55 protein-coding genes and 3 tRNA genes (2 of these 58 running past the window's edge) are annotated in these 55,794 nt (G+C 69.3%); 35 read left to right on the top strand and 23 right to left on the bottom strand.

Going from position 1 to position 55,794, the window contains the following annotated elements:
• The 6 genes from gyrA to NBY69_RS19840 form a co-directional block, all read left to right on the top strand.
• Positions 1 to 1,963, top strand: partial view of a DNA gyrase subunit A gene (gene gyrA / locus NBY69_RS19815; RefSeq protein ID WP_250302360.1) — the 3' portion only. 662 nt of this gene lie to the left of the window's left edge; only the last 1,963 of its 2,625 coding nucleotides appear in the window; its start codon lies off the left edge, out of view; the stop codon is at positions 1,961 to 1,963.
• A gap of 93 nt (positions 1,964 to 2,056) precedes the next feature.
• The gene (locus NBY69_RS19820; protein ID WP_250302361.1) at positions 2,057 to 2,596 is read left to right on the top strand and encodes a DUF3566 domain-containing protein; all 540 of its coding nucleotides are present in this window, start codon (positions 2,057 to 2,059) and stop codon (positions 2,594 to 2,596) included.
• Between the two features lie 59 nt (positions 2,597 to 2,655).
• Positions 2,656 to 2,729: transfer RNA gene (locus NBY69_RS19825), tRNA-Ile, on the top strand.
• Between the two features lie 153 nt (positions 2,730 to 2,882).
• Complete coding sequence (locus tag NBY69_RS19830) at positions 2,883 to 3,017, top strand: DLW-39 family protein (protein WP_003958712.1); 135 nt, start codon at positions 2,883 to 2,885, stop codon at positions 3,015 to 3,017.
• Between the two features lie 174 nt (positions 3,018 to 3,191).
• Entirely contained in the window at positions 3,192 to 5,108 is a 1,917-nt protein-coding gene (locus tag NBY69_RS19835) for a VWA domain-containing protein (RefSeq protein WP_250302362.1), read from the top strand.
• On the top strand, positions 5,108 to 6,496 hold the full coding sequence (locus NBY69_RS19840) for a hypothetical protein (protein WP_250302363.1): 1,389 nt from the start codon (positions 5,108 to 5,110) through the stop codon (positions 6,494 to 6,496). Before NBY69_RS19835 ends, NBY69_RS19840 begins: the two co-directional genes overlap by 1 nt.
• A gap of 21 nt (positions 6,497 to 6,517) precedes the next feature.
• Here the strand turns inward: NBY69_RS19840 and NBY69_RS19845 are convergent, their stop codons facing one another.
• Together NBY69_RS19845 and NBY69_RS19850 are read right to left on the bottom strand one after the other, a co-directional pair.
• Entirely contained in the window at positions 6,518 to 7,876 is a 1,359-nt protein-coding gene (locus tag NBY69_RS19845) for a serine/threonine-protein kinase (RefSeq protein WP_250302364.1), read from the bottom strand.
• A 47-nt stretch (positions 7,877 to 7,923) separates the two neighbouring features.
• On the bottom strand, positions 7,924 to 8,472 hold the full coding sequence (locus tag NBY69_RS19850; RefSeq protein WP_250302365.1) for a DNA-binding protein: 549 nt from the start codon (positions 8,470 to 8,472) through the stop codon (positions 7,924 to 7,926).
• A 149-nt stretch (positions 8,473 to 8,621) separates the two neighbouring features.
• Here NBY69_RS19850 and NBY69_RS19855 point away from each other — a divergent pair.
• A tRNA-Ala gene (locus NBY69_RS19855) sits at positions 8,622 to 8,694 on the top strand.
• Between the two features lie 394 nt (positions 8,695 to 9,088).
• Here the strand turns inward: NBY69_RS19855 and NBY69_RS19860 are convergent.
• Positions 9,089 to 9,781 (bottom strand): DUF5324 family protein, encoded by a 693-nt coding sequence (locus tag NBY69_RS19860; protein WP_250302366.1) that lies wholly within the window; start codon positions 9,779 to 9,781, stop codon positions 9,089 to 9,091.
• Between the two features lie 270 nt (positions 9,782 to 10,051).
• Here NBY69_RS19860 and NBY69_RS19865 point away from each other — a divergent pair, with 270 nt between their 5' ends.
• Entirely contained in the window at positions 10,052 to 10,597 is a 546-nt protein-coding gene (locus NBY69_RS19865; RefSeq protein ID WP_250302367.1) for a peptidylprolyl isomerase, read from the top strand.
• A 132-nt stretch (positions 10,598 to 10,729) separates the two neighbouring features.
• Entirely contained in the window at positions 10,730 to 11,623 is an 894-nt protein-coding gene (locus NBY69_RS19870; RefSeq protein ID WP_250302368.1) for a rhomboid family intramembrane serine protease, read from the top strand.
• Positions 11,624 to 11,936: 313 nt separating this feature from the next.
• Here NBY69_RS19870 and crgA read toward each other — a convergent pair whose 3' ends face one another.
• Positions 11,937 to 12,194 carry a cell division protein CrgA gene (gene crgA, locus NBY69_RS19875; protein ID WP_250302369.1) on the bottom strand — a complete coding sequence of 86 codons (258 nt, stop codon included), beginning with the start codon at positions 12,192 to 12,194 and terminating at the stop codon, positions 11,937 to 11,939.
• Between the two features lie 146 nt (positions 12,195 to 12,340).
• Here crgA and NBY69_RS19880 point away from each other — a divergent pair, with 146 nt between their 5' ends.
• The 6 genes from NBY69_RS19880 (at position 12,341) to NBY69_RS19905 (ending at position 17,014) form a co-directional block, all read left to right on the top strand.
• Positions 12,341 to 13,108 (top strand): DUF881 domain-containing protein, encoded by a 768-nt coding sequence (locus tag NBY69_RS19880; RefSeq protein ID WP_250302370.1) that lies wholly within the window; start codon positions 12,341 to 12,343, stop codon positions 13,106 to 13,108.
• A 62-nt stretch (positions 13,109 to 13,170) separates the two neighbouring features.
• Positions 13,171 to 13,887 carry a class E sortase gene (locus tag NBY69_RS19885; protein ID WP_250302371.1) on the top strand — a complete coding sequence of 239 codons (717 nt, stop codon included), beginning with the start codon at positions 13,171 to 13,173 and terminating at the stop codon, positions 13,885 to 13,887.
• 60 nt (positions 13,888 to 13,947) lie between these two features.
• A complete protein-coding gene (locus tag NBY69_RS19890; protein WP_250302372.1) occupies positions 13,948 to 14,124 on the top strand; it encodes a hypothetical protein in 177 nt (58 codons plus the stop codon).
• Entirely contained in the window at positions 14,121 to 14,759 is a 639-nt protein-coding gene (locus NBY69_RS19895; protein WP_250302373.1) for an aminodeoxychorismate/anthranilate synthase component II, read from the top strand. Before NBY69_RS19890 ends, NBY69_RS19895 begins: the two co-directional genes overlap by 4 nt.
• Positions 14,760 to 15,007: 248 nt before the next feature.
• Positions 15,008 to 16,252 (top strand): class E sortase, encoded by a 1,245-nt coding sequence (locus NBY69_RS19900; protein WP_374211304.1) that lies wholly within the window; start codon positions 15,008 to 15,010, stop codon positions 16,250 to 16,252.
• Positions 16,253 to 16,279: 27 nt separating this feature from the next.
• A complete protein-coding gene (locus NBY69_RS19905) occupies positions 16,280 to 17,014 on the top strand; it encodes a class E sortase (protein WP_250302374.1) in 735 nt (244 codons plus the stop codon).
• Between the two features lie 110 nt (positions 17,015 to 17,124).
• On the opposite strand, the gene pknB is transcribed toward NBY69_RS19905, so the two are convergent.
• The 6 genes from pknB to NBY69_RS19935 all read right to left on the bottom strand — a co-directional run bounded on the left by pknB (position 17,125) and on the right by NBY69_RS19935 (position 25,183).
• A complete protein-coding gene (pknB, locus tag NBY69_RS19910) occupies positions 17,125 to 19,122 on the bottom strand; it encodes a Stk1 family PASTA domain-containing Ser/Thr kinase (RefSeq protein WP_250302375.1) in 1,998 nt (665 codons plus the stop codon).
• Positions 19,123 to 19,285: 163 nt separating this feature from the next.
• Positions 19,286 to 20,746 (bottom strand): penicillin-binding protein 2, encoded by a 1,461-nt coding sequence (locus NBY69_RS19915; RefSeq protein WP_250302376.1) that lies wholly within the window; start codon positions 20,744 to 20,746, stop codon positions 19,286 to 19,288.
• Positions 20,743 to 22,161, bottom strand: coding sequence for an FtsW/RodA/SpoVE family cell cycle protein (locus tag NBY69_RS19920; RefSeq protein WP_250302377.1), 1,419 nt, complete (start codon positions 22,159 to 22,161; stop codon positions 20,743 to 20,745). Before NBY69_RS19920 ends, NBY69_RS19915 begins: the two co-directional genes overlap by 4 nt.
• A gap of 24 nt (positions 22,162 to 22,185) precedes the next feature.
• A complete protein-coding gene (locus NBY69_RS19925; protein ID WP_250302378.1) occupies positions 22,186 to 23,694 on the bottom strand; it encodes a PP2C family serine/threonine-protein phosphatase in 1,509 nt (502 codons plus the stop codon).
• 129 nt (positions 23,695 to 23,823) lie between these two features.
• A complete protein-coding gene (locus tag NBY69_RS19930) occupies positions 23,824 to 24,342 on the bottom strand; it encodes an FHA domain-containing protein (protein WP_250302379.1) in 519 nt (172 codons plus the stop codon).
• A 10-nt stretch (positions 24,343 to 24,352) separates the two neighbouring features.
• Entirely contained in the window at positions 24,353 to 25,183 is an 831-nt protein-coding gene (locus NBY69_RS19935) for a DUF3662 and FHA domain-containing protein (RefSeq protein ID WP_250302380.1), read from the bottom strand.
• Positions 25,184 to 25,500: 317 nt separating this feature from the next.
• On the opposite strand from NBY69_RS19935, the gene NBY69_RS19940 reads away from it, so the two are divergent.
• From NBY69_RS19940 to mgtA, 3 genes are all read left to right on the top strand, one after another.
• A tRNA-Leu gene (locus tag NBY69_RS19940) sits at positions 25,501 to 25,586 on the top strand.
• 152 nt (positions 25,587 to 25,738) lie between these two features.
• Positions 25,739 to 26,101 carry a metalloregulator ArsR/SmtB family transcription factor gene (locus NBY69_RS19945; RefSeq protein WP_250302381.1) on the top strand — a complete coding sequence of 121 codons (363 nt, stop codon included), beginning with the start codon at positions 25,739 to 25,741 and terminating at the stop codon, positions 26,099 to 26,101.
• The gene (mgtA, locus tag NBY69_RS19950) at positions 26,085 to 28,751 is read left to right on the top strand and encodes a magnesium-translocating P-type ATPase (RefSeq protein WP_250302382.1); all 2,667 of its coding nucleotides are present in this window, start codon (positions 26,085 to 26,087) and stop codon (positions 28,749 to 28,751) included. The genes NBY69_RS19945 and mgtA overlap by 17 nt, the downstream gene beginning before the upstream one ends.
• A gap of 13 nt (positions 28,752 to 28,764) precedes the next feature.
• On the opposite strand, the gene NBY69_RS19955 is transcribed toward mgtA, so the two are convergent.
• Positions 28,765 to 30,288: an LCP family protein gene (locus NBY69_RS19955; protein ID WP_250302383.1), complete on the bottom strand. Its 1,524-nt coding sequence runs from the start codon at positions 30,286 to 30,288 to the stop codon at positions 28,765 to 28,767.
• A gap of 144 nt (positions 30,289 to 30,432) precedes the next feature.
• On the opposite strand from NBY69_RS19955, the gene tatA reads away from it, so the two are divergent.
• A complete protein-coding gene (gene tatA, locus NBY69_RS19960; RefSeq protein ID WP_250302384.1) occupies positions 30,433 to 30,708 on the top strand; it encodes a Sec-independent protein translocase subunit TatA in 276 nt (91 codons plus the stop codon).
• Between the two features lie 182 nt (positions 30,709 to 30,890).
• Here tatA and NBY69_RS19965 read toward each other — a convergent pair whose 3' ends face one another.
• The gene (locus NBY69_RS19965; RefSeq protein ID WP_250302385.1) at positions 30,891 to 31,823 is read right to left on the bottom strand and encodes a M56 family metallopeptidase; all 933 of its coding nucleotides are present in this window, start codon (positions 31,821 to 31,823) and stop codon (positions 30,891 to 30,893) included.
• A gap of 3 nt (positions 31,824 to 31,826) precedes the next feature.
• Positions 31,827 to 32,246, bottom strand: a complete 420-nt coding sequence (locus NBY69_RS19970) for a BlaI/MecI/CopY family transcriptional regulator (RefSeq protein WP_250302386.1) — start codon at positions 32,244 to 32,246, stop codon at positions 31,827 to 31,829.
• A 319-nt stretch (positions 32,247 to 32,565) separates the two neighbouring features.
• On the opposite strand from NBY69_RS19970, the gene NBY69_RS19975 reads away from it, so the two are divergent.
• Positions 32,566 to 33,141, top strand: a complete 576-nt coding sequence (locus NBY69_RS19975) for a TerD family protein (protein WP_250302387.1) — start codon at positions 32,566 to 32,568, stop codon at positions 33,139 to 33,141.
• A gap of 193 nt (positions 33,142 to 33,334) precedes the next feature.
• Entirely contained in the window at positions 33,335 to 33,790 is a 456-nt protein-coding gene (locus NBY69_RS19980) for a tellurite resistance TerB family protein (RefSeq protein WP_250302388.1), read from the top strand.
• Positions 33,791 to 33,984: 194 nt separating this feature from the next.
• Here the strand turns inward: NBY69_RS19980 and NBY69_RS19985 are convergent, their stop codons facing one another.
• Entirely contained in the window at positions 33,985 to 34,599 is a 615-nt protein-coding gene (locus tag NBY69_RS19985; protein ID WP_250302389.1) for an FMN-dependent NADH-azoreductase, read from the bottom strand.
• A 122-nt stretch (positions 34,600 to 34,721) separates the two neighbouring features.
• Between NBY69_RS19985 and NBY69_RS19990 the strand changes: the two genes are divergently transcribed.
• Positions 34,722 to 35,069: a helix-turn-helix domain-containing protein gene (locus NBY69_RS19990; RefSeq protein WP_250302390.1), complete on the top strand. Its 348-nt coding sequence runs from the start codon at positions 34,722 to 34,724 to the stop codon at positions 35,067 to 35,069.
• Between the two features lie 68 nt (positions 35,070 to 35,137).
• Here the strand turns inward: NBY69_RS19990 and NBY69_RS19995 are convergent, their stop codons facing one another.
• The gene (locus NBY69_RS19995) at positions 35,138 to 35,593 is read right to left on the bottom strand and encodes a MarR family winged helix-turn-helix transcriptional regulator (protein ID WP_250302391.1); all 456 of its coding nucleotides are present in this window, start codon (positions 35,591 to 35,593) and stop codon (positions 35,138 to 35,140) included.
• Positions 35,594 to 35,672: 79 nt separating this feature from the next.
• Here NBY69_RS19995 and NBY69_RS20000 point away from each other — a divergent pair, with 79 nt between their 5' ends.
• From NBY69_RS20000 to NBY69_RS20010, 3 genes are all read left to right on the top strand, one after another.
• Positions 35,673 to 36,788, top strand: a complete 1,116-nt coding sequence (locus NBY69_RS20000) for a hypothetical protein (protein WP_250302392.1) — start codon at positions 35,673 to 35,675, stop codon at positions 36,786 to 36,788.
• Positions 36,789 to 36,997: 209 nt separating this feature from the next.
• Positions 36,998 to 37,780, top strand: a complete 783-nt coding sequence (locus tag NBY69_RS20005; RefSeq protein ID WP_308409491.1) for a hypothetical protein — start codon at positions 36,998 to 37,000, stop codon at positions 37,778 to 37,780.
• A 46-nt stretch (positions 37,781 to 37,826) separates the two neighbouring features.
• Positions 37,827 to 38,171 carry a rhodanese-like domain-containing protein gene (locus tag NBY69_RS20010; protein ID WP_250302394.1) on the top strand — a complete coding sequence of 115 codons (345 nt, stop codon included), beginning with the start codon at positions 37,827 to 37,829 and terminating at the stop codon, positions 38,169 to 38,171.
• A 124-nt stretch (positions 38,172 to 38,295) separates the two neighbouring features.
• On the opposite strand, the gene NBY69_RS20015 is transcribed toward NBY69_RS20010, so the two are convergent.
• From NBY69_RS20015 to paaA, 6 genes are all read right to left on the bottom strand, one after another.
• Complete coding sequence (locus NBY69_RS20015) at positions 38,296 to 39,444, bottom strand: acyl-CoA dehydrogenase family protein (protein WP_250302395.1); 1,149 nt, start codon at positions 39,442 to 39,444, stop codon at positions 38,296 to 38,298.
• Positions 39,445 to 39,536: 92 nt separating this feature from the next.
• Positions 39,537 to 40,598, bottom strand: coding sequence for a 2Fe-2S iron-sulfur cluster-binding protein (locus tag NBY69_RS20020; RefSeq protein ID WP_250302396.1), 1,062 nt, complete (start codon positions 40,596 to 40,598; stop codon positions 39,537 to 39,539).
• Entirely contained in the window at positions 40,599 to 41,093 is a 495-nt protein-coding gene (gene paaD / locus NBY69_RS20025) for a 1,2-phenylacetyl-CoA epoxidase subunit PaaD (protein WP_250302397.1), read from the bottom strand.
• Positions 41,087 to 41,788: a 1,2-phenylacetyl-CoA epoxidase subunit PaaC gene (gene paaC, locus NBY69_RS20030; protein WP_250302398.1), complete on the bottom strand. Its 702-nt coding sequence runs from the start codon at positions 41,786 to 41,788 to the stop codon at positions 41,087 to 41,089. Before paaC ends, paaD begins: the two co-directional genes overlap by 7 nt.
• Positions 41,785 to 42,096, bottom strand: a complete 312-nt coding sequence (gene paaB, locus NBY69_RS20035) for a 1,2-phenylacetyl-CoA epoxidase subunit PaaB (RefSeq protein ID WP_250302399.1) — start codon at positions 42,094 to 42,096, stop codon at positions 41,785 to 41,787. The genes paaC and paaB overlap by 4 nt, the downstream gene beginning before the upstream one ends.
• Positions 42,093 to 43,103 (bottom strand): 1,2-phenylacetyl-CoA epoxidase subunit PaaA, encoded by a 1,011-nt coding sequence (gene paaA / locus NBY69_RS20040; RefSeq protein WP_250302400.1) that lies wholly within the window; start codon positions 43,101 to 43,103, stop codon positions 42,093 to 42,095. The genes paaB and paaA overlap by 4 nt, the downstream gene beginning before the upstream one ends.
• Before the next feature lie 213 nt (positions 43,104 to 43,316).
• Here paaA and NBY69_RS20045 point away from each other — a divergent pair, with 213 nt between their 5' ends.
• Genes NBY69_RS20045 through NBY69_RS20055 form a run of 3 tightly spaced genes read left to right on the top strand, consistent with a single transcriptional unit; the run spans position 43,317 to position 45,924 of the window.
• Positions 43,317 to 43,994, top strand: a complete 678-nt coding sequence (locus NBY69_RS20045) for a DUF5819 family protein (protein ID WP_374211299.1) — start codon at positions 43,317 to 43,319, stop codon at positions 43,992 to 43,994.
• Positions 43,991 to 45,235, top strand: a complete 1,245-nt coding sequence (locus tag NBY69_RS20050) for an HTTM domain-containing protein (protein WP_250302402.1) — start codon at positions 43,991 to 43,993, stop codon at positions 45,233 to 45,235. Before NBY69_RS20045 ends, NBY69_RS20050 begins: the two co-directional genes overlap by 4 nt.
• Complete coding sequence (locus tag NBY69_RS20055) at positions 45,232 to 45,924, top strand: TrmH family RNA methyltransferase (protein WP_374211300.1); 693 nt, start codon at positions 45,232 to 45,234, stop codon at positions 45,922 to 45,924. Before NBY69_RS20050 ends, NBY69_RS20055 begins: the two co-directional genes overlap by 4 nt.
• A gap of 118 nt (positions 45,925 to 46,042) precedes the next feature.
• On the opposite strand, the gene paaN is transcribed toward NBY69_RS20055, so the two are convergent.
• The gene (gene paaN, locus NBY69_RS20060; protein WP_250302403.1) at positions 46,043 to 47,716 is read right to left on the bottom strand and encodes a phenylacetic acid degradation protein PaaN; all 1,674 of its coding nucleotides are present in this window, start codon (positions 47,714 to 47,716) and stop codon (positions 46,043 to 46,045) included.
• 122 nt (positions 47,717 to 47,838) lie between these two features.
• On the opposite strand from paaN, the gene NBY69_RS20065 reads away from it, so the two are divergent.
• Both NBY69_RS20065 and NBY69_RS20070 read left to right on the top strand, forming a co-directional pair.
• Positions 47,839 to 49,371, top strand: coding sequence for a 3-hydroxyacyl-CoA dehydrogenase (locus NBY69_RS20065; protein WP_250302404.1), 1,533 nt, complete (start codon positions 47,839 to 47,841; stop codon positions 49,369 to 49,371).
• Positions 49,371 to 49,970 carry a TetR/AcrR family transcriptional regulator gene (locus NBY69_RS20070; RefSeq protein ID WP_250302405.1) on the top strand — a complete coding sequence of 200 codons (600 nt, stop codon included), beginning with the start codon at positions 49,371 to 49,373 and terminating at the stop codon, positions 49,968 to 49,970. Before NBY69_RS20065 ends, NBY69_RS20070 begins: the two co-directional genes overlap by 1 nt.
• A 48-nt stretch (positions 49,971 to 50,018) precedes the next feature.
• Here the strand turns inward: NBY69_RS20070 and NBY69_RS20075 are convergent, their stop codons facing one another.
• A complete protein-coding gene (locus tag NBY69_RS20075; protein ID WP_374211301.1) occupies positions 50,019 to 50,588 on the bottom strand; it encodes an Lrp/AsnC family transcriptional regulator in 570 nt (189 codons plus the stop codon).
• 151 nt (positions 50,589 to 50,739) lie between these two features.
• On the opposite strand from NBY69_RS20075, the gene pdhA reads away from it, so the two are divergent.
• From pdhA to NBY69_RS20100, 5 genes are all read left to right on the top strand, one after another.
• Positions 50,740 to 51,858, top strand: coding sequence for a pyruvate dehydrogenase (acetyl-transferring) E1 component subunit alpha (gene pdhA / locus NBY69_RS20080; protein ID WP_250302406.1), 1,119 nt, complete (start codon positions 50,740 to 50,742; stop codon positions 51,856 to 51,858).
• Positions 51,855 to 52,859, top strand: coding sequence for an alpha-ketoacid dehydrogenase subunit beta (locus tag NBY69_RS20085; protein WP_250302407.1), 1,005 nt, complete (start codon positions 51,855 to 51,857; stop codon positions 52,857 to 52,859). The genes pdhA and NBY69_RS20085 overlap by 4 nt, the downstream gene beginning before the upstream one ends.
• Positions 52,859 to 54,286 (top strand): dihydrolipoamide acetyltransferase family protein, encoded by a 1,428-nt coding sequence (locus NBY69_RS20090; protein WP_250302408.1) that lies wholly within the window; start codon positions 52,859 to 52,861, stop codon positions 54,284 to 54,286. Before NBY69_RS20085 ends, NBY69_RS20090 begins: the two co-directional genes overlap by 1 nt.
• Positions 54,287 to 54,390: 104 nt before the next feature.
• Positions 54,391 to 55,386: a DUF6457 domain-containing protein gene (locus NBY69_RS20095; RefSeq protein WP_250302409.1), complete on the top strand. Its 996-nt coding sequence runs from the start codon at positions 54,391 to 54,393 to the stop codon at positions 55,384 to 55,386.
• Positions 55,383 to 55,794 carry the beginning of a molybdopterin molybdotransferase MoeA gene (locus NBY69_RS20100; RefSeq protein ID WP_250302410.1) on the top strand. Its footprint extends 881 nt past the window's final position, so 412 of the gene's 1,293 nt are visible here — the first part of the coding sequence; its start codon is at positions 55,383 to 55,385; its stop codon lies beyond the right edge, outside the window. Before NBY69_RS20095 ends, NBY69_RS20100 begins: the two co-directional genes overlap by 4 nt.

A 55,794-nucleotide genomic window follows, 5' to 3' on the forward strand; every position in this document is an offset into this window, starting at 1 on the left:
GGACCTCCTGGACGCTCTGATGGAACGGATCAAGGGTCCGGACTTCCCGACCGGTGCGCTGGTCGTGGGGCGCAAGGGCATCGAGGAGGCGTACCGCACCGGACGCGGCTCCATCACGATGCGCGCGGTCGTGGCGGTCGAGGAGATCCAGAACCGTCAGTGCCTGGTCGTCACGGAGCTTCCGTACCAGACCAACCCCGACAACCTGGCGCAGAAGATCGCCGACCTGGTGAAGGACGGCAAGGTCGGCGGCATCGCGGATGTCCGCGACGAGACGTCCTCGCGTACCGGTCAGCGGCTGGTCGTCGTGCTGAAGCGCGACGCAGTAGCCAAGGTCGTGCTGAACAACCTCTACAAGCACACCGATCTGCAGTCGAACTTCAGCGCGAACATGCTGGCGCTCGTCGACGGGGTGCCGCGCACGCTGTCGATCGACGCGTTCATCCGGCACTGGGTGACGCATCAGATCGAGGTCATTGTCCGGCGTACGAAGTTCCGGCTGCGCAAGGCCGAGGAGCGGGCGCACATCCTGCGTGGCCTGCTGAAGGCGCTGAACGCGATCGACGAGGTCATCGCGCTCATCCGGCGCAGCCAGACGGTGGAAGTGGCGCGTGAGGGCCTCATGGGCCTGCTGGAGATCGACGAGATCCAGGCGAACGCGATCCTGGAGATGCAGCTGCGCCGACTGGCCGCACTGGAGCACCAGAAGATCACGGCCGAGCACGACGAGCTGCAGGCGAAGATCAATGAGTACAGGGCGATTCTGATCTCGCCCGATCGGCAGCGGCAGATCGTCAGCGAGGAACTCGCGGTGATCGTCGACAAGTTCGGCGACGACCGGCGCTCCAAGCTGGTGCCCTTCGACGGTGACATGTCCATCGAGGACCTGATCGCCGAGGAGGACATCGTCGTCACCATCACCAACGGTGGTTACGTCAAGCGCACCAAGACCGAGGACTACCGGTCGCAGAAGCGTGGCGGCAAGGGTGTGCGGGGCACGAAGCTGAAGCAGGACGACATCGTCGCTCACTTCTTCGTTTCGACGACCCATCACTGGCTGCTGTTCTTCACGAACAAGGGCCGGGTCTACCGGGCGAAGGCGTACGAACTGCCGGATGCGGGCCGGGATGCGCGCGGGCAGCACGTCGCCAACCTGCTGGCGTTCCAGCCGGACGAGCAGATCGCACAGATCCTGGCGATCCGGGACTACGACGCGGCGCCGTATCTGATCCTGGCCACCAAGGGCGGCCTGGTGAAGAAGACTCCTCTCAAGGACTACGACTCGCCCCGTTCCGGCGGCGTCATCGCGATCAACCTGCGGGAGACCGCGGACGGCAGCGACGACGAGCTGATCGGTGCCGAGCTGGTCTCGGCGGAGGACGATCTGCTCCTGGTCAGCAGGAAGGCGCAGTCGATCCGGTTCACGGCGACGGATGACGCGTTGCGCCCGATGGGGCGTGCGACTTCCGGCGTGAAGGGCATGAGTTTCCGTGAGGGGGACGAGCTGCTCTCGATGAATGTCGTGCGGACCGGTACTTTCGTGTTCACTGCCACTGACGGTGGGTACGCCAAGCGGACCCCCGTCGACGAGTACCGCGTTCAGGGCCGCGGCGGCCTCGGCATCAAGGCCGCCAAGATCGTGGAGGACAGGGGCTCGCTGGTCGGTGCTCTGGTGGTGGAGGAGACGGACGAGATCCTCGCCATCACGCTCGGCGGTGGTGTGATTCGTACGCGAGTCAATGAAGTCAGGGAGACCGGCCGTGACACCATGGGCGTTCAACTGATCAACCTGGGCAAGCGCGATGCCGTGGTCGGTATCGCTCGTAACGCCGAGGCAGGCCGTGAGGCCGAAGAGATTGACGCGGTCGACGGCGACGCGGTCGACGGTGAACCGGTCGACGGCGATGCGACCGAGGCGGTAGTCGAGGGCACCGAGCCTTCGGCCGGGGAGCACGAGGAGTAGAACGTGAGTGGAGCCACGGGCGCCGGAGCGGCCGCTTCCGGAGCTGGAGCACACGGTGCCCGTGGCCCTGCCGCGGACTCTCAAGGGGGAACGGTGACGGACACGCGTGGGGCGCAGCCGCAGTTCGAGGCGCAGCCGTATCAGCCGCCGCAGGCCTACCCGTCGCCGGGCGCCGGCGGCACGCAGGGCGGACAGCAGCGCCCGGCGGGTGGTACGCAGGCCGGCGTGCGCAAGGCACGCACAGGGGCGCGTACGACGCCCCGTACGCGCAAGGCAAGGCTGCGGGTCGCCAAGGCCGATCCGTGGTCGGTGATGAAGGTCAGCTTCCTGCTGTCCATCGCGCTGGGCATCTGCACGATCGTGGCGGCCGCGGTGCTGTGGATGGTCATGGACGCGATGGGCGTCTTCACCACGGTGGGCGGGACCATCAGCGATGCCACGGGCTCCAGTGACGGAAGCGGCTTCGATCTTCAGTCGTTCCTCTCGCTGCCGCGGGTGCTGCTGTTCACGTCGGTCATCGCGGTGATCGACGTGGTGCTGGCCACTGCGCTGGCGACGCTCGGGGCTTTCATCTACAACCTGTCGGCCGGGTTCGTGGGTGGCGTCGAGCTGACGCTGGCCGAGGACGAGTAGGACCTCGGCTATCGATTTTGGGACTGGCCCTGGAGTGCGCTAATCTTCAGGGGCAGCGCGGGGCTATAGCTCAGTTGGTTAGAGCGCATCCCTGATAAGGATGAGGCCACAGGTTCAAATCCTGTTAGCCCCACCGCGAACATCGGCCCGGACGGTTTCCCGTCCGGGCCGATTGCATTCCCGGGGCCGATAGTTGGGTGGGGAACTAGGTCACCGATCGGTATCGGCCGGTGTGTATAGTCGGGCGCCAGAAGTCCCTTACGTCAAGGAAAGACGAGGTCGCGCGGTGAAGAAGCTTCTCCTGGTCGCACTGGCCGCCATCGGCGGGCTCCTCGTGTACCGCCAGATCCAGGCGGATCGCGCCGAGCAGGATCTGTGGACGGAGGCGACTGACTCCGTGCCCGCAGGTTCGGGTGTGTGAGACCCAGCGTCGTACCCACAGGACCCCGGCCGCTTCTGCGGCCGGGGTCCTGTGGTGTCCGGGCCCCAGGTGTCCGGCGGATGTTGCGGGACCGTGACGCCCCATCCCTTGAGTTCACCCTCGCAAATCATTAGCTTGCAAGAGCAAAGCTTGTGACTGTGAGGGGGACCACAGATGACAACTCGACTTCTGGCCGGTGCGGCCGTGTCGGCGCTATTGGCGCTGTCGGCCGGGCCGCTTCAGACGGCACAGGCCGCAGGGTCGGCGAGTACGGGCGGCGGCAACAGCCTGGTGATGGTGCTGGATTCCTCCGGCTCCATGGCGGATGACGACGGCTCGGGACGTACGCGGATGGAGACCGCCCGACGGGCGGTGGGCACCGTGGTGGACGGTCTGCCCGACGGCTACCCCACCGGGCTGCGGGTGTACGGGGCCGACCGGTCCAGCGGGTGCACCGACACCCGGCTGGCGCGCTCCGTGCAGCCGCTGGACCGCGCCGCGCTGAAGAGCGCCGTGGCGGCCGTGCGGCCCAGAGGTGACACTCCCATCGGCCTGTCGCTCCAGAAGGCGGCCAGGGACCTTCCACGGCCGTCCGGAGGGGCGACCGGGACGCGCACGATCCTGTTGATCTCCGACGGCGAGGACAACTGCGGTACGCCCGCACCGTGCGACGTGGCGAAACAGCTCGGCAGGGAGGGTGCGGACCTGCGGATCGACACCGTCGGATTCCAGGTGCGCGGCAAGGCCAGGCAGCAGCTCGAATGCATCGCGGGGGCGGGGAACGGGCGTTACTACGACGCGCCCGACGCCGAGGCACTCGCCCGGCAGCTCCAGCGCGCCTCGCAGCTCTCCGCGGACGGCTACCGCACGAAGGGCGAGCGGGTCGCAGGAGCGGCCGGCCGGGGGAAGGCTCCGGTGCTTCCGCCCGGCCAGTACCTGGACACCGTCGGGCCCGGTGAGAAGCGGTACTACGCCGTCGAGCTCGATGCCGCGTCCACCGTGGACTTCTCGGTGACCGCGGTCCCGCAGGCCGGTGCGGCGGTCGGCTCCCTCGACGCGCTGCGCACCCGGCTCCTGTACGCGGCCGACGGCTCCTGCGACACCGGCACCGTGCACTTCTTCCAGAACGAGGGTGCGACGCCGCTGACTTCGGCCCTGGCCCGGATCCCGAACGAGGAGGGGACCGGGATCTGTGACAGGGCCGGCCGGTACTGGCTGGAGGTCGAGCGGGAGAGCGCGCCCGGTTCGGACGCCGGTCGCTGGCCGCTGGAGCTGACGTACGACGTGGAGGAGCCCCTCGCGCAGGGGGTGACCCCCGCTCAGTCGCGGCCGGAGTACGGGAAGGGCGACAAGAACGCCGTGCTGCCCACCGGGACTCCGCAGGACGTGACGGGCGGTACCGGGTTCAACGATGCGCGGGTGCTCGGCCAGGGCGTCTGGCGCGATCGGATCCTGCCCTCCCAGACGCTCTGGTACAAGGTGCCCGCGGGCTGGGGTCAGCAGGTCCGCTACGGCGTGGAGTTCGCCAACGAACCGACGGTGTCGGGTGCTTCGCCGGTGCTGTCGTACGGCGCGACGCAGGTCTACACCCCGGCTCGGGCGCCCGTCGGCACCGGCACCACGGAATTCAGCCCGAAAGCCGTCTACAACGGCCGTCCCGCCGCGGTGGACATGGGAACGGTGCCGGTCGCGTGGACCAACAGGTACGAGTCGCACTCCGATGTGATCCCGGTCCATGCCAAGGGGGGTTTCTACATCGCGGTGACGCTCGGTGCGAAGGCCGCCGAGATCGCCGCGAACCCGCAGATCGGTGTGGTGCTGAGGGTGGCCGTGCTCGGTGACGAGCTGGCGGGGCCTCAGCACGGTGCTCCCGCGCTCGCCAAGGACGCGGGAGGGCAGGGGGCGGCCGGCCGCGGCCAGGATTCAGCCGCGCGCGCAGACAGTGGTGCGAGTGCCGGGGCAGGATGGAGCGGCACCAAGACTGTTGCTGCAGTGGGCGGTGGGGCTGTTGTGGTCGCTGTGATCGCGGGGGCGGTCTTTGTACGGGGGCGGCGCCGGGTTGCCGCGAGGACGACGAGGGGTAACGGGTGATGAGACAGCGCAGCAGGGGACGGATCGTGCTGGCCGCGGTGGTGGCGACGTGCGCCGTGGGGGCACTGCCGGGGCAGGCCCTGGCAGTGGGCGACCCCGATCCGTACGTCTTCGACTCGCACGCGAAGAGGGTGGCGGGCGCGCCGGCCAGCACCGACGCGCAGGAGCTCAAGGCCGGTTCGACGTACCGGTCCGCCATCAAGCCGGGCGGCCAGCTCTACTACCAGGTGGAACTGGACGCCGATTCGAATGCGTACGTCTCGGCGGTCGCCGTACCGAAGCTGGGGCCGGAGGCGAAGGTCGGCTACGCCGACGGCATCAAGGTGACGCTCCAGGATCGTGAGGGCGACTCCTGTGACTACAACGACGATGCGGTGTTCGGCTCGGCCCAGTACCCCCGTCCGATCGCCGCCTACGCCTCCCGCACGATCAAGAAGGGCAGCACTTCCTGCCGCACGGCCGGCCCGTACTACGTGCTGATCGAGCGGACGACCAAGGCCACGTCCGCGCAGGAGGAGTGGGACCTGGAGATCCGGTTCGACACCGAGCCCGGTCTGAAGGCCGGGTCGGGCGGCCCGACGGAGGCACCCTCCAGCTGGCCATCGGCGACGCCCGTGCCGCCCTCCGGGAAGTCCGGACGGGCACAGGGAGGGACGGGGTTCAACGACGCCGCCGCGCTGAAGGGCGGAGTGTGGGACGACCGGATCAAGCCGGGACAGACCCTCTTCTACCGGGTGCCGGTCGACTGGGGACAGCAGCTCTTCGCCACGGCCGACCTCGGCAGTTCCCCGGGCAACGGCTATGTCGGGAGCGCCCTCACGGTGCAGTTGTACAACCCGGTGCGCGCCGCGGTCACCAGTGGGGACACCGCGTACGACGGGAAGCCGAAGTCGGCCGCGCCGGATCCGGTGGCGCCGGTGGCGTACGAGAACCGGTACAGCACGAGCGACGCGGTCAACGGGGCGCGGATGGCCGGTGACTACTACCTGGCGGTCACGCTCAGCCCGGAGGTCGCGAACAAGTTCGGGGAGAAGGAGTACGGGCTGACGCTGCGGACGAGTATCAAGGGCACCGCAGGGTCCCCGCCCGCATACGCGGGGGCCGTTCCGGACTTCAGCGCCGGCGGAGGCGACGGGACGGGGAACGGCACCATGAAGCTGGTGGGGGTCACCGGGATCGGCGCGGGGGCGGTGCTGGTGCTGGGCCTGGGGGCATGGACGGTGGGCGCCCGGCGGCGGGCGGGAGCACCGACGGCACAGCAACAGGCTCGGACGCAGGGCCGGCCGCAGGTCCAGGCGCAGGGAAGCCAACCGCAGGGAAGCCAACCGCAGGGGCCCTCGCAGGCCTCGCAGTCTCAGCAGCAGTACGGGCCGCCTTCGGCCTGGTAGCCCCTGGCCGTCGGTCGGGATTCAGCTCTGGGTCAGCGCCCAGATGCCCACCGCGAAACAGATCAGCGCGAGGACCAGAACCGGGACCGCCACCTTCGGGGGCGGTCCCGGCCGCTTCCGCGGCACGGGTACCGACTGGGTGGGAACCTGCGAGGGCTGAGCGGTGTACGGATGAGTGTGGGGTTGTTCGTAGGGGGTCTGAACTTCGTACGGGGTCTGAACAGGGAGGGGGGCGGCCACATGCGCAGCTGTGACGGTGTGGGCGGGCTCGGGTACCGGTGCAGGAGCGGGGTGAGCGGTGGCCGATCGGGGCGGCGGCGCCAGATGGAAGCTGCCCGTTTCCGACATCGCGGCCGACAGGGGGTGGGGCTGCTGCTGGTGCTGCTGCGATGCGGGCGGGGACTGCGGTGGTACGGCGGCCTGTTGGGGGATGGCCTGAGGCGGGTCGGTCTGTTGGGGGTTGGTCCGAGGCGCGGCGTGCAGGGGAGACTGCCGCGGGTCGGCGGGTCCGTCCGGGCCGAACCCGGTCGGGAGCGGGCCGATCTGGTCGAAGACTTCGACGGGCTCCTCGTCGGGGCTCGTCCCGGACAGCAGCTCGGCGGCCGTGGTCAGCGCTTTTCGCGCGCCCGTCGCCGTACGGAACCTGGCCTGCGGGTCCGGCTGGAGCAGCCCCGCGAGCACTTGCCACAGCGGCTCGGGGATGCCCTGGGGAGCACCGGGCGTGCCATGGGCCGCGAAGTGTTCCACGAGGGCCCTGGAGTCGGGCCGGGCACCCTGGAGCAGATAGAGCGCGACCAGGCCGACTGCGAAGAGGTCAGCCGTGAAGTCCGGCTCGGCGCCGAGCATCTGCTCGGGCGCGAAGTAACCGGGCGTCCCCACCACGTAGTTGGTCTCGGTGAGGCGGGGCTCGCCCTTGCGCATCGAGATGCCGAAGTCGGACAGCCGCAGATGCGGCCGTCCGGTCCCGGTGGCTTCCAGCAGGATGTTCGCCGGCTTGATGTCGCGGTGCACCACCCCCTCCGCGTGCACGGCGGCCAGCCCGGCCAGCAGCTGATCGAGCAGGGTGCAGACGAATCGCGGGGGCAGCGGTCCGTAGTCACCTATGACGTTGACGAGGGAACCGCCACTCACCAGTTCCATGGTGAACAGCACCTTGTCGTCGTCGGCGGCCCAGCTGGCGGGGGCGAGCACATGCGGGTGATCGATCCGCAGGGCCTGTTCGCGGACGAAGCGCAGCAGGGTGTGCGCGTCGCTCTGCTGAAGCACCTTGGCTGCCACATACCGACGTCGACGGTGGTCCCACGCGCGCCAGACGGCGCCGACGCCCCCGCGCCCTATCGGGTCGACCAGTTCGTACCGCCCGGCGAAGACCTCACCCATGCGCTGTGCCCGCTCCCCGTCTCAGCTGTGTCAGATGCGTCCGAGTCTCAGCTCTGGTGGGCCTCGTAATGCGAGACCGCTTCAGCGGTGCGCCCGGCGCCGTACACCCTCAGGAACTCTGCCAGTTCAGGGTGGGTCGGGGCGAGGGTGTTCGCCGCATCGATGATGTCGCCGGCGGCTGAGACGGAGCGCAACAGGGACTGGATCTCGCGCACCACGCGGCGCACGGTCGGTGCACCCGTGGTGGACGTGGTCTGGCCGGTGTTGGAGAGGACCGAGCCGCCCTGGGACTTCTTGATCTCCTCCATCCGGTCGGTGGCCTCGCCCGCGCTGACGCTGCCGTCGGCGACCAGGCCGGAGAGTTCCTGAAGTGCCTGGACGCGCTGGACCACAGCCGGGTTGCCGATCTTGGCGCGCTGGCCGCTCATCAGCTGGGAAAGCATCGGAGCGGACAGTCCGAGCACCGCGGCGAGGCGGGCCTGGTTCAGGCCCAGGTCATCGATGAGACGGCGGAAGAGCGCCCCCAGCGGCTCTCCGTACCAACTGCGCTGGAGGTCCCTCGCTCTCGCGGTGGCCTCTTGTTGTGCTGCGTCCATTGCGTCTCCCCATCGCTACCCCAGTGCGGCGGTTCGCTGCCGCGAACCCCGTCTGCATCTTACGGAGCGTGGTCGCGGACCGGGAGTCCCAATCCTTTTGTGAGATACCCCCGGTCACCCGCTACTCTTGTCTCGCACCAACCCGTTCCGGGGCCTTAGCTCAGTTGGTAGAGCGCTGCCTTTGCAAGGCAGATGTCAGGAGTTCGAATCTCCTAGGCTCCACTTGCTAAATGCCCTCTGACCTGCGGAAACGTGGCTCAGAGGGCATTTTTTGTGCCACTGGCGGGCGTGGTGGTGCCAGGGCCGGTGACGGAGCCCCGAAGAAGGCGGCCTCGCCTCCGGCATCGTCGGCACCGGCTACCAGGTCCCGCCCTCGCCGCCATGACCGCCATCGCCGCCGCCCGCGGCGCCAACCGGCTCGGGCAACCCGGCCAAGGGGAACGGAACGCCAGAGCGCGGGGTGCCAGGAGATCCGAGTCTCCTGGCACCCCGCGCTCTGTTCTGTACCGCTGTTCTGTGCCGCTGTTCTGTACGACTGTTCGTGTTGCTCTTCTGTAAGGCTGTCCCGTACCGGCGTCCGGGCTGTTCCGCCGTGGTGGGCGTGGTGCTTGCGCTCTTACGGCCGGTTGTCGCGCTTGGTGTCGTCCGCTTCTGCCTTGGCCTGCTTGGCCTTCACCTCGGGGTCCAGTGCTCCCGGGCTGCCGTCGACCGCGGTCAGCGTCGGGCGGTCCGAGACCTCGGTGGGGGCGGGCGGTTCGACCAGCCAGTCCGGGTTCGCCTGCTTGTCCCACCACTTCCAGGCGGCGAAGGCGCCACCCGCGAGTACGCCGAGTACGACAACGCCCTTGAACAGGCGGCCCGTCGTCGCGCAGCGCTGGTTCTTCCTGGCCAGCTTCTGGATCTGCTTCGCGGAGACCTGCCCGCGCAGCGCCGCCACCGCCGCCGCGCTGCGGGCTGCCGCTTCCTCGCGTACGGGCTGGGCCGCTGCCACGGCCTGCTCGACCCGGGGGGCGAACTGGCTCTGTGCCTGGCGGGCCGCCTTGGCGGCGCGCTGTGCTGCCGCGTCGACCTTCGGCGGAACATGAGTGAGGGCCTGGTCGACATGCGGTGCGAGACGCGCGTCGTACTGGGTCCGGGCCTGCTGCGCCGCGAGCGAGACCTTGGGGGCCAGCCGTACCCGAGCTTCGTTGGCGTAATACGTGGCCTGTCCCTTGGCCGTACCGGCGTAGGGCGCCACCACTTCCGCGGCGTGCAGCACGCTTTCCTTCGCCGTACCGGTCGCGGCGCGCACGCTGTCCATGCGGGTCACAGTTCCTCCTCATCGGTGGCGTTCTCTAATTCGCCTTTCCACCCTTTTCGAAATCATGCCTGCCCCCGGCCGTCACGGCACGTGAGGGCGGGCATCCGGGTCAAGAAAGGCAAGATCGGTCATTGTGGTGCAAGGGGAGCTTGCGGTCGACAATGCCACGGTTCGGTGCGGTGCGTGCCGGTTCAGTGGTGACTCGGGTGCTTTTCTCTGTACGGGGTAGGTCCGTGCGAGGATCGGTCATCGTCAGAGAAGACTTACGGAAGGCACATCGTGGCCGAGCAGCTTTACGCCACCCTGAAGACCAACCACGGCGACATCGTGATCCGGCTGCTGCCGAATCACGTGCCGAAGACGGTCAAGAACTTTGTGGAGCTTGCCCAGGGCGAGCGTGAGTGGACCCACCCGGCCACCGGTAAGAAGTCCACGGACAGGCTCTACGACGGCACTGTTTTCCACCGGGTGATCAGTGGCTTCATGATCCAGGGCGGCGACCCGCTGGGCAATGGCACGGGCGGTCCGGGATACGAGTTCGCGGACGAGTTCCACCCCGAGCTGGCCTTCGACAAGCCGTATCTGCTGGCCATGGCCAACGCGGGCCCGGGGACCAACGGCTCGCAGTTCTTCATCACGGTGTCGCCGACGGCCTGGCTGACCCGTAAGCACAGCATCTTCGGCGAGGTCACCGACCCGGCCAGCCAGAAGGTCATCGACGAGATCATCGCCACCCCGACCAACCCGCGCACGGACCGCCCGGTCCAGGACGTTGTCATCGAGACGGTCGTCGTCGAGACTCGCAACGGCGTCGGCAAGGGCTGAGCCACCCGAGACATTCCGTATGCGGTACGGGCCCGTCCCCGTTCGCGGTACGGGAACCACCCGCCCCGTTCGTCCGTATGACGAGCGGGGCGGTGCACTGCGTACGCGACCCGTACGAGACGAGGGAACCCGATGGAACAGGTGCCAGGAGGCCCGGAGCGGCAGGCCGGGGCGAGCGGTCTGCCCAGTTGCTACCGCCATCCCGGTGTGGAGACGGGCATCAGCTGCGTCCGCTGTGAGCGGCCGATCTGCCCGCAGTGCATGGTGAGTGCCTCGGTCGGCTTCCAGTGCCCGGAGTGCGTGCGCGGTGCCGGGAGCACCGGCAGTGCCCCGGCGGCGACCCGGCCACGCACGGTGGCGGGCGGGGCGATCACGGCCGACCCGCACATGATCACCAAGATCCTCATCGGGATCAACGTCCTGGTGTTCATCCTGCAACTCGCGAACGGCTACAGCTTCAACCCGTCCTACGAGATGCTGGGCCGGGCTCGGATCACGCCGTTCGGGCCGGTGGAGGGTGTCGCCGAGGGGCAGTGGTACCGGCTGCTGACCGCGATGTTCATGCACGGCGGCTATGTGCACATCGGGTTCAACATGCTCAGCCTGTGGTGGATCGGCGGGCCGCTGGAAGCGGCGCTCGGCCGGGCGCGCTACCTCGCGCTCTATCTGATCTCGGGGCTGGCGGGCAGCGCGCTCACCTACCTCATCGCCGCGCCGAACGAGGGCTCGCTCGGGGCTTCCGGCGCCATCTTCGGGCTGCTGGGCGCCACCGCGGTGCTGATGAAGCGCATGAACTACGACATGCGCCCGCTGTTCGGCCTGCTCGTGGTCAACGTGATCTTCACCTTCAGCGGTGGCATCGCCTGGGAGGCGCACCTGGGCGGCTTCGTCGCCGGGATCATCGTGGCGATCGGCATGGTGCACGCCCCGCGCGACCGGCGGACGCTGCTGCAGTTCGGGACCTGTGCCCTTGTTCTCGCGGCGACGATCGCCATGGTGCTGATCAGAACCGCGATGCTCACCTGAGTCCGAAGGCCCGAAGGCCCGAAGGCGGGCCGCCGGGCCGGTTCTGAGCCGGTCCGGGGCCGAGTTGTCCACAGCGAGTGGCGGATCCTGTGCACCCTGTGGGGAACGGGTGTGCCCCTCGTCCCTGAGCTGGGTTTCCCCAGGAGGGGCAAGGGGCGGGCCGTTGCTGTGGTATGGCGTCAAGTAGTCACACCGGCGTCAACACCCGAAAGTTATCCACAGATCTTCTGAGTTTTCCCCGGCTGTGGATAGCGCTGTGGATAACTCAGGGCAAGGCTTGACGGGCGCGGGGCGATGTGGAGGGAGGGGAGAACTACTTCCACTGGGTCGAGACGCCGAAGCCGGCGGCGATGAAGCCGAAGCCGACCACGATGTTCCAGTTCCCGAACGGCTTGATGGGCATATCGCCCTCCGTCACATAAAAGACAACGATCCAGGCGAGACCGATCAAGAAGAACGCCAGCATCACCGGAGCCACCCAGCCGCGATTCGTCAGCTTTATGGCAGTCGCCTGCTTCGTCGCGGGCGGCGGTGTGAAATCGGCCTTCTTGCGGATACGTGACTTCGGCACGAGGGACTCTCCTGTCGATGCGCTGCGTGACCGCGCAGGGGGAACTGTGTGGGAAGTGCTCGGGAGCGGATGCGACGGGGCGCATTGCCTCCCCCTGGCGTCCGTTAGCGTAGTGCTTCCGGGGTGTGGAAGGAGATAAGGGTACGTTGAGCAATTCTGGCGACTCTCCCGCAGGGGCCGCGCGCAGCCGCGGACGGCGGCCCGTCCGTGTGCTCACTGCCGCTGTCTTCGCGCTCGCCGGTCTCATCTTCGTCACCAGTTTCAACACGGCCAAGGGCACCGATATCCGGACCGATGCGTCGATGCTGAAACTCTCGGACCTCATCCAGGAACGCAACGAGAAGAACAAAGAGCTCGACGAGTCCACCGCATCGGTGCGCGGAGACGTCGACGCGCTCGCCCGCCGTGACGGCGGGAGCACGAAAAAAGAGGACGCCGATCTCAAGGCGCTGGAGAAGTCGGCCGGTACCGAGAAGCTCAGCGGCCCCGCGGTGACCGTCACGCTCGACGACGCACCGCCCAACGCCACCGCCAACCCCGGCTACCCCGACCCGCAGCCCAACGACCTGGTGATCCACCAGCAGGACCTCCAGGCGGTCGTCAACGCCCTCTGGCAGGGCGGCGCCAAGGGCATCAAGGTCATGGACCAGCGGCTGATCACCACCAGTGCGGTGCGCTGCGTCGGCAACACCCTGATCCTCCAGGGCCGCGTCTACTCGCCGCCCTACAAGGTGACGGCCGTCGGCGACGTGGACAAGCTGAAGCGGGCGCTCACGGCCTCCCGGTCCATCCAGAACTACCTGCAGTACGTGAAGGCGTACGGGCTCGGCTGGAAAGTCGATGCGTACAGAGCGGTGACTCTTCCCGGGTACTCGGGCACAGTGGATCTCCATTACGCGCAGCCCGTGAAGTAGCGGGGTCTGTGAAGGAGCAGAGCCTGTGGGGCGGCCGGACAGCTCAGGGGAGGCGGCGGGCGGTGACCGTGCGACTGGTCGTCAGAAGCTTCAGTGAACTCTGCATCACCGTCGGCGCCCTGATCGTGCTGTTCGTGGTGTATCTCCTCTTCTGGACGGGGATCAAAGCGGACAGTGCCGCTGACCACCAGATCGATGACCTCCACCGTCAGTGGGCCGGCGCGACCGCCTCTCCCGGTGCCGCGTCCGGGGCGGGCGGCACGTCGTCGAAGCCGGGGCGGACCGCGTCGCCCGCCCCGGTGGCGTACCGGGCGGGAAAGCCCTTCGCGGTGATGTACGTCCCACGGCTCGGCCGGAGCTGGTCGCGGCCCGTGCTGCAGGACACCGCCGTCGGGACGCTCCAGAAGGGGCTCGGCCACTACGCGGGCACCGCGCGGCTGGGCGACACGGGGAACTTCGCGGTCGCGGGTCACCGGCGGACGTACGGCGACCCGTTCAAGGACTTTCCGGAACTGCGGCCCGGGGACGCCGTGGTGCTGACGGACGGGACCACCTGGTTCACGTACCGCATCGACAAGAAGCCCTATCTGACCGTCCCCTCGGACACCGGCGTCATCGATCCGGTGCCGGTGAAGTCGGGTTTTCAGGGACCCGGCCGCTATCTCACACTGACCACCTGCGACCCGGAATGGGGCAGCAGTCACCGGCTGATCGCGTGGGGTCACCTCGACTCCACCCAGCCTGTGACCAAGGGCAAGCCGGCCGCTTTGCTCAGGTGACCCACCAGCGCCTGCCCCCGCCCTTTAGTCTGGTCCGGTACCACGAACGGAAGGGACAGCATGTACGGCTGGATCTGGCGGCATCTGCCGGGCAACGTATGGCTGCGGGCGGTCGTCTCGCTCGTGCTGGTGCTCGCGGTCGTCTACCTGCTCTTCCAGTACGTCTTCCCGTGGGCGGAGCCGCTGCTTCCGTTCAACGATGTGACGGTCGACCAGGGCTTGGGGGTCATCCGATGAGCGCCCGCATCCTGGTCGTCGACAACTACGACAGCTTCGTGTTCAACCTGGTCCAGTACCTGTACCAGCTGGGCGCCGAGTGCGAGGTCGTACGGAACGACGAGGTGACCCTCGCGCACGCGCAGGACGGCTTCGACGGCGTACTGCTCTCCCCCGGCCCCGGAACGCCCGAACACGCGGGCGTCTGCGTGGACATGGTGCGGCACTGCGCCGACACCGGGGTGCCCGTCTTCGGTGTCTGCCTGGGCATGCAGTCGATGGCGGTGGCGTACGGCGGTGTCGTGGACCGCGCCCCCGAGCTGCTGCACGGCAAGACGTCCTCGGTCACGCACGAGGGGGCCGGGGTGTTCAGCGGGCTGCCCTCGCCGTTCACCGCGACCCGGTACCACTCGCTCGCCGCGGTGCCGCAGACGGTGCCGGCCGAGCTGGAGGTCACGGCGTGGACCGCGGACGGCATCATCATGGGGCTGCGGCACCGTGAACTGCCGGTCGAGGGCGTGCAGTTCCACCCCGAGTCGGTACTGACCGAGCACGGCCATCTGATGCTCGCCAACTGGCTCGTCCAGTGCGGGGACACGGGGGCCGTCGGCCGGTCGGCGGGCCTGGCACCGGTGGTGGGCAAGGCCGCGGCGTGACAGAGCTGCGCCCCGGACACGACGGTTCGGGGGCATCGGAGCCGCCGGAAGGGGCCGGGACCGCCGGGCGGGCGTACGACCCTCTGACGGACCCGCTGCCGCCCGGAGCGCCCGGCGAACACCCTTCGCCGTGGTTCCGCACCGAGGAGGCGCCGTCGGGGGCGCACAGACGGCCCGAGCCCGTGGTGCAGGACCCGCCGCAGGACTGGTACGGGCGCGAGCCCGCGTACGAGCCGGAGGCGGCGCGGATTCCTGCGCCGGGTGCCACGGTTCAGGATCCCGCGAAACCGGGTGCCGAGCGTCCGGGTGCTGAGCGTCGGGGAGCCGAGCGTCCGGGAGCGGTGGATCCCGGTGCGGGGATTCGGGGTGCCGCGAATCCGGTGACTGTGAATCCGGTAGTCGTGAATCCGGTTGTCACGGATCCGGTTGTCCCGGATCCGGCTGTCCCGGGCCGAAGTGCCGCGAATCCGGTGCGCGTTGAGCCGGTGCCCGCTGACCCGGTGCCCGCTGGCCCCGGCTCCGCGCACCGGGCGATGGCGGATCCGCCCGTGGTGGATCTGCCGCCGGAACCGGTCACCCAGGTTCTTCCCGGACCGGTCCCCGCCTTCGACCCGGAGCCGGACGACCGGACCGTCCTGCTCCGGAAGACCGAGCCGGCGCCCGAGCCGCCCGTGCCGACCGGGGGCCGCGCGGAGCGCCGTAAGGCCGCCAAGGGGCGGGGCCGTAAGGCCGCCGTGCCCGCCGAACCCGTCATCCCGGCCATCCCGCGCACCCGCATGGAGGCCCGTGCCGCGGCCCGTGCGCTCAAGGACAGCCCCGCGGTCATCGCCAGCCGGGCCATCGGTGAGATCTTCATCAGCCTCGGTGTGCTGATGCTGCTGTTCGTCACGTACCAGCTGTGGTGGACGAACGTACGCGCCCACCAGGAGGCGAACGGCACCGCCCACAGCCTGCAGGACGACTGGGCGAAGGGCGGGGACAAGAAGAGCGGGCCGGGCGCGTTCGAGCCGGGGCAGGGGTTCGCGATCATCCACATCCCCGAGCTGGACGTGGTCGTGCCGATCGCGGAGGGCGTCAGCAAGACCAAGGTCCTCGACCGCGGCATGGTCGGCCACTACAGCGAGGGCGACCTGAAGACGGCGATGCCGTCGGCGAAGACGGGCAACTTCGCGCTGGCGGGGCACCGCAATACGCACGGGGAGCCGTTCCGGTACATCAACAAGCTCAAGGACGGCGACAAGGTCGTCGTCGAGACCCAGGACGACTACTACACGTACGAGGTGACGAGCCACCTGGCGCAGACGTCCCCGTCGAACGTGTCGGTGATCGAGCCGGTGCCGGTGGGGTCGGGGTTCACCAAGCCGGGGCGGTACATCACGCTGACGACGTGTACGCCGGAGTTCACCAGTACGTACCGAATGGTCGTCTGGGGCAAGATGGTTGACGAACGGCCACGGAGCAAGGGGCTGCCCGACGCCCTGACCACGGGCTGAGCGTACGGACTACAGGGGACGGGTGCGGTGGCATCGACGACCGAGCAGGACGAGCAGACGACCGCGCCCCCCGCACGGCGCGGGGGGCGCGGCCCGGTCGCCACGGCGATCAGCGTCTTCGGTGAACTGCTCATCACGGCGGGCCTGGTGCTCGGGCTCTTCGTCGTCTACTCGCTGTGGTGGACGAACGTCGTGGCCGACCGGCAGGCCTCGAAGCAGGGCCACAGGATCCGCGACAACTGGTCGCACAGCGCCGGCACCGGTCCCGGCGAGCTGAACACCAAGGACGGCATCGGGTTCCTGCACGTGCCGTCCATGAAGAACGGTGAGGTGCTGGTCAGGAAGGGCACCAGTACGAGCGTGCTGAACGAGGGCGTCGCGGGCTACTACGTGAAGCCGGTCAAGTCGGCGCTGCCGGAGGACAGTACGGGCAACTTCGCGCTGGCCGCGCACCGCGACGGGCACGGTGCGAAGTTCCACAACATCGACAAGGTGCGGACCGGCGATCCGGTGGTCTTCGAGACGAAGGACACCTGGTACGTCTACAAGGTCTTCAAGGAGCTGCGGGAGACGTCGAAGTACAACGTGAGCGTGCTGCAGCCGGTCCCGAAGGAGTCGGGGAAGAAGAAGCCGGGGCGGTACATCACGCTGACGACCTGCACGCCGGTGTACACGTCGAAGTACCGGTACATCGTGTGGGGCGAGCTGGTGCGCACCGAGAAGGTCGACTCGAAGCGGACGCCGCCCGCGGAGCTGCGCTAGCGGGATCCGGCGGGACACGCGAGACCTGTTGTACGGGGGAAGCCCCGGCCCCGGAAGTCGATGGGGCCGGGGCTTCCCCCGTACGTACCGCTGTTGCGGCCGGTGCGCCGCTATCCGTGGTGCCCGTGTCTGCCGAGTCCGCCGAGGGTGGTGTTGCCACCCGCCGTGGTGAGGGTGATCTGGGTGCTGCCCGGGTCGTCCACCGGGGTGCCGGGGGCGGGGTCGACGTTGGTGACGAGGGCGCTGTCGTCACCGTTGCTGCCGCCCGCGATCTGGACGTTGGTGAACCCTGCCTGGTTCAGCATCTGCCTGGCGTCGGCGACGTTATGGCCCCGGACCTCGGGGATCGGGGTCTGCTGCGGGGTGGCCTTGGCCTTGGCGACCGTCAGGGTGACCGTCGAGCCCTTCTTCGCCTGGCCGCCGTCGGGCGACTGGGCGATGACCGTGCCGGGGGTCTGGTCCGACTCCTGGTCGGCGCCGCGGACGACCACGAATCCCACGTCGGTGAGCTGCTTGTTGGCGTCGTCGAACGTGTGGGTCTTGACGTCCGGTACATCGACCTTGTTCGAGGTCGCGATCTTGATGGTGACCTCGGAGCCCTTCTGGGCTTCGGTGTTGCCCTTCGGGGACTGGTCGAAGACCTTGCCCTCTTCGTTGTCGGACTCGACCTGCTGCGGGTTCACCTTGAAGCCCTTGCCTTCGAGGAGCTGTGTGGCCTCGTCCTCGGTGTCCCCGTTGACGTTGGGAACCTCGATCTTGGGGGCGCCGGTGGACACGACGACCGAGATGGTCTCGCCCTGCTTGATCTTCGGGCTGCCGAACTTCGGATCCTGGCTGCACACATTGCCCTTGGGCGCGTTGTCGCAGGGCTTGCTCTCGGCGACGGCCAGCTTCACTTTGGCGTTGACCGCGTACTCCTTCGCCTTGGCCAGTGGCTGGCCGACGAGCTGCGGTACGTCGACCTTGTCGCCGTCGCTGCCCGAGCTGGGGAAGAACGACTTGCCGATGAGGATCGCGCCGACCAGGACCAGGACGCCCGCCGCGACGAGCAGGATCGTCGAGGTGTTGGACTTCTTCTGGCTGCCACGGCCGCGGCGGCGGTCGGGGCGGTCGTCGTACCCGTAACCGCCGTCGTCCGGATTCATCGGGGGCAGCATCGAGGTCTGGCCGCCGTCGGCCTGGTCCTGCTGGCGTATGGCGGTCGTGGGCTGCTCGGCCTCGTACCCGCCGTACCCGACCCCGGCCATGGCCGCGGTCGCGGCGACCGGCTGGCCGTCGAGGCAGGCCTCGATGTCGGCCCGCATCTCGTCGGCCGACTGGTAGCGGTAGTCGGGGTCCTTGACCAGGGCCTTGAGGACGATGGCGTCCATCTCGGGCGTGATCTCGGGGTCGAAGTTGCTCGGCGGCTGCGGCTCTTCGCGTACGTGCTGATAGGCGACGGCGACCGGGGAGTCCCCGATGAACGGCGGCCGTACCGTCAGCAGCTCGTAGAGGAGGCAGCCCGTGGAGTACAGGTCGGAGCGGGCGTCGACCTGCTCGCCCTTGGCCTGCTCCGGGGAGAGGTACTGGGCGGTGCCGATGACCGCGGACGTCTGCGTCATGGTCATGCCGGAGTCGCCCATGGCGCGGGCGATGCCGAAGTCCATGACCTTGACCTGGCCGGTGCGCGTCAGCATGACGTTGGCCGGTTTGATGTCGCGGTGGACGATGCCGTTGCGGTGCGAGTACTCCAGCGCCTGGAGGATGCCGATGGTCATCTCCAGGGTGCGCTCGGGCAGCAGTCTGCGGCCCGAGTGCAGGAGTTCTCTCAGCGTCGATCCGTCGACGTACTCCATCACGATGTACGGGAGGGAGATGTTGTCGACGTAGTCCTCGCCGGTGTCGTAGACAGCGACGATCGCGGGGTGGTTGAGCGAGGCGGCCGACTGGGCCTCACGGCGGAACCGGGCCTGGAAGGACGGATCGCGGGCGAGGTCCGCCCGCAGCGTCTTCACGGCGACGGTGCGGCCGAGCCGGGTGTCGTGCGCGATGTGGACCTCGGCCATGCCACCACGGCCGAGCACCGAGCCCAGCTCGTACCGGCCGCCGAGGCGACGCGGCTCTTCCATAGCTAATCCAGCCCTCTCCGTATGTCCCGACCGCACCCTGGGGTGGTCCGGCGGTGTGCTGTTCGCGGATACGCTACCGGCCGCGGACGGCTGTTCAGGGCGCAATCGTCAGCTGATATCGGACCGGTATCGGGTCGGTATCGTGCAGGTTCCGGCACAGCCGTCACTTCTCGCTGTTGATGACGGCCTGCATCATCGCCTTGGCGATCGGAGCGGCGAGACCGCCACCGGAGATGTGTTCGCGGGTGGCGTTCGAGTCCTCGACGACCACGGCGACGGCGACCGGGGAGCCCTGGGCGGTCTTGGCGTACGAGATGAACCAGGCGTACGGGTTGCCGCTGTTGTTGATGCCGTTCTGCGCGGTACCGGTCTTACCGCCGACGGTCGCACCCGGGATCTTGGCCATGGTGCCGGTGCCCTTCTCGACCACCGTCTCCATCATCTGCTGGATCATCTGCGCGTGTTCCTTGGACATCGGCTCGCTCATCTTCTGCGGCTCCGTCTTGGCGACGGTGTCCAGATTGGGCGCGGTGAGCCGGTCGACCATGTACGGCTTCATGAGCGTGCCGTCGTTGGCGACCGCGGAGGCGACCATGGCCATCTGGAGCGGGGTGGCCGCCGTGTTGAACTGCCCGATGGAGGAGAGCGCGGTCTGTGCCCCGTCCATGTTCTTGGAGAAGACGCTCGCGTAGGCGCGGGTGGGGGTGAACTGCTCGCTGTTGAAGCCGAACTTCTCCGCCTCCGCCCGCATCTTGTCTTCACCGAGGTCGGCGCCGATCTTGCCGAAGACGGTGTTGCAGGAGACCTGCAGCGCCAGACGGAGACTCGCGTTCTTGCAGGGGAGGGGGCCCTCGTTCGGCAGGTCCTGCGTGGAGAGAGGCAGCTTCCACGGGAGCGGGGAGTCGGTCGGGGAATCGATGTTGCTGTACAGCCCGTTCTCCAGGGCGGCTGCCGCAGTGACCACCTTGAAGGCGGAGCCCGGCGGGTAGGTCTGGCGCAGCGCCCGGTTGAGCATGGGCTGGCTCTTGTCGTCGAGCAGCTTCTTGTAGTTCTTCGAGTCCGTGTCGGTGTTCCCGGCGAAGGACGAGGGGTCGTACGACGGCGTCGACGCCAGCGCGAGGATCGCGCCGGTCTTCGGGTCGAGGGCGACCGCCGCGCCCTTCTTGTCACCGAGGCCCTTGAACGCGGCCTTCTGGGCGTCCGCGTTCAGGGTGGTGACGACGTTGCCGCCCTGCTTCTTCGTGCCGGTGAACATGGAGAGCGTGCGGTCGAAGAAGAGCCGGTCGTCGTTGCCGGTGAGGATCGAGTCGTTCAGCTTCTCCAGCTGGGTGGCGTCGAAGACCTGCGAGGAGTACCCGGTGACGGGCGCCCACATCGGGCCGTCCTTCCAGGTGCGCTTGTACTTGTAGTACGTGCTGTCGCTGACGACGGACCCGGTGATGGGGTTGCCGTCGACGATGATGTTGCCCCGCTCGTGGGCGTACCGCTCGATGCCGATGCGGAGGTTCTGCTTCTTCGCGTTGAGTTCGTCGGCCTGGCCGTACTGGAGCCAGTTGGTGCGGACGATCAGGGCGAGGATGAGCACACCGCAGAAGATGGCGATCCGGCGCAGGGGCTTGTTCACGGTCGGACCACCTGGGTCATCTCGGCGTCGGGGGACGGGGCGGGGGCCGGTGCCGGGCGGCGGGCGGTGTCGCTGATGCGGATCAGGATGCCGATCAGTGCCCAGTTCGCGAGCACGGAGGAACCGCCGTACGCCATGAACGGCATGGTCATACCGGTCAGCGGGATGAGGCCCATGACACCGCCGGCCACGACGAAGACCTGGATGCCGAAGGCGCTGGAGAGGCCGACGGCGAGGAGCTTGCCGAAGGGGTCGCGGGCGGCCAGCGAGGTGCGGATGCCGCGCTCCACGATCAGGCCGTACACCAGCAGGATCGCCATCATGCCGGCGAGGCCGAGCTCCTCACCGGCGGTGGAGAGGATGAAGTCGGCGTTCGCGGCGAATCCGATGAGGTCGGAGTTGCCCTGCCCGAGGCCGGTACCGAGGGTCCCGCCGGCGCCGAACGACATGGCGGCTTCGGAGATCTGCCGGCAGGCGCCGCTCGGGTCGGTCGCGTAGCAGCTGAACGGGTCCATCCAGGCGGTGACGCGGTCCTGGACGTGCGGTTCGAAGGTGGCGACGGTGACCGCGCCGACAGCGGACATCAGCAGACCGAACACGATCCAGCTGGTGCGCTCGGTGGCGACGTACAGCATCACGACGAAGAGCCCGAAGAACAGCAGCGAGGTGCCGAGGTCGGTCTCGAAGACCAGGATGAGGATCGACAGGGCCCAGAGGGCCAGGATCGGTCCGAGGTCACGGCCACGCGGCAGGTACAAGCCCATGAAACGGCGGCTGGCCAGGGCCAGGGCGTCCCGCTTCACCATCAGGTAGCCGGAGAAGAACACCGCGATGATGATCTTCGCGAACTCGCCCGGCTGGATCGAGAAGCTGCCGATCCTGATCCAGATCTTGGCGCCGTACACGGAGGGGAAGAACATCGGCGCGATCAGCAGGACCAGCGCCACCACCATCGAGATGTAGGTGTAGCGCTGCAGGACGCGGTGGTCCTTGAGCAGCACCAGTACGGCGACGAAGAGGGCGACGCCCAGCGCCGAGTACAGCAGCTGCTTGGGGGCGTCCGGGCTGAAGGAGTGGTACAGCGCCTTGGACTGCCGGATCAGGCGTGGTGACTGGTCCAGGCGCCAGATCAGTGCCAGGCCGATCCCGTTGAGGAGCGTGGCCAGTGGCAGCAGCAGCGGGTCGGCGTACCGCGCGAACTTGCGGACCACGAGGTGGCCGACGCCCGCGAGCAGGGTGAGACCCGTGCCGTAACCGAGCATGCCGGAGGGCAGCGAACCGTTCATCGCGAGGCCGACGTTGGCGTACGCGAACACCGAGATGAAGACGGCGAAGGCGACGAGCATCAGCTCGGTGTTGCGGCGGCTCGGTGCTTCGATCGCGCCGATCGTGGTCGTGTTGGTGACAACGCTCATGGTGGTGAAAGGCCCCCTACGGCTCTACTGCTTACCGCACAACGGGACCAGCTTCTGTTCATCCTCCGAGAGGCTGGGGCCGGGCGTGGGTTTGTCGCTGGGCTTGGCGTTGGGCGAAGGCGTCACGGTCTTGGTCTTGGGGGACCCGACGGTGGTCGCGCTGTGTGTGGTGCGGGTACCCGGCGCGCTGGTGGTCTTGTTCTCGTCCTCGACCTTGCGGCGTTCCGCGTCCTTCTTGCAGGCGTTGGCCTGGTCGGCGAGTTCCGTGATCTTGCGGTTCGCCTGGCTGAGGCTGCCTGCGGTGATGGTCGCGTCGACCTGCTTGCGCTGGTACGGCGGGAGGTACTTGAGTTCGATCTCGGGGTGGTCCTTCTCGACCTTCGAGAGCGAGATCCAGGCGAGGTCCTGGCTGATGCCCTGGTAGAGCGCGACGTGCTCGTTGTTGGAGCCGACGTAGTACTGGTTCTGGGTCCAGCGGTAGCCGCCGTACAGGCCGCCGCCGACGACCGCGAGGACGAGCACGGTGTACAGCGAGCGCTTGAGCCACTTACGGCCGCCGGACGGCTTGGTGAAGTCCTCGTCGCTGTAGGAGCCGAAGCTGCCGTCGGGGGCCGCGCCGTATCCGTCGCCGCTTCCGGGCGGGCCGAAGCCGCCGGGCGCGGGCGGCGGGGACGCCTGACGGCCGAGGCCGGACGCGCGCCCGGCGGGGGTCTGCATGGCCCCGCCGTCGTGCTGGGCCGCCTGGTTCTCGGCGACCGCGCCGACGACGACCGGGGTGTCGTTGAGCTGCTGCGCCAGGGAGTCGTTGGAGTCGACGTCGAGGACGTCGGCGACGATGCAGGTGATGTTGTCGGGACCGCCGCCGCGCAGGGCGAGCTGAATCAGCTCCTGGATCGTCTCCGCGGGGCCCTGGTAGCTGGCGAGGGTGTCTTCCATCGTCTGGTGGGAGACGACGCCGGAGAGCCCGTCGGAGCAGATCATGTAGCGGTCGCCGGCCCTGACCTCACGGATGGAGAGGTCGGGTTCGACGTGTTCGCCGCTGCCCAGCGCGCGCATCAGCAGGGAGCGCTGCGGGTGGGTGGTGGCTTCTTCCTCGGTGATGCGGCCTTCGTCGACGAGGCGCTGCACCCAGGTGTGGTCCTGGGTGATCTGCGTGAGGACGCCGTCGCGCAGCAGGTAGGCGCGGGAGTCCCCGACGTGGACGAGGCCGAGCCGCTGACCGGTCCAGAGGAGGGCGGTGAGCGTGGTGCCCATGCCTTCGAGCTGGGGGTCCTCCTCGACCATCATGCGGAGCTGGTCGTTGGCCCGCTGCACGGCGGTGCCGAGCGAGGTGAGGATGTCCGAACCGGGGACGTCGTCGTCGAGCGTGACGAGCGTGGAGATGACCTCGGAGCTCGCGACCTCACCGGCGGCCTGGCCGCCCATTCCGTCGGCGATGGCGAGGAGCCGGGGGCCGGCGTAGCCGGAGTCCTCGTTTCCCTCGCGGATCATGCCCTTGTGCGAACCGGCGGCGAAGCGCAGGGACAGACTCATGCGCACCTCGCCCGTCGGCTCCGGGTACAACCGGTCTCGAGCCACACTGCCCACCCTCCGGTCGGGAGCACGCCCCGGCCCGTTGCCGGGACCGCTGCGGCTCGCTCGCTCCGCTCGCTCATTGTCGTACTACTTCCGCAGCTCGATGACGGTCTTGCCGATGCGGATCGGTGCGCCCAGCGGGATCGGTGTCGGGGTGGTCAGCCGGGTCCGGTCGAGATACGTGCCGTTGGTGGACCCGAGATCCTCGACGATCCACTGGCCGTCACGGTCGGGGTAGATCCTGGCATGCCTGCTGGACGCGTAGTCGTCGTCCAGCACGATTGTTGAATCATGTGCCCGGCCCAGCGTCACGGTCTGGCCCTGCAGGGCGACCGTGGTGCCGGTGAGGCTGCCCTCGGATACGACGAGTTTGGTGGGTGCGCCCCGGCGCTGGCGGCCGGTGGCCGGCTGCTGGCGCTGTTGCGGAGGCGCGGTGGCCTGCCGCGCGGTCTGCTGGGGTCGTGTGTCGGTGTTGCGGCGTGAGCCGCGTTGTGTGACACGCGTTCCGAACAGATCGCTGCGGATGACCTGGACGGCCACGATCACGAACAGCCACAGAACAGCTAGGAAACCTAGCCGCATGACCGTCAGGGTCAGCTCTGACATTGCCCCCGCTTCACCCTTCGGCTTGCCGGTAAACGATGGTGGAATTGCCCACGACGATCCGCGAGCCGTCGCGGAGCGTAGCGCGGGTGGTGTGCTGTCCGTCTACCACGATGCCGTTGGTGGAACCGAGATCCTGGATCGTCGAGGGGGAACCGGCGCGGATCTCGCAGTGCCGGCGGGATACGCCGGGGTCGTCGATCCGCACGTCGGCTTCGGTGCTGCGGCCGAGGACCAGAGTGGCGCGCGAGATCTGGTGGCGGGTGCCGTTGACCTCGATCCAGCGCCGGGTCTGGGTGCTCGGCATGGGGCCCGGCGAGGGTGTCCGGCCCGCGGGGCGATTGGCTCCGGGCGGCGGTGTGGCCGGCATGGGCGGGGCGGCCGAGGGCGGGTAGCCGTAGCCGCCTGCGCCGGGGCGCTGGGGGGCCGGGGGCGCCGCGGGACCGCGGTCGGCGCTCTGCTGGTTGGTGCTGGAGGCGAGGGTGCGGCTGCGGACGCGGTAGAGGCCGGTGTCGAGGTCGTCGGCCTTCTCCAGGTGGACCTTGATGGGGCCCATGAAGGCGTACCGCTGCTGCTTCGCGTAGTCGCGGACGAGCCCGGACAGTTCGTCGCCGAGCTGACCCGAGTACGGGCTGAGGCGCTCGTAGTCCGGTGTGCTCAGTTCGACGATGAAGTCGTTGGGTACGACCGTCCGTTCGCGGTTCCAGATCGTTGCGTTGTTGTCGCATTCGCGCTGGAGCGCGCCGGCGATCTCGACGGGCTGGACCTCGGACTTGAACACCTTCGCGAAGGTGCCGTTGACCAGACCTTCGAGACGTTGCTCGAACTTCTTCATGACTCCCATGAGGCACCTCCTCCGTCGTTGCCGTCCTGGTACTGCTTACTGATCGTATCCACGCGTGGGGAAAACGGCTGGTTCCCCTTGTCCGGCCTGTGGACGAGTGTCACCTCTCACACGGATCGTAGAGGTGGCTCCTCTCCCAGTGTCCCGCACGCATGGTTCACGTAGGAGGAGTGGGTGTGAAGGCCCCTCGTTCCACGAGGTGGGTGCCGGTCGCCTCCCCTGCGGAACGGATGTGAATCCACCCTGTCCAGCGTGCTAATCTTCCGGATGTCGCCAGGGAAACGCACCAGCCGGTGCGGGTCTCGGATACACCACTTGCGCGAGTGGCGGAACGGCAGACGCGCTGGCTTCAGGTGCCAGTGTCCTTAGGGACGTGGGGGTTCAAATCCCCCCTCGCGCACCATCGGAAACCGATGAACGGGTTCCCGGCAGTGATGAAAATCGCTGTCGGGGGCCCGTTTCTCGTTGGCGGGGATACACGGTCCGAGGCTCCAGGAGGTTCCGGCCTAGACTGGTGCGGTTCGGAACACGGTCCAGGCGGTTGGGGAAGGCGTAGTGGCGGCAGGCGTCGACAGGTTCGAGGATCCTTCCGCCGAGGTGCTCGCGGAGGCAGCCGCCGCTTTCGGTCTGCTGGCCTCGTCGGCCCGGCTGCACATCGTGTGGGCGCTGGCGCAGGGCGAGAGTGACGTGACCGGGCTGGCGGAACGGGTGGGCGGTGCGCTGCCCGCGGTGAGCCAGCATCTGACGAAGCTGAAACTGGCCGGTCTGGTGCGTTCCCGGCGGGAGGGGCGGCGGCAGGTGTACTTCGTCGACGATCCCGAGGTCGTGACGGTGGTGCGGCTGATGGTCGGCCAGCTGTCGGCGCGCGCCGGGGGAGGCACCTCCCGGGTGGATCACCTCCGTGGGACAGGCACCTGAGGCCGCCACGGCCCCGGAGCCCGGTCCCGCGGTCTCCGGTCCTTGGGCCGTACCGGCGCCCGGGGATGCGCCGACGGCGGTCGACGCGGGGCGGGAACTGGGTGCGCTGACCTCGCTCCAGGTGCTGCGGGCGCTCGACAGCGGGCCGCGGGGTCTGACGGATGCGGTCGCGGACGCGCGGCTGCGGGAGTGCGGCGAGAACACCCTGCCCGCCCGGCGCTCCGTTCCGTGGGCCGTGCGTTTCCTGCGCAGTGTGCGGGACCCCTTCACCGCTGTACTGCTCTGTCTCGGGCTGGTGTCGGCGCTCGTCGCCTCGTGGGGCACCGCGTCGGTGATCACGGCGCTGGCCGTGGTGAGCTGTGTGCTGCGCTCCACGGGCGAGCACCGTGCCGACCGGTCGATGGCGGCGCTGCGGGAGCTGGTGGCCACCACGGCCACCGTGCTGCGGCGGACCGGCGACGACGCGGCTCCGGTGGCCCGTGAGGTTCCGGTCGATCAACTGGTGCCGGGAGACGTGATACGTCTCGGTCCGGGGGATCTCGTGCCCGCCGATGTGCGGCTGCTGCGGGCCGTCGGGATGAGCGTGAACCAGGCGGTGCTGACCGGGGAGTCCGCCGCGGTCGCCAAGTACGCCGTCGATGTGCCGGAGACGCCGGGGGGCGATGCGTTCGAGCAGGCGCAGCTCTGCTTCCAGGGCAGCAGCATCGCGTCGGGCAGCGGCAGCGCCGTGGTGGTGGCGACCGGGGCGCGTACCCGGTTCGCGGCCGGGCAGGGGGCTGTCGGGCCGCGCGGGCCGAGCTCCTTCGACCGGTCGGTGCAGGGTATTTCGTGGATCCTCATCCGGTTCATGCTGCTGACTCCGCCGCTGGTGCTGATGGCGAACGCGGCGCTGCGCGGGCGCGGCCTGGAGACGCTGCCGTTCGCGGTCGCGGTGGCGGTCGGGCTGACGCCGGAGATGCTGCCGGTGATCGTCACCAGCTGTCTGGCACGTGGCGCTTCTCTCCTCGCCCGGCAGCACGGGGTGATCGTCAAGCGGCTGCCCGCGCTGCACGATCTGGGCGCCCTGGAGGTGCTGTGCCTGGACAAGACGGGCACCCTCACCCAGGATCTGCCCCGGGTCGACCGGGCGTTGGACGCGGAGGGCCGGGACGACCGCGAGGTGCTGCACTGGGCGGCGGTCAATGCCTGGTGGGCGCTTCAGCTGGCCGATCTCCCGGCGCCCGAGGTGCTCGACGAGGCGCTGCTGGACGCGTCGGACGGTGAGGAGTTCCTGCCGTACGACGGCATCGCCGCCCTGCCCTTCGATCCGGTGCGGCGGATCGCGACCGCCGTCGTCCGCGGTCCCGGCCGGCTGGGGGTCGACACCCTGGTGGTGAAGGGGGCCGTCGAGAACGTACTGGAGCGGTGTGCGCTCGACGACGCCGAACGGGAGCGGCTGCTGGCCTCCGCCGCCGTTCTCGCGCGGGACGGTGCGCGGCTGCTGGCTGTCGCGACCGCAGAGCGACCGGCGCGCAAGCGGGCGTACACCGTGGCCGACGAGCGCGGTCTGACCTTCCGGGGGTTCGTCACCCTGCGGGACGCGCTGGTGCCCAGTGCCGCCGCCGCGCTGTCCGCGCTGGCCGGGACGGGCGTCGCCGTGAAGGTCGTCACGGGGGATCATCCGGGGACGGCGGCCCGCGTCTGCCAGGACCTGGGCCTAGACCCGGGGAAGGTCCTCACCGCGCGGGACATCGACGCGCTCACCGACGCGGAACTGGTCGACGCGGGGCGCCACACGGTCGTCTTCGCGCGCTGCACCCCGGAGCACAAGGCCCGGGTCGTCCGTGCGCTGCGGGCGGACGGGCGTGTGTGCGGCTTCCTCGGGGACGGCGTCAACGACCTGCCCGCGCTGTACGCGGCGGATGTCGGGATCTGCCCGCGCGACGCCGTGGACGTGGCGCGGGAGGGCGCGGACGTGGTGCTCACCGAACACGCGAAGGACCTGTCGGCCGTCGAGCACGCGCTCGCGGCCGGGCGGCACAGCAGTGGCAACATCGCGACGTATCTGCGCATCACGCTCTCGTCGAACCTCGGCAACGTCATCGCGATGCTCGGGGCGGGGCTGCTGCTGCCGTTCCTCCCGATGCTTCCGGTGCAGGTGCTGGTGCAGAATCTGTGCTTCGACGCGGCGCAGCTCGCGTTCGCGTACGACCGCCCGTCAGTCGGCGTGCTGAAGCGCCCGTCCGCGCTGCGGGCGCCCGACTTCCTGCGGTTCATCACGGGTTTCGGCGCGCTGAACGCGGTTGCGGACCTGGCGACGTTCGCGGTGCTGGCGTACGCCGTGCACGGCCCCGGGGGCCCGGACAGCGAAACGGTTTTCCACTCGGGCTGGTTCGTGGAGAACCTGCTGACCCAGTCGCTGGTGATGCTCCTGCTGCGTACGGGCCGCCGCGCCGCCGAGGACGGCCGGACCAGTCCGGTCCGCTGGGCGGCGGGCGCGCTGGCCGCTGTCGGTCTGCTGCTCCCGGTCTCGCCGCTCGGCCCACTGCTGGGGATGGCGGCGCTGCCGGGCTTCTCCTATCCGCTGCTCCTGGTGGTCCTCGGTCTGTACGCGGTGGGGCTCGCGGCGGCTCGGCGCCGCTACGACAGCCGTTGTACGAGGCCGTGGTGACGGCCGTCCGCTGTCATCCGTAGGACAGGTCGCTGCACGGGCCGTCGTCGCCGGATCTGGCGCCGGAGGCCACGGACGAGGGGACCGATGAGGGGGCGCTGCTCGCGGTGGCCGTGGGGTCGGCGGCGTAGGACGTGCCCACGGTCACGGTGATTCCCGGGGCGGTGGATTCCTGGAGTTCCGCCCCGGCGAAGAGCCGGGCCACGGTCCGGGCCTTCGCCTCCTGGCCGGGTCCGTAGTCGATGACGGTCGAGGTGTGGTCCTGGCTGCCCGCCGTCCCGGTCCCGGTCACGGTGAAGCTGTGGTCCTTCAGGGTCTGCGCGGCGCGGCCGGCCAGCCCGGTGACGGTGGTGCCGTTCTGGACGGCGACGGCGATGCCGGTGCCGGACACGGGGCCCTCGGCGCTCGGCGAGGGGGACGGCGCCTTGTCGCCGTTCTTGCCGCTCGCGTCCTTCCCGTCCAGGGTCCGGTCCTCCCGGAGGGTGGACCACAGGGCGTCGGCGTCCGGTTCCACGATGGCGACGCGGGAGCCCTGGTACCGCCAGGGGACGGTGATGAACTTGACGTTGTGCAGGTCGATGCCCTTCATGGACATCACGAAGGAGAGCAGCTTGTCGGCGCTCGACAGGCCGGGGTCGACGGTCAGCGAGTGGGTGGCCGCGTCGGCGAGCGGCAGCAGTTTGGTGGGCGTGAAGCCGTCGTCCTTCACCTTCTTGAGCAGGGCGGAGACGAAGGCCTGCTGGCGTTTGATCCGGCCGATGTCCGAGCCGTCCCCGATGCCGTGCCTGATCCGTACGTAGTCCAGTGCCTGCTGCCCGGACACGTTCTGCTCGCCGCGGTGGAAGAGGAGCTTGCCGCGGGCGGTCTGGTTCGGGTTGAGGTCCCGCTGGTAGATGTCCTGCGGCAGGCAGACCTGGACGCCGCCGACGACGCCGGTGAGTCGTGAGAAGCCCTCGAAGTCGACGACGACGGTGTGGTCGACCCGTAGTCCGGTCAGCTTCTCCACGGTGTTCTGGGTGCAGGCCGGGTTGCCCTTGGCGGTCTGGCCGACGGAGTACGCCGCGTTGAACATGGTGGCGGACTGCGGCTGGGTCCAGCTGCCGTTGGGCAGTTTGCACGACGGGATGGTGACGAGGGTGTCGCGCGGGATGGACACGGCGAGCGCGTGCTTGTGGTCGGCGTAGATGTGCAGCAGGAACGCGGTGTCGGAACGGCCCACGTCGTTCTTGTCGCCGCCGCCCAGTGCGCTGTTCCCGCCGGTTCGCGCGTCCGAACCGATGACCAGCACGTTCTCGCCCTTGGTGGAGGCCGCCGGGCGGTTCACGGCGACTCCGTCCGAGCTGAAGGAGTTGATGTTGCCGCTCAGCCGGAGGTAGAGCCAGCCGGCTCCGGCGGTGGCGAGCACCACCACGGACACGGCTATGGCGAGTACGAGCCGTACCCGGCTGCGTTTGCGCCGCTTCCCGCGGTTCTGCGCGCGGCTCGCGCCGTGAGCCCGTCGGTCGTGGGCGGGTGTCGTCCTGTCGCTGGATTTCATCTGCGTGCTTTCATTCGTCCGTCCGTACAGAGGGGACGAACGGCCCCACCCCATGGTTGTACAGTTGCGCAATGTAGCAAGCTTTTCTGAAGATGCATCCGGCGGTGTGTGCCGTCGGCCGACGAGAAGAAGGGTGGGGTGGACATGCTCCGCAACGGACTGGAGCCCTGGCACCTGCTCATCGTGGCGATCGTGGTCATGGTGATGTTCGGCTCGAAGAAACTGCCCGACACGGCCCGCGCGCTGGGCAAGTCGATGCGCATCCTCAAGAGCGAGGCCAAGGCGATGAAGGAGGATGCGGCGGCGGGCCCCGCGTCCGGCACCCAGACGGCGGAAGGGGCTGTGCCGTCCGTGGAACCGGCCGGCGTGAAGCTGTCCACGGAGCAGCAGGTACCGAAGAGCGCCGGCACCGCCGCCTGACCAGCGGCGGGTGATGGCCCGGTCCGGGGAGCCTGTTCCCCGGACCGGGCATCTCGGCGTGTCGTCGTCGGCGGGGCGCTGCCGTTACGGCCGAGTGGCTGTCGGAGCGGTGTGGCCGTGACGGCCGGGTGCCGTCGGAGCGGTGTGGCGTGCAGCGGTGTGGCTGTACAGCTGTGTGCCCGTCAGAGTGGTGTGGCCGCTTCGAGTACGAGGAACAGCGCGAAGGCCGAATTGAGCGCGGACAGTGTCGACGCGGCCGTCCCCGCTGCCGCGACCAGCGCGGCGAACCCCGCTGTCGTCAGGGCCGGTGGCCAGCCACTGGTGGCGGGCGGGGGTCCCAGCAGGGCCGCCACCCTGCGCGGGACCGGTCCCGCTCCCGCGAACGCGGCCAGTCCGGGGGCGGTGGCCCGGCGGCTGACGAGCGCCGCTCGGCCGACGGCGCGTGCGGTCATCCGCCGGTCGCCGGTGACCTGCGCCGCCTCCTCGTCGGCCCACCGCTCGGTGCTGTACGCGACGGCTTCCCGCAGCGGTCGCAGCAGCGGATTCGCGCAGCCGGCCAGCCGCGACGCGAGCAGCAGCCGGTGGTGGTGGCCCGTCAGATGCGCGCGCTCATGGGCGAGCAGCACTCCGCGCTCCTCCTCGGTGAGGCAGGAGGCCATGCCGGTGGACATCACGATCCGGCCGGGCGATCCGGGCAGGGCGTACGCGTACGGGGTGTCGTCGGGCAGGACCGCGACCTCGGACGGGGTCGGCAGCAGGGCCAGCGTCCGGTGGGCCCCGGCCCGGAATCCGAGGTGGCGGTACAGGGTGAGTGTGCAGCCGGCCGCTACCAGGGCGAGGGCCACGATGGCGGCCTTGCCGACCACCTCGAAACAGGGGACGGCGTCCCGCACTTCGGGGTCGGACCAGCCGTCCGGGAGGGGATTTCCCGGGAGTTGGGCGGTGCCCACGACCATCAGCAGTCCCAGACAGAGCGTGCTGCACGCGGCGAGGATCACCGCGACCAGGGTGAGCAGCCGGGCGGCGCTCCGTGGATGCAGATGCTGTTCGGCCAGGCGCGCGATGGGCAGGGCGGTCAGCGGCAGAACCAGGGGCAGGAGGACGAACACGCCCATGGGTCAGCTCTCCGCTTCGTCCGTCGGGGCGTCGGAGGTCTCGTTGAGAAGCGAGCGCAGCAGATGCTCGTCGTCGAGGGAGAGGGCGGAGACGAAGCTGGAGAGCACCGCGCCGCGGTTCTCCTGCTTGTCGAGCAACTGCCGCATCCGCAGGGCCGTGAGACCGGACTCGTCGGCCACCGGCTCCCAGAGGATGGGGCGCCCGGTACTGGTTCGCCTGACGGCCTTCTTCTCGTGCAGCCGCGTCAGGATGGTGATGACCGTGGTGTAGGCGAGGCCGCCGCCCAGCTGCTCCTGCACCCAGGCGGCCGTGGCGGGTTCATGGGCCGTACCGAGCACGGACAGGACCTGGGCCTCGAGTTCGCCCTGTCCTCGTCTGCGGGCACGCGGGCCGGGGGCCCGGCTGTCCTTCTCTCCGCCCATGCCGCGGACTCCTTCGCTCGGTGCCTCGCCGGGTGTTCGGCCATCGTATCCAGCGGGGGTAGCGGCAGTGCGGCCTTCCCGACGTGAAATCTACAGTGCTGTAGATTTCAGATGCTGGTCCGGGAATCGGAACGGGGACCGGAACCAGTAGCGGAACCGGCAGCGGATGCCGGTGGTTCCGGACGGGTGGATTCGTCGGCCTGTGGATTCGACCGGCTGGTGGATCGCCGGCTTGTGGATCGCCGGCTTGTGGATTCGACCGGCTGGTGGATCGCCGGCTTGTGGATCGCCGGCTTGTGGATTCGAGAAGGGAAGCAACATGGGTGTGAGCCTCGCCAAGGGCGGAAACGTCTCGCTGAGCAAGGAGGCGCCCGGCCTGACCGCCGTCGTGGTGGGCCTCGGCTGGGACGTGCGTACGACGACGGGTGCGGACTACGACCTGGACGCCAGTGCGCTGCTGTGCAACGACTCCGGGAAGGTCGTCTCCGACCGGCACTTCGTCTTCTACAACAACCTGACCAGCCCGGACGGGTCCGTCGAGCACACGGGCGACAACCTCACCGGTGAAGGTGAGGGCGACGACGAGTCCATCAAGGTCAACCTTGCTGCGGTACCCGCCGAGGTCACCAAGATCGTCTTTCCGGTCTCGATCCACGAGGCGGAGGGGCGTGGCCAGAGCTTCGGTCAGGTCCGCAACGCGTTCATCCGCGTCATCAACCAGGCGGGCGGGGCCGAGATCGCCCGATACGACCTGAGCGAGGACGCCTCCACGGAGACGGCGATGGTCTTCGGCGAGCTCTACCGCAACGGTGCGGAGTGGAAGTTCCGTGCGGTGGGCCAGGGTTACGCCTCCGGCCTGGCAGGCATCGCCGCTGACTTCGGCGTCAGCGTCTGATCCAGGGGGCCCGGACGCCAGGCCGCCGGCGGTTCCGACGACGCCGCTGATGGAGTCGGTGCTGCTGGCGGAGCAGATGCTGCGCCACGGCAGCTCACTCCACCGCTCGCCACCCGGCTTCACCGCTCGCCACCCGGCTTCACCGCACCGTACTCAACTTCACCGCACCGCACCGAAAACAGGAGTAATTCGTATGGCTCTCTGGGACCGCATCAAGGACTCGGCGTCGACGATGCAGACGCAGCTCAATGCCAAGAAGAACGACCTCAAGAGCGGGGCGTTCCGCGACGCGAGCATGGCGATGTGCGCACTGGTCGCTGCGGCCGACGGATCCATCGACGCCTCCGAGCGTCAGCGCGTCGCTTCCCTCATCGGGTCGAACGAGGTGCTGCAGAACTTCTCCGCTGACGACCTTCAGCAGCGCTTCAACGATTACTGCCAGAAGCTGACCGCCGACTTCGACTTCGGCAAGGTCAGCATCCTGCAGACCATCGGCAAGGTCAGCAAGAAGCCGACCGAGGCCCGCGCTGTGATCCAGATCGGCATCGTCATCGGCGGAGCCGACGGCGACTTCGACGCGACCGAGCGGGCTGTGGTCCGTGAGGCGTGCTTCGCCGTGGGGATCGCCCCGGCCGAGTTCGACCTCTAGGACCTGATCGGTTCGGTCTTTTCCGGGCAGGCCGGAATCCGGAATGAGGCAACGGGCCAACGGGCAACGGGTCAAAGCGCCAACGGGCCTGATCCTGAGGCGATTTGACCACTACGTTTCACGTGAAACCTCCGCCTGGCCCGAAGGCCGCGCGGAGGTTTCACGTTTCCCGGCCTGTTGCGTGGGCCGGTCCGTCAGGCGGCGAGGCGTGAAGCGAGCGCCTTGGCCTTCGAGGCGGCGTCATCGAGGGCCTTGGCGCGGGAGGCCTCGGCGAGCGGGATGAGGTCGGCCATGGCGGGCTGCGAGGCAGCAAGGGTCAACTCGGGCACGATGAAGTCGACTTCGGCGCCGAACATGCCCGTCAGCAGCTTCTCCAGGTAGTTCTGCACGAACTCGAAGCCCTCGCGGGGCGTGCCGGGCGCGTACGAGCCGCCACGGCTGGCCACCACGGTGAACGGGGTGCCGGCCAGCGGGCTCTCCGCGCCGCCCGCGTTGTGGCCGACGATGATCACGTGGTCGAGCCATGCCTTGAGGGTGGAGGGGATCGTGAAGTTGTACATGGGGGCGCCGATCAGTACGGCGTCGGCTTCGGCGAGTTCGGTGGCGAGCTCGGCGCGGAGCGGGGCCTCGGCGCCTGCGGCCGTACTGGCGGCGTCCAGGTGCGGCAGCGGGTCGGCTGCCAGATCGCGGTAGACGACCGTGCCGTCGGGGTGCTGCTCGCGCCAGGCGTTCACATAGGCGGCTGTGACCTCTCGGGACACGGAACCCTGCGGAAAGACGGCGGAGTCGATATGCAGAAGGGTAGCCATGAGGTTCTCCGTGGATGCGTCGGGAAGCATGGTCCTAAAAATCATGCGTACCTATAAATAGCATAGTCCCTTACTTTTCCGCAGCCCTTCGAGGAGGGGTCGGCACTCAGTACTCTGAAGACATGGCGGAACACGGTGAGAAGGCGTGCCAGCAGGTCGGCGGGGCGATCACGCGCGTCTTCGAACTGCTGGGCAAGCGCTGGACCGGCCTGATCGTGGCCGTGCTGATGCAGCAGCCGGTGTACTTCGCGGATCTGCGGCGGGCGATCCCGGGGATCAGTGAGCGGATGCTCTCCGATCGGCTGACCGAGCTCGCGGTGGCGGGACTGCTTGTGCGCGAGGTCGACGAAGGGCCTCCGCTGCGGGTCTCGTACCGGCTGACGGAGGCGGGCCGGGCGCTCGGGCCCGCTCTTCATGAGCTCGGTAAGTGGTCGGAGGCGTATCTGCCGGTCGGGAAAGGCCCCTGCTAGGGGAGGTCGGTCCGGGGGCGGCAGGCCGGGGTAGTGGGTCGGGGTCGGTGGGGCTTCAGCCGTAGGCGCTATGGCAGGTCCTGGCTCAACTCCGCCGAGTTGTAACGCAGTAGATAGGCCGCGAAGCGATCGAGGTCCTCCTCGCTCCAGTCGGCCAGGCGGTCGCGTACGGCCGCGCGTCGGCTTCCCTGGGTCGAGGCGAGCATCTTGGTGCCCGCCTCGGTGGGATGGAGGACCTGGACGCGCTGGTCGTCAGGGGCGGGGCGGCGTTCGACCAGGCCGAGCTTCTCCAGGCCCGCGAGCTGTCGGCTGATCGTGGACTTGTCGAGCATGTAGTGGGCCGCGAGGTCGGTCGCACGGCAGCCCTGGCTGTCGTCGATGTGCGCCAGCAAGGTGTACGAGACCAGCGGAAGCTCCGGGTGGAGGCGGGCGGCCGTCGCGCGGGCGCGCCGGGCGAACGCGGTCAGTTCGCGCTGGATGGTGTCGACGGACGCATCGTGTCCCTGCGGATCTTTGCCGGTCATGGTTTCCCCTCCTGAATATTGGTTGTATAGTACAACTCAATTAAGAGTTGTAAAAGCCAACTACCTGGAGAGGTGTCCGATGTCCGTAGGCCCCACGAACGGAGCCGTCAGTACGGGGGCCGCGCTGCGCCATGTCCTCGGCCATCTCGTCACACCGCTGCTGATGTGCATCGGGATGGGACTCGCGTACCTGGGGGCCTTCCACGCCCCGCAGCCGCACGACCTGCGCGTCGCCGTGGTGGGCTCGGGGCCGAGCGCCCAGGTCCTCGCGCAGACGTTGCAGGACAAGGGAGACGGCGCGCTCACCGTCCGTACGGTCGCCGACCGCGACTCCGCCGTCCAGCAGCTCAAGGACCAGGACATCTACGGCGCCTTCGTGCCGAGCGGCAAGGCACCCGAACTGGTCGTCGCGTCCGCGGCGTCCGACACCACGGCCACCGTGGTGGAGAAGGTGTTCACGCAGGTCGCAGCCGAGCAGGGTGAGCCGCTCGAGGTGACCGACGTGGCGCCGACCGCGAACGGCGATCCGACCGGACAGGGCATCTTCTTCCTGCTGGTCGCGCTGAGCATCGGCTCGTACGCCTCGGTCGCCGTGATCGGCGGAGCCGGTGCGGTCCTGCCACTGCGTGTCAGGGCGCTGCTGGCCTTCGGGATGTCTCTGGTGGTGAGCGCGATCGGTACCGCCTTCGCAGGTCCGGTGTTCCACTTGGTCGACCACGGGCTGGGGGGCCTCTGGGCCATGGCATGGATCTACTCTGCGGGCATTCTGCTCATCGGCGTGGGCCTGCACACCTTCCTGAAGCGGTGGACGACGCTCGGCGTGATGGTGCTGTTCGTGATGCTCAACTTCACCAGCTCCGGCGGGATCTTCCGGCCCGAGCTCCAGCCGGGCTTCTTCGGGGCGTTGCACTCCTTCTGGAACGGTGCGGGCTTCGTGGAGGGCGTGCGCAGCCATGTGTACTTCGGCGGGCACGGGCTCGGCGGCAACGTGCTGGTGCTGGTCTTCTGGCTGCTCGCCGGTCTGGTCGTGACGGGCGCGGCAGGACTGGCCGAGGCGGGTCGGCGGAAGGCGGTCGTCCGACCGGCTGCGGGAGCGGGTGGTGCCGGGCAGCGGGAAGAAGTGGCGGCGAAGGAAGCCGAGGTCGCGACCGAAGCCGAGGAAGAGGAAGAGCTGGGGGAAGCGGTCGCGGTGTGAGCCGCCTTGGCCGTGGTGGTGTTCGCGGGCGGGGTGCCCCGGGCGCAGAGGTACGCGGTCCGGCGGTGACCGGGTACGCGCGGCAGGGGCGGACGCCCGCCGGACCGGGACTGTGACGGGTAAGCGGAGGGCGCCCGTAGGCTGGCCGGGTGACGGAGGATGCCACCGGGGGAACGACGACCCGGAACGACGAGCAGAGCGAGCAGCCCATGGGCGAGCAGCGGCCGGAGGCGCGGCTGGAGAAGGCCGTGCGCGCCGCCGAGCAGGCGCTGATCGAGTTCGAGATCGCGGTGGAGACGTTCCGGGTGGAGGTGGAGAACTTCTCCCGGCTGCACCACCAGAGACTCGGTCCCATGTACGCGCGTCTGGACGAGCTCGATGCGCAGCTCGCCGAGGCCAGAGCGGCGCGCAGCGGTGACCCGGAGGATCTGCGCAAGGCGCAGGAGGCGCGGGCGATCGTGATGCCCATGCCCGGTGTCGACGAGCTGTTCCACGACTGGATCGACCCGGACGGGATGTCGCCCGAGGCCCAGGCCATGCTGAACGAGCAGCCGGTGCAGCCGCCCAAGCGGGTACGGCCCAGCGAGGAGGCCCGCAAGCTCTATCGCGAGTTGGTCCGCCAGGCGCATCCCGATCTGGCGCAGGACGACGCGGAACGGAACCGGCGGGACGAGTTCATCACGCGGGTCAACGCCGCGTATGCCCGTGGGGACGAGGCCGTACTGCGGGAGTTGGGTGAGGAGTGGGCGGCCGGTCCGGTCCAGGAAGCTGCCGCGCCCAGCGAGAGCGAGGAGCTCTACGCCCGGCTCGAATGGCTCTCCCAGCGCAAGGAGCTGCTGTCCCTGGTCGCCCATGAACTGGAGGAGAGTGCGATCGGAGCGATGCTCCGGATGGCGCCCGACGACCCCGACCGGTTGCTGGAGGAGATCGCCGAGCAGTTGCTGGCACAGGTCTCCGAGCGAGAGGCCGAGCTGGCGGAGATGGTGCAGTAGCGTTCCCGGTGACCCTGCCGTGCATGTACGAGAGAAGGCATGACCCATGAATTTCGCCCCGCTGCCCCAGGTGGATGTCGCGGCGGTGCCGGCTGACGGGCTGGTACTGGATGTCCGGGAGGACGACGAGTGGGCGGCCGGGCATGCCGAAGGGGCCCTGCACATTCCGATGAGCGACTTCGTGGCGCGCTTCGGTGAAGTGACGGAGGCCGTGGCCGAGAACGGCAAGGCCTTCGTGATCTGCCGGGTCGGTGGCCGTTCCGCGCAGGTCACCCAGTACTTGGTGCAGCAGGGCATCGACGCGGTGAACGTCGACGGCGGGATGCTTGCCTGGGAGAGCGCCGGGCGTCCGATGGTGGCGGACGGCGGAGGCCCGGCGTTCGTGGTCTGACCAGAGGACTTCGTGGTCTGGCCGGGGCCTCGTGTTCTGACTGGGCCCTCGTGGTCTGACCGGGGCTTTCTGGTCTGGCCGGGGCCCATGAGGTCTGGGGCCGATGAGGTCCGGGACCGCTGGATCAACCGAGGGGATGGGCGGCCAGCAGATCGCCCAGCGCTTCTTCGTGGGCCGCGGCGGGGCCGAGTGAGAGCTCCAGCTGTTTGGCCCAGGCGTGATAGCGGTGCAGCGGGTAGTCGGTGTCCGCGCCGAAGCCGCCGTGCAGATGCTGCGCGGTCTGGACGACCCGGCGTACGCCTTCGGATGCCCAGATCTTGGCCACGGCGATGTCACCGGCCGCGGGAAGCGCCCCGCTCGCACCGGTGGAGATGCGCCAGGCGGCCTGCCAGAGCGTGACCTCCATGGCGCGGAGGTCGATGTACCGGTCGGCGGCCTGGACAGCGACCGACTGAAAGGTGGCGACCGGGAAACCGAACTGCTCCCGTTTGCTGGTGTAGGCGCTGGTCATGGTGAGCACGCCCTCGCCCAGGCCGAGCGCGAGCGCGCAGGTCCCGGTGGTCAGCAGGTCTCGCAGGGACTCCCAGGCGCCGTCGGCGTCGATGACGTCGCGGTCCGCGAGGCGCACGGATTCCAGCCGGACCTCGGCGAAGCGTTCTCCGTTGGTGGAGAACTGCTCGGCCAGAGTGATCCCCGGCTGATCGGCTCCCTGCGCGGAGCGGGGGACGAGGGCGATCACCGGGTGGCCCGCGCCGGTGTGGGCGGGTACCGCGACGCGGTCCGCGGTCTGCGCCCAGGGAACACCTGTCTGCACTCCGTCGAGTACCCAGCCGTCGTCCTCCCGGCGGGCGGTGACGGCCAGTTCGGCGGGGTCGTGGCCGGTACGGCCGTTGGCCCCGACGGTGAGGACCAGCTCGCCGCGGCCGACGGCGGGCAGGATCTCACCGCTCAACTCGGCGTCTCCGTATCGCTGTACGGTCATGGCGACCGCGCTGGTCTCCAGCAGGGGCACCCGGGCCAGCACCCGGGAGGCCTCGCGCAGTACCAGGCAGAGTGCGATCGGTCCGAGTCCTGCCCCGCCGTACCCGGGGTCCAGCACGAGGCTCAGCAGGTCGGCCTCCGCCAGCTTGCCCCACAGTGCCCGGTCGAAGTCCTCGGCCACTGCCCCGGCGCTGAGCGCGGGGCTGGGCACTCCGTCGGGCGCGACGCCCGAGAAGACTGCCTTCGCCGCCTCAACGGCCGCCTGCTGCTCCTCGGTGAAGGTGAAGTCCACAGCTCTGTCCTCCCGCGCCGACCATTTCTGATGCGGCGTCAGATTAGGTCAGGGAGGCGCTGAGCGGAACACCGTCGACGCACGGAATGCGGTCAGCGGTCGAAGTCCAGCTCCACTTCCGGTGTGAGCGGGTGCGATTGGCAGGCCAGTACGTATCCCGCTTCGGTCTCCTCCGGCTCCAGCGCGTAGTTGCGGTCCATCCGCACTTCGCCCGAGACCAGGAAGGCTCTGCAGGTCCCGCACACCCCGCCCTTGCAGGCGTACGGCGCGTCCGAGCGACTGCGCAGGACCGTTTCGAGAAGCGAATCCCCGTCCCGGACCGGCCAGTTGCCCGAACGGCCGTCGAGCGTGGCGGTCAGCCTGCTGTGTGACGGGACCGCTGCCCCGGGCGGGGCGGCGGTGACGGCCGCTCCGTCGTCGACATGGAAGATTTCCTGATGGATACGGGTCTTGGCCACGCCGAGCCCGCGCAGCGCCCGCTCGGCGCCCTGCACCAGGCCGAAGGGTCCGCACAGGAACCAGCCGTCCAGCTCCGTGACCGGGAGCAGCGCGGGCAGCAGCCCGGTCAGACGCTCCTGGTCGAGCCGCCCGGAGGGCAGCCCCGACTGCTGTTCCTCGCGGGACAGCACGGTCACCAACTGGAAGCGGTCGGGCCAGCGGTCCTTCAGATCGGCGACCTCGTCGAGAAACATCGTCGACGCCGCCGTCCGGTCGCTGCGTATCAGGCAGAACCGCGCCTCCGGCTCACGTATGAGCAGGGTCGCGGCGATCGAGAGGACCGGGGTGATGCCGCTGCCGCCGACGATCGCCGCGAACCTTCCCGGGCGGGGCTCGAAGCTGAAGCGTCCCATCGGTTCCATCACTTCGACGGTGTCGCCGACGGCCAGCTCCTTGAACGCGTACGTCGAGAACTCACCGCCCTCCACCAGCCGCACCCCCACCTGGACGACGGGTTCGTCGGCCCGCTCGGGCGCCGGGGTGCAGATCGAGTACGTACGCCGGATCTCCGTACCGCGCACGATCCGACGCAGCGCCACGTGCTGGCCGGGTGTGTGGCGGAACGTCTCGCGCAGTTCCGGCGGTACGGCGAACGTGATGGCCACCGCGTCGTCCGTGAGCTGTTCGACCGCGCTGACCCGGAGCGGATGGAACATCTACAACTCCTTGAAGTGGTCGAAGGGTTCATGGCAGGAGGTGCAGCGGCGCAGTGCTTTGCACGCCGTGGAGGAGAAGCGGCTCAGCAGCTCCGTTTCAGTCGATCCGCAGTTCGGGCAGCGGATGGACAGGGCGACTCCGACCGGGGCGCCCGGACCGGTCGGACGCGGGGGAGCGATCCCGAACTCGGCCAGCTTGCGGCGTCCTTCGGCGGTGATGTCGTCCGTCGACCAGGCGGGGGACAGGACCTTGCGGACCGAGACCTCCGGTATGCCGTGTTCGTGCAGCACCCGCTCTATGTCCGAGGACATCGCCTCGATCGCGGGGCAGCCCGTGTACGTCGGGGTGAGTTCCACCTCGACCCGGCCGGGGCCGAGGATCTCGACCCCGCGCAGTACGCCGAGTTCCTCCAGCGTCAGGACCGGAAGTTCGGGGTCGGGGACGGATCCGGCGAGACGGCGCAGGTCCGCTTCGAGCGGTGTCGTGGTCACCATGTCGCCCCCGGGTGGCTGCGGTGCAGATGCTGCATCTCGGCGAGCATCCGCCCGAACGGCTCGGTGTGCAGTCCCTGCCGGCCGGCCCCCGCGGACCAGGCCCCGCTCCGGGGCCCCGCCGGCACCGTCAGCGTCGCCCGCTCCAGTACGGAGGTCACGGACCGGGACCAGTCGGCTGCCAGTGCTGTCCAGTCCACGTCCAGCCCTTCGACGGGTTGGAACATTTCCCCGGTGAAGCGCCACAGGGCGTCCAGGCCTCGCTGCATCCGCTCATGGCTCTCCGCTGTCCCGTCGCCCAGTCGCAGCGTCCACTGTTCGGCGTGGTCCTGGTGGTAGGCGACTTCCTTGACGGCCTTCGCGGACAGCGGGGCGAACGGGCCGTCCCCGGCCGCCAACTGCTCGTACAGCAGGCGCTGACAGGTGGAGAAGAAGAGCTGACGGGCGATGGTGTGCGCGAAGTCGCCGTTCTCCTGCTCGACCAGCTGGAGGTTGCGGAAGGCACGCTCCTCACGGAGATAGGCGAGCTCGTCCTCGTCGCCGACGAGGGAGAGCAGCACCCGCGCCTGCCCCAGCAGGTCCAGTGCGATGTTGGCGAGGGCGACTTCCTCCTCCAGTACCGGCGCGTGTCCTGCCCACTCCCCCAGCCGGTGGGAGAGCACCAGTGCGTCGTCGCCCAGGGCGAGAGCCGCGGTCACAGGTGCCGCACCCCTTCCGGGATCTTGTAGAACGTGGGGTGGCGGTAGGGCTTGTCGCCGGCGGGCTCGAAGAAGGAGTCCTTCTCGTCCGGCGAGGAGGCGGTGACTGCGGTCGAGGGGACCACCCAGATCGAGACGCCCTCGTTCCGGCGGGTGTAGAGATCGCGGGCGTTGTGCAGGGCCATCTCCGCGTCCGGGGCATGCAGGCTCCCGGCGTGGGTGTGGGACAGCCCGCGGCGTGAGCGTACGAACACCTCCCACAGCGGCCAGTCCCCAGCGCCCGTGGCGCTCTCGGATGCGGCGGTCATGCGCGTGCCTTCCCTGGTGCTCCGTGGCGTGCGTGGTCCTTCGCGGCGTACGCGGTCGCCGCCTCCCTGACCCAGGCGCCCTCTTCGTGGGCCCGGCGCCGCTGGGTGATCCGCTGTTCGTTGCAGGGCCCGTTGCCCTTGAGGATTTCCTTGAACTCGGTCCAGTCGATGGCGCCGAAGTCATGCTGCCCACGTTCCGCGTTCCACCGCAGATCCGGGTCGGGGAGCGTCAGCCCCAGCGTCTCGGCCTGTGGGACGCATATGTCCACGAATCGCTGGCGCAGCTCGTCGTTGGAGTGCCGCTTGATCTTCCAGGCCATGGACTGGGCGGAATGCGCCGACTGGTCGTCGGGCGGACCGAACATCATCAGCGACGGCCACCACCAGCGGTCGACGGCGTCCTGTGCCATCGCGTGCTGCTCCGGTGTGCCACGGCTGAGGGTGAGCAGCAGCTCGAAGCCCTGGCGCTGATGGAAGGACTCCTCCTTGCAGACACGGACCATGGCGCGGGCGTAAGGGCCGTAGGAGCAGCGGCAGAGCGGCACCTGGTTGGTGATGGCGGCGCCGTCCACCAGCCATCCGACAGCGCCGACGTCCGCCCAGGTCAGCGTGGGGTAGTTGAAGATCGATGAGTACTTCTGGCGGCCCGAGTGGAGCTTGTCGAGCAACTCCTCACGGCCCGTGCCCAGGGTCTCGGCCGCGCTGTAGAGGTAGAGGCCGTGTCCCGCTTCGTCCTGGACCTTCGCCATCAGGATCGCTTTGCGGCGCAGAGAGGGTGCGCGGGTGATCCAGTTCGCCTCGGGCTGCATCCCGATGATTTCCGAGTGTGCGTGCTGCGCCATCTGGCGGACGAGTGAGGCGCGGTAGGCGTCCGGCATCCAGTCGCGCGGCTCAATCCGCTCGTCCGACGCCACCGCGGCGTCGAATGCGGCCTGAGACGCCGTTGCTTCCCTTGGGGCCGCCGGGGTCTGTGGTGCCCCGTCCGTCCCGTACGCCACTGTCGCCATCGCGAGCCCCCTACCGACCGATCGTTCGGTTCATGGACTTCAATGGTGGGGCGAGGGCCCTTAGGGTGTCAACCCTGTGGATAACTGACCTGGGGACCGTCGGGCGTCAAAGAGGATCGGGGCGGGATGGATTCGTACGACAGTGGGGTGCCCGAAGCGAATGGGCCACGTGCGTCCCATCAGCCATGTGAGCCGGTGTCGAGACCTGAGCCGGTGTCGTCACGTGAGCCGGTGCAGCGGCCCGAGGCGCGTGGCATCGTCGCGCTCTCCTTCCCGTACCAGGTGGCAGCAGCCATCGCGCTCGGGATGATCGGCGTGCTGACCGCCGTCCACCTCGCCATGGTGTTCCTGCACGTGGCGCCCTCGAACACGGTGAGCAAGCAGTACGGCAAAGCGGTGGACGACTGGATCTATCCCGAGTTCGAGCAGAACTGGAAGCTCTTCGCGCCCAACCCGCTCCAGCAGAACATCGCGGTCCAGGCACGTGCCGAGATCCGTACGAAGGACGGCGGTGTCAGTACCACCGGCTGGACCGACCTCTCGGCCGAGGACGGGGCCGCGCTGCACGGAAACATCCTTCCGAGCCATGTCGATCAGAACGAACTGCGGCGCGCCTGGGACTTCTACACGAACGCGCACCCCAACGACAATCAGGCGGGCGGCCTGCGGGCGGACCTCTCGGAGCGTTACATCCGCCGCATCGTGGTGATGCGACTGGGCGACGGACCGAAGAAGGCGGGTTCCACGGTGGAGCGGATACAGGTCCGGTCGGCCACTGCCTCGCTCAAGGCTCCCCCGTGGAGTCACGAGAAGATCGACACAGGCACCTCCTACCGGGTTCTGCCCTGGTGGACGGTCGTCCCAGCGGACCGTACGGAGGCCGACCGGTGAGCTCAGCAGTCAGCAACAAGATCGCGGGCGGTATCCAGCGCATCACCTCCGCCTCGCTCGGCCGCTATCAGACCGCCGTGGTCCGGATCGGTTTCTCCGGCACCTGGCTGCTCTTTCTCCTGCGGGAGCTGCCGCACCGCCGCGAGTTGTACGGGCCGCACGCCCCGTGGGACTGGGGCATGGCGAAGCAGTTGATCGACGGGAACCACGCCTTCACGCTGCTCATGTGGTCGGACTCCACCCTGTGGTTCGAGCTGGTGTACGCCGTGGCCGTCCTCTCCAGCCTGCTGCTGCTCCTGGGCTGGCACACCCGGGTCGCTTCCGTACTGTTCATGATCGGCGTGCTGTCGCTGCAGAACCGGTCGATCTTCGTGGGCGACGGCGGTGACAACGTCATCCACATCATGGCGACGTATCTGGTGCTGACGCGCTGCTCACAGGTCTGGTCGCTCGACGCGCGCCGTGCCGCGCGTGCCGCGCGTGCCGCAGGGAAGGCTGCCGACGGCGCCGACTCCGACCGCACCCTGCCGGGAGCCCCGGACCGGGTGGGACCGCTGCTGTGGGTCGTGCTCGGTGCCGCGCTCGCCGCCGCCACGCTTCTCGGCAAGCTGAGCGGCGGGTGGCAACTGATCTTCTGGGGAATGTGGCTGGTCCAGGGGGTGTGGTGGGCGGTGTGCCGGTATGCCCCCGGTGAGCCCCGGACCTTCCTCGATGTCGTTGCCAATCTTGCCCACAATGCCACCCTTGTCGTGATCATGGCCGAGGTCTGTCTGATCTACTCCACCGCCGGCTGGTACAAGATCCAGGGCTCTCGCTGGCAGGACGGCACCGCCCTCTACTACCCGCTGAATCTGCACTACTTCGCGCCCTGGCCCGGTCTGTCCTCGCTGCTCGCGACCAGCGGCGTGATGGTGATGGTGCTGACGTACGGCACGGTCATCGTGCAGGTGGCCTTCCCCTTCACACTCTTCAACCGGCGCGTCAAGAACCTCCTGCTGGTCGCGATGATGCTGGAGCACGCCGGTATCGCGGTGATGCTGGGGCTGCCGTTCTTCTCCATGGCGATGATCGCCGCGGACGCGGTCTTCCTGCCGACCGGTTTCCTGCTGTGGCTGGGCGGCCGGGCGGCGTTGCTGACCTCGCGTACGAGAGCGGGTGCGCGGGCGGGTGCCACCGTGGTCGGGCCGCGGCGTACGGCCGAAGGGGAGCAGGGCGATCAGCCCCGTACGCTCGTGGGGTGACCAGCGAGATCTCCCCCGAAGAACCGGTTCCGTACGAGGAGCCGGTGCGGCCCCAAGAGCCCGCGCAGTACGACGAGGGCTTCACGGCCGAGGTCGGCGTCGGGCCGCATCCACTGCCCTGGCCGGAGGGCGAGTGGTACGACCCGGAGCTGCTGGCGGGTGGGGACCGGCGCAATGTGGTCGACGCCTACCGGTACTGGACGCGTGAGGCGATCGTCGCGGACCTGGACACCCGGCGCCACGATTTCCATGTGGCGGTCGAGAACTGGGGTCACGATTTCAATATCGGTTCAGTCGTCCGCACCGCCAACGCCTTCCTGGCGAAGGAGATCCACATCGTGGGGCGCCGACGCTGGAACCGGCGCGGTGCGATGGTGACCGACCGCTACCAGCATGTGCGGCACCACCCGGACACCGAATCGCTGACGGCGTGGGCATCCGCCGAGAACCTGCCGATCATCGGGATCGACAACCTTCCGGGAGCGGTGCCGCTGGAGCGGACCGAGCTGCCGCGGCGGTGTGTGCTGCTGTTCGGGCAGGAGGGACCGGGGCTGACGGAGGAGGCACGGAGGCACGTGTCGGTGGTCTGCTCGATCGCGCAGTTCGGCTCGACGAGGTCGATCAACGCGGGCGCAGCCGCAGCGATTGCCATGCACGCCTGGGTCCAGCGGTACGCCGAGATCGGCTGAGCCGCTTGTCCCGGGCCGTGCCGAGCCGAGACAGGCCCGGGGCACGGCTGCGGGCGTCTCCCACCGCCCGCAGCCAACCGCGCCCGCCTCCACCGCCTCCACCGTCTGTCCGGAGGCGCTACGCCTGCCTGCGTACCTCCACTGTCCGGAACCTGTTCGCCACGAACGCCCCGTCGCACAGCGCCGCGTTCGCCGCCGGGTTGCCGCCCGAGCCGTGGAAGTCCGAGAACGCCGCGGTCTGATTGACGTAGACCCCGCCGGTCAGATTCAGCGACAGCTGGGCGCACTCCTCCAGGCAGACCTCCTCGACGGCGTGCTCCACCTCGGCCGAGGTGGTGTAGGCGCCGACGGTCATCGCTCCCTTGTCGCGGACCGTGCGGCGGAGCAGATCGAGGGCGGCCTCGGTGGAGTCGACGGCCACCGCGAACGAGACCGGGCCGAAGCACTCCGACAGATAGGCGGCATCGGCGTCCGCCCCGTCCCAGTACTTCCGGGCGCCGTCCAGCTTGACGATCGCGGGCGTACGCACCACCGCGTCCGGGAAGTCGGGGTTGACGATCTCCTGTGATGCCAAGGCCACTTCGCCCAGTCCGGCCGCCGCGTCCAGGCGCGCCTTCACATCCGGATTGACCAGTGCGCCCAGCAGCGCGTTGGCACGGGCGTCGTCGCCGAGGAGTCCGGCCACTGCTGCCGCGAGATCGCTGACGACCTCGTCGTACGTCTTGTGCCCGGCGTCCGTGGCGATGCCGTCCGCCGGGATCAGCAGGTTCTGCGGGGTGGTGCACATCTGGCCGCTGTAGAGGGAGAGCGAGAAGGCCAGGTTGGAGAGCATGCCCTTGTAGTTGTCGGTGGAGTCGACGACGACCGTGTTGACCCCGGCCTTCTCCGTGTAGACCTGTGCCTGGCGGGCGTTGGCCTCCAGCCAGTCGCCGAAGGCGGTCGATCCGGTGTAGTCGATGATCCTGATCTCCGGCCGTACGGCAAGGGACTTGGCGATTCCCTCCCCCGGCCGTTCGGCGGCCAGGGCGACCAGATTCGGGTCGAAGCCGGCCTCGGAGAGGACCTCGCGGGCCACCTGGACCGTGAGCGCGAGCGGCAGGACCGCACGCGGGTGCGGTTTGACGAGGACCGGGTTTCCGGTCGCCAGGGAGGCGAACAGGCCGGGGTAGCCGTTCCAGGTGGGGAAGGTGTTGCAGCCGATCAGCAGTGAGATGCCGCGACCGACCGCGGTGAAGGTCTTCCGCAGCTCCAGCGGATCGCGCTTCCCCTGCGGCTTGGACCAGTCGGCGGCCGACGGTGTCCTGACCTGCTCGGCAAAGGCATAGGCCACGGCCTCCAGGCCGCGGTCCTGGGCATGCGGGCCACCGGCCTGGAACGCCATCATGAAGGCCTGGCCGCTGGTGTGCATCACCGCTTGCGCGAACTCGGGCGTGCGGGCGCTGATCCGCGCCAGGATCTCCAGACAGACCATGGCTCTGGCCTCGGGTCCTGCCGCGCGCCAGGAGCCTGTCGCGGCGCTCATCGCGGGCAGCAGGACGTCCAGGTCCGGGTGCGGATAGCTGATGTCCAACTCGATTCCGTACGGCGAGACTTCGCCGCCGGTCCAGTCGTCGGTGCCCGGCTGGCCCAGGTCGAGGCGCTTGCCGAGCAACGCGTCGAATGCGGCCTTGCCGTCACCGGCATAGGCCTTGGGGTGCTCGGGGTGCGGGGACCAGTACGCACGCGTACGGATCGCGTCGAGGGCCTGGTCGAGCGTGGGCCGGTGGGTCTGGGACAGCTCGGTCAGCTGCATCTCGGAACAACTCCTCGTCGAGCTGCGCAGGACAGGTGGTCAAAGTTAGAGTAACCGAACGATCGGTCGGGACAAGGGGGTCCGGGCAGACTGTGGACAACTCAGTACGGGAAGATCGCCCCATGACCGCCACCGCACACACGGCCGCCCTGTCGCAGAGCCGCACCGTCGCAGTCGTCGGCACCGGCACGATGGGTCAGGGCATCGCGCAGGTCGCCCTGGTCGCAGGGCATCCTGTGCGTCTCTACGACGCCGTTCCGGGCCGCGCGGAGCAGGCCGCCGAAGCCATCGCCGCGCGGCTGGACCGGCTGGTCGAGAAGGGGCGCATGGGCGAGGCGCAGCGCGAAGCGGCCGGCGCCCGGCTGCGCCCGGTGGCGGAGCTTGCCGACCTCGCCGACGCCGCGCTGGTCGTCGAGGCGATCCTTGAACAACTTCCCGTCAAACAGGAGCTCTTCGCAGCTCTGGAAGAGTTCGTGGCCGACGACTGTCTGCTCGCGACCAACACCTCTTCCCTCTCGGTCACCGCCGTCGCGGGCCCCCTGAAGCACCCCGGCCGCTTCGTGGGGATGCATTTCTTCAACCCGGCGCCGCTGCTCCCGCTCGTGGAGATCGTCAGCGGTTTCGCGACCGACGAATCGAGCGCCACGCGCGCGTGGGCGACAGCCGCCGCCTGGGGCAAGACCCCGGTGCGCTGCGCCGACACCCCTGGTTTCGTCGTCAACCGCCTGGCCCGCCCCTTCTACGCCGAGGCCTTCGCCGTGCACGAGGAGCGGGGCGCCGACCCGGCCACCATCGACGCGGTCCTCAGGGAGTCCGGAGGTTTCCGGATGGGCCCCTTCGAGCTGACCGATTTGATCGGCCAGGACGTCAACGAGGCGGTCACCCGCTCGGTCTGGGAGTCGTTCTTCCAGGACCCCAAGTTCCGGCCGTCGCTGGCGCAGCGCCGCCTGGTCGAGTCCGGCAGGCACGGGCGCAAGAGCGGCCGGGGCTGGTACGCGTACGGGGAGGGCGCCGTACGTCCCGAGCCGCACACCGCCCCGGCCACCGAGCCCCCGGCCGGTATCACCGTGGAGGGCGACCTCGGACCGGCCGGGGAGCTGGTCGCGATGTTCCGCGAGGCCGGAATCGCTGTGCGTGAGGAGGACGAGGACGGCGGGAGCCGGATTCTGCTGCCCAGCGGCGGTCAGCTGGTGCTGGCCGACGGCCAGACGTCCGCCGAGTTCCGCGATGTCGTCTACTTCGACCTGGCACTGGACTACCGGGCGGCGACGAGGGTCGCGCTGTCCGCGTCCGAGGTCACCGGATGGGAGACCCTGAGGCAGTCGATCGGCCTTTTCCAGCGCCTCGGTAAGAAGGTCAGCGTCATCGGTGACGTCCCGGGCATGATCGTCGCCCGCACCGTGGCGATGATGGTGGATCTGGCCGCCGACGCCCTGGCCAAGGGGGTCGCGTCCGCGCAGGACATCGACACGGCGATGCGACTGGGGGTCAACTACCCGCTGGGTCCGGTCGAGTGGGGCCGCAAGCTCGGCCGCGCCTGGGCGCACGAGCTGCTGGACGAGCTCCACGCGCGCGTGCCGAGCGGGCGCTATGCGCCGTCGCTGGCTCTGTACCGGCAGTCGTACGTCCATCAGGAGAAGGGCGGGACAGCCTGATGAGCACACCCAAGCGGGACACCTACACACCGGAGACCCTGCTGACGGTCGCGGTGCGCGTCTTCAACGAGCGCGGCTACGACGGCACGTCCATGGAGCATCTCTCCAGGGCCGCGGGGATCTCCAAGTCCTCGATCTACCACCATGTGGCCGGTAAGGAGGAGCTGTTGCGGCGGGCGGTCAGCCGCGCGATAGACGGGCTCTTCGGCGTACTGGAGGAGCCGGGGGCGGCGCGGGGGCGCGCGATCCAGCGGGTGGAGTACGTCACGCGCCGTACCGTCGAGGTGCTCACGGCCGAACTGCCTTACGTGACGCTGCTGCTCCGGGTGCGCGGCAACACGAAGACCGAGCGCTGGGCGATGGAGCGGCGCCGTGAATTCGACCAGCGGGTCGCCGATCTGCTCAAGGCGGCGGTGTCCGAGGGCGATCTCCGTTCCGACGTGGACATCAGGCTCGCGACCCGGCTGCTCTTCGGGATGATCAATTCGCTGGTCGAGTGGTACCGCCCGGCGCAGGGGACAGGTCCCGACGCGGAGCAGCTGGCCGAGGCGGTCGTACAGCTCGCGTTCGAAGGTCTGCGGGTGGGGCCGGCCCGCTGACGCCCGATCGGCCGGATCCGTCGGCGAGGTGACCGGCAGTGTGAGGTGTCAGGGCCTGGGCAGTGGGGGCGGCCCGCCCGCAGGACCGGGCGGGCCGGAGGTGTCCGTGGGTTTCGCCGGATCGAGATCGGTCTCCTCGAACACCAGCAGCGTCCGTGTCGACAGCACCTCGGGGATCGCCTGGATCCTGGTCAGGACCAGCTCGCGCAGCGCTCTGTTGTTCGCGCTGTGCACGAGCAGGAGTACGTCGAAATCGCCGCTGACCAGCGCGATGTGGGCGGTGCCCGGCAGCTCCGTGAGCTGCTTGCGGACCGTGCGCCAGGAGTTCTGGACGATTTTGAGCGTGATGTACGCGGAGGAGCCCTGGCCCGCGCGTTCGTGATCGACCCTGGCGCTGAACCCGCGGATCACGCCGTCGTCGATGAGCCGGTTGATACGGGCGTACGCGTTGGCGCGAGAGACATGGACGCGATCGGCCACGGACCGTATCGAGGCGCGGCCGTCCTTCTGCAGGAACTGCAGGATGTCCCGGTCGATGGCGTCGATCGGGCGGGCCGGAGGGCGGTCGCCCTCGTCGGCCATTTGTTCAGCTGGCACCTGCCCCCACCTTTCCGTCATGGACGACCTGCTCCTATCCCAGGCTGTGGAGAACCGTTTGTCCACAGGCTGAAGGGGTCAGTAGCCAAAATGCGCTTTCGACCGAACAATCGGTAGGTGAGGCGCATCACACATCGCTGCGCCGCCCCGCTCCGATGAGGAGGTGTTTGGCATGACGGTCCAAGAGCTGCCCGGTGCTACTGCCTACCCCGCATGGAAGCTCCGTACCGATCCCGCGCCGCTGCTCCCGGACCCCGAGCCGTACCGCGTGCTCGGTACGGACGCTGCCGACGCGATCGGTCAGGAGCTGCTCCTCCGGCTGTACGACGGGTTGGTGCACGGCAGGCGTTTCAACGTCCAGGCGACCGCGCTCACGAAGCAGGGCAGGCTCGCCGTCTACCCGTCCTCCACCGGGCAGGAGGCCTGCGAGGTGGCCGCCGCGCTCGTGCTGGAGGACCGGGACTGGCTCTTCCCGAGCTACCGGGACACCCTCGCCGCGGTGGCCCGCGGCCTCGACCCCGTAGAGGCGCTGACGCTGCTGCGAGGCGACTGGCACACCGGGTACGACCCGCGTGAGCACCGCATCGCCCCACTCTCCACCCCGCTCGCCACCCAGCTTCCGCACGCCGTGGGCCTGGCGCACGCCGCGCGGCTGGCCGGGGACGACGTGGTGGCACTGGCCATGGTCGGCGACGGCGGCACCAGCGAGGGCGACTTCCACGAGGCGCTGAACTTCGCCGCGGTATGGCAGGCCCCGGTGGTCTTCCTCGTTCAGAACAACGGCTTCGCGATCTCCGTACCGCTTGCCAAGCAGACCGCCGCCCCCTCCCTGGCGCACAAGGCCGTGGGGTACGGAATGCCTGGTCGGCTGGTCGACGGGAACGACGCGGCGGCGATGCACGAAGTGCTGTCCGACGCGGTCCGGCGGGCGCGGACCGGGGGCGGTCCGACGCTGGTGGAAGCGGTGACGTACCGCATGGACGCCCATACGAACGCCGACGACGCGACCCGTTACCGGGCGGACGCCGAGGTCGAAGCGTGGCGTGCGCACGACCCGATCCGGCTCGTCGAGCGGCATCTGACCGGCCGCGGGCTGCTCGACGAGGGGCGGACGGAGGCCGCGCGGGAGGCCGCCGAGACGATGGCGGCGGATCTGCGCGAGCGGATGAACGCCGATCCGCTGCTCGACCCGATGGATCTCTTCACGCAGGTCTACGCCTCGCCGACGCCCCAGCTGCGGGAAGAGTCGGAACAGCTGCGGGCCGAGCTGGAAGCGGAGGACGGACGATGACCACTGTCGCGGTGAAGCCCGCCACGATGGCGCAGGCGCTCCAGCGGGCGATGCGCGACGCGATGGCGGCGGACCCCACCGTGCATGTCATGGGGGAGGACGTCGGGACGCTGGGCGGCGTCTTCCGGGTCACCGACGGGCTCGCGGAGGAGTTCGGCGAGGACCGCTGTACGGACACCCCTCTCGCGGAGGCGGGCATCCTCGGGGCGGCTGTCGGGATGGCGATGTACGGGCTGCGGCCGGTCGTCGAGATGCAGTTCGACGCATTCGCCTATCCGGCGTTCGAGCAGCTCGTCAGCCATGTGTCGCGGATGCGCAACCGTACGCGGGGTGCGTTGCCGATGCCGATCGTGGTGCGGGTGCCCTACGGCGGCGGGATCGGCGGGGTCGAGCACCACAGCGACTCGTCCGAGGCGTACTACATGGCGACTCCGGGGCTCCATGTCGTCACGCCGTCGACGGTCGCCGATGCGTACGGGCTGCTGCGGGCCGCGATCGCGTCGGACGATCCGGTGGTGTTCCTGGAGCCGAAGCGGCTGTACTGGTCGAAGGCCGACTGGTCACCCGACGCGCCGGCCGCCGTGGAGCCGATAGGCCGGGCCGTGGTGCGACGCAGGGGCACCAGCGCCACGCTTCTCACGTACGGTCCCTCCGTCTCCGTGTGCCTGGAGGCTGCCGAGGCGGCCCGCGAGGAGGGCTGGGACCTGGAGGTCGTGGACCTGCGCTCGCTGGTCCCGTTCGACGACGAGACGGTGTGCGCGTCGGTACGGCGTACGGGCAGGGCCGTCGTCGTCCATGAGTCGGCAGGGTTCGGCGGGCCGGGCGGGGAGATCGCCGCGCGGGTGACGGAGCGCTGCTTCCACCACCTGGAGGCGCCCGTGCTGCGGGTCGCCGGGTTCGACATCCCGTATCCGCCGCCGATGCTGGAGCGGCACCATCTGCCGGGTGTGGACCGGGTGCTCGACGCGGTCGCGCGGTTGCAGTGGGAGGCGACCAGCTGATGCCCCAGGTCTACGAGTTCAAGCTGCCCGACCTCGGCGAGGGGCTGACCGAGGCGGAGATCGTGCGCTGGCTGGTGGCGGTGGGCGATGTGGTCGCTGTCGACGAACCGGTCGTCGAGGTCGAGACGGCGAAGGCGATGGTGGAGGTGCCGTGTCCCTACGGGGGCGTGGTGACGGCGCGGTTCGGTGAGGAAGGGACGGAACTGCCGGTCGGGGCACCGCTGTTGACCGTGGCCGTGGGTTCTCCGGGAGCGGAGGACATTGCGCAGGCCGGTCCCACCGCGCAGTCGGCAGAGCCGGCGGGCGACGACGCGTCGGGGAACGTACTCGTGGGGTACGGAACCAGCGGGGCGGTCACCGCGCGGAGGCGCCGTGTACGGGTGAGCCGCGTTCAGGTGACGGAGGCGGCAGGTGCTGGGCCGGTGGCAGTTGCGGCGGCCGGGGTGACCGTTGCTCCGGGGCCTGCTCCTGTTCCCACTCCTGGGCCTGTTCCTGTTATTTCGCCGCTGGTGCGGCGGCTGGCGCGCGCGCACGAGGTCGATCTGCGGGCGTTGGCCGGGAGCGGTCCGGACGGATTGATTCTCCGGTCCGATGTCGACCGGGCGATCGAAGCGCTGCTGGATGAGCCCGCGACCGTACCTGTGACGTCGAAACCTGTGACGTCGAAACCGGTGAGCTCGACGGCGCCTGTTGTCGCCGCTGTGGCGCTCCAGGGCCGGGAGGCGGCGGCGGGGGCCGAAGCGAGCCGTGTCCCGTTGCGCGGTATGCGGGGCGCTGTCGCGGACAAGCTCGCGCGGAGCCGTCGCGAGATACCGGACGCGACGTGCTGGGTCGACGCGGACGCGACCGAGCTGATGGCCACGCGTGCCGCCATGAACGCGGCGGGCGGCCCGAAGGTCTCGGTGCTGGCGCTGCTGGCCCGTATCTGCACCGCGGCGCTGGCCCGCTTCCCCGAGCTGAACTCCACGGTGGACATGGCGGCCCGGGAGATCGTCCGCCTGCCGGCCGTTCACCTGGGTTTCGCGGCGCAGACCGAGCGTGGGCTGATGGTGCCGGTGGTGCGGGACGCGCACGGGCGGTCCACCGAGTCGCTGAACGAGGAGTTCATACGGCTGACGGAGGCGGCCAGGACCGGGGCCCTGACCCCGGCCGAGCTCACCGGGGGCACGTTCACGCTCAACAACTACGGGGTGTTCGGCGTCGACGGATCCACCCCGATCATCAACCATCCGGAGGCGGCGATGCTCGGGGTCGGGCGGATCGTGGCCAAGCCGTGGGTGCACGAAGGGGAGCTGGCGGTGCGGCAGGTGGTGCAGCTGTCGCTGACGTTCGACCACCGGGTGTGTGACGGAGGGACGGCCGGCGGGTTCCTGCGGTACGTGGCCGACTGCGTGGAGCGACCGGCGGTGCTTCTGCGCGGGGTCTGAGACCCGGCCGGACGGCTGCGGCTGTGTGCCGCGGGGCTGTGCGGGGGCGCCGTGGACGGCGCCGGACCGTTCCGCTGAGCCGTTGCGCGGCTCATACTCGCGGGATGACCTTGTATGACGCCGTCGTGCTCGCCGGAGGGGCTGCCAAGCGGCTCGGCGGCGCCGACAAGCCCGGTCTCACCGTGGGTGGCCTCGCGCTGCTCGACCGGGTGCTCGTGGCCTGCCGCGGTGCCCGGACCACCGTGGTCGTCGGGGGGCGGCGGGCGACCGTAAGGCCCGTCGCCTGGACCGGCGAAGAGCCGCCCGGCGGGGGGCCGTTGGCAGCGCTCGGGGCCGGGGTGCGGAAGGTGTCGGCCGAGATCGTGCTCGTGCTCTCCGCCGATCTGCCGTTCCTGGGGGAGCAGACCGTACCGGCGCTGCTGGACGCTCTCGGCGGGGGGCCACACGAAGGGGTGCTGCTCACCGACCCCGGAGGCCGGGACCAACCACTCGTCGCCGTCTACCGCACCGAACCCCTGCGCCGGGAACTCGCCCTGCTCGCCACCGAGCACGGTTCGCTCACCGGGCTTCCACTGCGGCTGCTCACCGCTGAACTCGACCTCGCCCGGATCGCTGCCGGACCCTCTGCCGCGTTCGACTGCGACACCTGGCAAGACGTTGTGTCGGCCCGGGCGCGTATCAGGGAGCATGGGCATGTGCTTGATGAATGGATCACCGCAGTCAAGGCCGAACTCGGCATCGACCTCGATGTCGACACCGGCGTTCTCCTCGACCTCGCCCGTGACGCCGCCCACGGTGTCGCCAGGCCGGCCGCGCCGCTGACCACGTTCCTGGTGGGGTACGCGGCGGCCAAGGCGGAGAAGGACGGTCCGCAGGCCGTTGCCGACGCGGCGCGCAAGGCCGTGGCGCTCGCCAACCGATGGGCGGACGAGACGGACGGGACGGAAGAGACAGCCAAGCCTGCGGGGACAGCCAAGCCTGCGGGGACAGTCAAGCCTGCGGGGACAGCCAAGCCTGCAGGGACAGTCAGGGCTGAAGGGACAGCAGGGGCCGACCGGGGCAGCAAGGCCGATGGGGCCAAGGGGACCGACGCCGGATGACCGAGCAGCAGGACCGAGATCTCGACGAAGCACTCGCGCTCGTCGGCAGGGAGGCGCCCACCGTGCCGCAGCCTGCTTCGTCGGAGCCGCACAAGGCCGCTCCCTGGGAGGCGGCCCGCGCCCGCGCCGCGCGGGCCGGCCGGACGGGAGCCGTGGCCCCCCGTCGTACGCCGCTGGACCGGGCGCTGGGGCTCGTCCTCGGCGAGCCTCTTGTCGCTCTTACCGATCTACCGTCGTTCGACACCTCGGCCATGGACGGCTGGGCGGTCGCGGGCCCCGGGCCCTGGCGGACCGACGGAGGCGGCGGTGGCGGCATCCTCGCTGGCCGGTCCGAGCCGGAGCGCCTCGCCGACGGTGACGCCGTACGGATCGCGACCGGCGCCCGGGTACCGCCCGACTCGACCGCTG

The organism is Streptomyces sp. A 4/2, from assembly GCF_940670765.1.
In the GTDB taxonomy this organism is placed as follows: domain Bacteria; phylum Actinomycetota; class Actinomycetes; order Streptomycetales; family Streptomycetaceae; genus Streptomyces.

Coding starts and splice junctions, on each gene's coding strand:
- NBY69_RS19835 (WP_250302362.1), top strand. CDS start 3,192: ATGACAACTCGACTTCTGGCCGGTGCGGCCGTGTCGGCGCTATTGGCG.
- NBY69_RS19840 (WP_250302363.1), top strand. CDS start 5,108: ATGAGACAGCGCAGCAGGGGACGGATCGTGCTGGCCGCGGTGGTGGCG.
- NBY69_RS19845 (WP_250302364.1), bottom strand. CDS start 7,876: ATGGGTGAGGTCTTCGCCGGGCGGTACGAACTGGTCGACCCGATAGGG.
- NBY69_RS19850 (WP_250302365.1), bottom strand. CDS start 8,472: ATGGACGCAGCACAACAAGAGGCCACCGCGAGAGCGAGGGACCTCCAG.
- NBY69_RS19870 (WP_250302368.1), top strand. CDS start 10,730: ATGGAACAGGTGCCAGGAGGCCCGGAGCGGCAGGCCGGGGCGAGCGGT.
- NBY69_RS19890 (WP_250302372.1), top strand. CDS start 13,948: ATGTACGGCTGGATCTGGCGGCATCTGCCGGGCAACGTATGGCTGCGG.
- NBY69_RS19895 (WP_250302373.1), top strand. CDS start 14,121: ATGAGCGCCCGCATCCTGGTCGTCGACAACTACGACAGCTTCGTGTTC.
- pknB (WP_250302375.1), bottom strand. CDS start 19,122: ATGGAAGAGCCGCGTCGCCTCGGCGGCCGGTACGAGCTGGGCTCGGTG.
- NBY69_RS19920 (WP_250302377.1), bottom strand. CDS start 22,161: ATGAGCGTTGTCACCAACACGACCACGATCGGCGCGATCGAAGCACCG.
- NBY69_RS19925 (WP_250302378.1), bottom strand. CDS start 23,694: ATGAGTCTGTCCCTGCGCTTCGCCGCCGGTTCGCACAAGGGCATGATC.
- NBY69_RS19930 (WP_250302379.1), bottom strand. CDS start 24,342: ATGTCAGAGCTGACCCTGACGGTCATGCGGCTAGGTTTCCTAGCTGTT.
- NBY69_RS19935 (WP_250302380.1), bottom strand. CDS start 25,183: ATGGGAGTCATGAAGAAGTTCGAGCAACGTCTCGAAGGTCTGGTCAAC.
- NBY69_RS19955 (WP_250302383.1), bottom strand. CDS start 30,288: ATGAAATCCAGCGACAGGACGACACCCGCCCACGACCGACGGGCTCAC.
- tatA (WP_250302384.1), top strand. CDS start 30,433: ATGCTCCGCAACGGACTGGAGCCCTGGCACCTGCTCATCGTGGCGATC.
- NBY69_RS19965 (WP_250302385.1), bottom strand. CDS start 31,823: ATGGGCGTGTTCGTCCTCCTGCCCCTGGTTCTGCCGCTGACCGCCCTG.
- NBY69_RS19970 (WP_250302386.1), bottom strand. CDS start 32,246: ATGGGCGGAGAGAAGGACAGCCGGGCCCCCGGCCCGCGTGCCCGCAGA.
- NBY69_RS19975 (WP_250302387.1), top strand. CDS start 32,566: ATGGGTGTGAGCCTCGCCAAGGGCGGAAACGTCTCGCTGAGCAAGGAG.
- NBY69_RS19980 (WP_250302388.1), top strand. CDS start 33,335: ATGGCTCTCTGGGACCGCATCAAGGACTCGGCGTCGACGATGCAGACG.
- NBY69_RS19985 (WP_250302389.1), bottom strand. CDS start 34,599: ATGGCTACCCTTCTGCATATCGACTCCGCCGTCTTTCCGCAGGGTTCC.
- NBY69_RS19990 (WP_250302390.1), top strand. CDS start 34,722: ATGGCGGAACACGGTGAGAAGGCGTGCCAGCAGGTCGGCGGGGCGATC.
- NBY69_RS19995 (WP_250302391.1), bottom strand. CDS start 35,593: ATGACCGGCAAAGATCCGCAGGGACACGATGCGTCCGTCGACACCATC.
- NBY69_RS20000 (WP_250302392.1), top strand. CDS start 35,673: ATGTCCGTAGGCCCCACGAACGGAGCCGTCAGTACGGGGGCCGCGCTG.
- NBY69_RS20005 (WP_308409491.1), top strand. CDS start 36,998: ATGGGCGAGCAGCGGCCGGAGGCGCGGCTGGAGAAGGCCGTGCGCGCC.
- NBY69_RS20010 (WP_250302394.1), top strand. CDS start 37,827: ATGAATTTCGCCCCGCTGCCCCAGGTGGATGTCGCGGCGGTGCCGGCT.
- NBY69_RS20020 (WP_250302396.1), bottom strand. CDS start 40,598: ATGTTCCATCCGCTCCGGGTCAGCGCGGTCGAACAGCTCACGGACGAC.
- paaD (WP_250302397.1), bottom strand. CDS start 41,093: ATGGTGACCACGACACCGCTCGAAGCGGACCTGCGCCGTCTCGCCGGA.
- paaB (WP_250302399.1), bottom strand. CDS start 42,096: ATGACCGCCGCATCCGAGAGCGCCACGGGCGCTGGGGACTGGCCGCTG.
- paaA (WP_250302400.1), bottom strand. CDS start 43,103: ATGGCGACAGTGGCGTACGGGACGGACGGGGCACCACAGACCCCGGCG.
- paaN (WP_250302403.1), bottom strand. CDS start 47,716: ATGCAGCTGACCGAGCTGTCCCAGACCCACCGGCCCACGCTCGACCAG.
- NBY69_RS20065 (WP_250302404.1), top strand. CDS start 47,839: ATGACCGCCACCGCACACACGGCCGCCCTGTCGCAGAGCCGCACCGTC.
- NBY69_RS20070 (WP_250302405.1), top strand. CDS start 49,371: ATGAGCACACCCAAGCGGGACACCTACACACCGGAGACCCTGCTGACG.
- NBY69_RS20075 (WP_374211301.1), bottom strand. CDS start 50,588: ATGACGGAAAGGTGGGGGCAGGTGCCAGCTGAACAAATGGCCGACGAG.
- pdhA (WP_250302406.1), top strand. CDS start 50,740: ATGACGGTCCAAGAGCTGCCCGGTGCTACTGCCTACCCCGCATGGAAG.
- NBY69_RS20085 (WP_250302407.1), top strand. CDS start 51,855: ATGACCACTGTCGCGGTGAAGCCCGCCACGATGGCGCAGGCGCTCCAG.
- NBY69_RS20090 (WP_250302408.1), top strand. CDS start 52,859: ATGCCCCAGGTCTACGAGTTCAAGCTGCCCGACCTCGGCGAGGGGCTG.
- NBY69_RS20095 (WP_250302409.1), top strand. CDS start 54,391: ATGACCTTGTATGACGCCGTCGTGCTCGCCGGAGGGGCTGCCAAGCGG.